The organism is Citrobacter sp. JUb117 (assembly GCF_024809055.1).
GTDB lineage: Bacteria > Pseudomonadota > Gammaproteobacteria > Enterobacterales > Enterobacteriaceae > Citrobacter > Citrobacter gillenii.
Genome location: NZ_JANUFB010000001.1, coordinates 518,294 through 574,303 on the forward strand (window position 1 = coordinate 518,294; position 56,010 = coordinate 574,303).

The 56,010-nt window shown below is 52.0% G+C and carries 61 protein-coding genes (2 of these 61 only partly in view); 38 read left to right on the plus strand and 23 right to left on the minus strand.

Features of this window, described 5'->3' with window-relative positions; genetic code table 11:
* A protein-coding gene (locus tag M2374_RS02430; protein ID WP_096757597.1) for a molecular chaperone crosses the window boundary here: on the plus strand, positions 1–356 show its 3' portion. The gene continues 199 nt to the left of window position 1, outside the view; only the last 356 of its 555 coding nucleotides appear in the window; its start codon lies beyond the left edge, outside the window; its stop codon occupies positions 354–356.
* A gap of 101 nt (positions 357–457) precedes the next feature.
* Positions 458–940 carry a DUF1097 domain-containing protein gene (locus M2374_RS02435; protein WP_135912264.1) on the plus strand — a complete coding sequence of 161 codons (483 nt, stop codon included), beginning with the start codon at positions 458–460 and terminating at the stop codon, positions 938–940.
* A gap of 52 nt (positions 941–992) precedes the next feature.
* On the opposite strand, the gene csgG is transcribed toward M2374_RS02435, so the two are convergent.
* Genes csgG through csgD form a run of 4 tightly spaced genes read right to left on the minus strand, consistent with a single transcriptional unit; the run spans position 993 to position 3,338 of the window.
* Positions 993–1,826 carry a curli production assembly/transport protein CsgG gene (gene csgG, locus M2374_RS02440; RefSeq protein WP_096757595.1) on the minus strand — a complete coding sequence of 278 codons (834 nt, stop codon included), beginning with the start codon at positions 1,824–1,826 and terminating at the stop codon, positions 993–995.
* Between the two features lie 25 nt (positions 1,827–1,851).
* Complete coding sequence (csgF, locus tag M2374_RS02445) at positions 1,852–2,265, minus strand: curli production assembly/transport protein CsgF (RefSeq protein WP_096757594.1); 414 nt, start codon at positions 2,263–2,265, stop codon at positions 1,852–1,854.
* 25 nt (positions 2,266–2,290) lie between these two features.
* Positions 2,291–2,683, minus strand: a complete 393-nt coding sequence (gene csgE, locus M2374_RS02450) for a curli production assembly/transport protein CsgE (protein ID WP_115258887.1) — start codon at positions 2,681–2,683, stop codon at positions 2,291–2,293.
* Between the two features lie 4 nt (positions 2,684–2,687).
* On the minus strand, positions 2,688–3,338 hold the full coding sequence (gene csgD, locus M2374_RS02455; RefSeq protein WP_115258886.1) for a biofilm master transcriptional regulator CsgD: 651 nt from the start codon (positions 3,336–3,338) through the stop codon (positions 2,688–2,690).
* 763 nt (positions 3,339–4,101) lie between these two features.
* Between csgD and csgB the strand changes: the two genes are divergently transcribed.
* From csgB to M2374_RS02485, 6 genes are all read left to right on the plus strand, one after another.
* Positions 4,102–4,557 (plus strand): curli minor subunit CsgB, encoded by a 456-nt coding sequence (gene csgB, locus M2374_RS02460; protein ID WP_096757591.1) that lies wholly within the window; start codon positions 4,102–4,104, stop codon positions 4,555–4,557.
* Positions 4,558–4,597: 40 nt separating this feature from the next.
* Positions 4,598–5,053: a curli major subunit CsgA gene (gene csgA / locus M2374_RS02465; RefSeq protein WP_115258884.1), complete on the plus strand. Its 456-nt coding sequence runs from the start codon at positions 4,598–4,600 to the stop codon at positions 5,051–5,053.
* A 60-nt stretch (positions 5,054–5,113) separates the two neighbouring features.
* Positions 5,114–5,446, plus strand: coding sequence for a curli assembly chaperone CsgC (gene csgC, locus M2374_RS02470; RefSeq protein ID WP_096757589.1), 333 nt, complete (start codon positions 5,114–5,116; stop codon positions 5,444–5,446).
* Positions 5,447–5,596: 150 nt separating this feature from the next.
* Complete coding sequence (locus tag M2374_RS02475) at positions 5,597–5,917, plus strand: type 1 fimbrial protein (RefSeq protein WP_115258883.1); 321 nt, start codon at positions 5,597–5,599, stop codon at positions 5,915–5,917.
* A gap of 100 nt (positions 5,918–6,017) precedes the next feature.
* Positions 6,018–6,560, plus strand: a complete 543-nt coding sequence (gene ymdB, locus M2374_RS02480; RefSeq protein ID WP_181631000.1) for an O-acetyl-ADP-ribose deacetylase — start codon at positions 6,018–6,020, stop codon at positions 6,558–6,560.
* Positions 6,496–7,983: a phospholipase D family protein gene (locus tag M2374_RS02485; protein WP_404979166.1), complete on the plus strand. Its 1,488-nt coding sequence runs from the start codon at positions 6,496–6,498 to the stop codon at positions 7,981–7,983. The genes ymdB and M2374_RS02485 overlap by 65 nt, the downstream gene beginning before the upstream one ends.
* A 15-nt stretch (positions 7,984–7,998) precedes the next feature.
* Here M2374_RS02485 and mdoC read toward each other — a convergent pair whose 3' ends face one another.
* Complete coding sequence (mdoC, locus tag M2374_RS02490) at positions 7,999–9,159, minus strand: glucans biosynthesis protein MdoC (RefSeq protein WP_115258880.1); 1,161 nt, start codon at positions 9,157–9,159, stop codon at positions 7,999–8,001.
* A gap of 271 nt (positions 9,160–9,430) precedes the next feature.
* Here mdoC and mdoG point away from each other — a divergent pair, with 271 nt between their 5' ends.
* The 3 genes from mdoG (at position 9,431) to M2374_RS02505 (ending at position 13,793) form a co-directional block, all read left to right on the plus strand.
* Positions 9,431–10,966, plus strand: a complete 1,536-nt coding sequence (mdoG, locus tag M2374_RS02495) for a glucans biosynthesis protein MdoG (protein ID WP_096759435.1) — start codon at positions 9,431–9,433, stop codon at positions 10,964–10,966.
* On the plus strand, positions 10,959–13,487 hold the full coding sequence (gene mdoH, locus M2374_RS02500) for a glucans biosynthesis glucosyltransferase MdoH (RefSeq protein WP_181688282.1): 2,529 nt from the start codon (positions 10,959–10,961) through the stop codon (positions 13,485–13,487). The genes mdoG and mdoH overlap by 8 nt, the downstream gene beginning before the upstream one ends.
* A 66-nt stretch (positions 13,488–13,553) precedes the next feature.
* Positions 13,554–13,793, plus strand: coding sequence for a YceK/YidQ family lipoprotein (locus M2374_RS02505; protein WP_217439126.1), 240 nt, complete (start codon positions 13,554–13,556; stop codon positions 13,791–13,793).
* Here the strand turns inward: M2374_RS02505 and M2374_RS02510 are convergent, their stop codons facing one another.
* The 3 genes from M2374_RS02510 to M2374_RS02520 form a co-directional block, all read right to left on the minus strand.
* Positions 13,794–14,168 carry a MysB family protein gene (locus tag M2374_RS02510; RefSeq protein WP_096757583.1) on the minus strand — a complete coding sequence of 125 codons (375 nt, stop codon included), beginning with the start codon at positions 14,166–14,168 and terminating at the stop codon, positions 13,794–13,796.
* 81 nt (positions 14,169–14,249) lie between these two features.
* Positions 14,250–15,470, minus strand: a complete 1,221-nt coding sequence (gene mdtG, locus M2374_RS02515) for a multidrug efflux MFS transporter MdtG (protein WP_096757582.1) — start codon at positions 15,468–15,470, stop codon at positions 14,250–14,252.
* Between the two features lie 152 nt (positions 15,471–15,622).
* Positions 15,623–16,543, minus strand: a complete 921-nt coding sequence (locus M2374_RS02520) for a Kdo(2)-lipid IV(A) acyltransferase (protein WP_117341757.1) — start codon at positions 16,541–16,543, stop codon at positions 15,623–15,625.
* A gap of 221 nt (positions 16,544–16,764) precedes the next feature.
* Here M2374_RS02520 and M2374_RS02525 point away from each other — a divergent pair, with 221 nt between their 5' ends.
* Complete coding sequence (locus M2374_RS02525) at positions 16,765–17,817, plus strand: rhodanese-related sulfurtransferase (RefSeq protein ID WP_137362093.1); 1,053 nt, start codon at positions 16,765–16,767, stop codon at positions 17,815–17,817.
* A 59-nt stretch (positions 17,818–17,876) separates the two neighbouring features.
* Here M2374_RS02525 and M2374_RS02530 read toward each other — a convergent pair whose 3' ends face one another.
* The 9 genes from M2374_RS02530 to mdtH all read right to left on the minus strand — a co-directional run bounded on the left by M2374_RS02530 (position 17,877) and on the right by mdtH (position 24,632).
* Entirely contained in the window at positions 17,877–18,452 is a 576-nt protein-coding gene (locus M2374_RS02530) for a YceI family protein (protein ID WP_181688281.1), read from the minus strand.
* A gap of 1 nt (position 18,453) precedes the next feature.
* Complete coding sequence (locus M2374_RS02535) at positions 18,454–19,020, minus strand: cytochrome b (RefSeq protein ID WP_181688280.1); 567 nt, start codon at positions 19,018–19,020, stop codon at positions 18,454–18,456.
* Positions 19,021–19,282: 262 nt separating this feature from the next.
* Positions 19,283–19,396 carry a YceO family protein gene (locus M2374_RS02540; protein ID WP_096757577.1) on the minus strand — a complete coding sequence of 38 codons (114 nt, stop codon included), beginning with the start codon at positions 19,394–19,396 and terminating at the stop codon, positions 19,283–19,285.
* Positions 19,397–19,446: 50 nt separating this feature from the next.
* Entirely contained in the window at positions 19,447–20,565 is a 1,119-nt protein-coding gene (solA, locus tag M2374_RS02545; RefSeq protein WP_117341761.1) for an N-methyl-L-tryptophan oxidase, read from the minus strand.
* A 114-nt stretch (positions 20,566–20,679) separates the two neighbouring features.
* Positions 20,680–20,934, minus strand: a complete 255-nt coding sequence (gene bssS, locus M2374_RS02550; protein ID WP_096757575.1) for a biofilm formation regulator BssS — start codon at positions 20,932–20,934, stop codon at positions 20,680–20,682.
* A 341-nt stretch (positions 20,935–21,275) separates the two neighbouring features.
* Complete coding sequence (dinI, locus tag M2374_RS02555) at positions 21,276–21,521, minus strand: DNA damage-inducible protein I (protein ID WP_115258874.1); 246 nt, start codon at positions 21,519–21,521, stop codon at positions 21,276–21,278.
* 74 nt (positions 21,522–21,595) lie between these two features.
* Positions 21,596–22,642: a dihydroorotase gene (gene pyrC / locus M2374_RS02560; RefSeq protein ID WP_096757572.1), complete on the minus strand. Its 1,047-nt coding sequence runs from the start codon at positions 22,640–22,642 to the stop codon at positions 21,596–21,598.
* A gap of 105 nt (positions 22,643–22,747) precedes the next feature.
* The gene (locus tag M2374_RS02565; RefSeq protein WP_096757571.1) at positions 22,748–23,308 is read right to left on the minus strand and encodes a lipoprotein; all 561 of its coding nucleotides are present in this window, start codon (positions 23,306–23,308) and stop codon (positions 22,748–22,750) included.
* A gap of 115 nt (positions 23,309–23,423) precedes the next feature.
* On the minus strand, positions 23,424–24,632 hold the full coding sequence (gene mdtH, locus M2374_RS02570; protein WP_117341763.1) for a multidrug efflux MFS transporter MdtH: 1,209 nt from the start codon (positions 24,630–24,632) through the stop codon (positions 23,424–23,426).
* A gap of 258 nt (positions 24,633–24,890) precedes the next feature.
* Here mdtH and rimJ point away from each other — a divergent pair, with 258 nt between their 5' ends.
* From rimJ to murJ, 4 genes are all read left to right on the plus strand, one after another.
* A complete protein-coding gene (gene rimJ, locus M2374_RS02575) occupies positions 24,891–25,475 on the plus strand; it encodes a ribosomal protein S5-alanine N-acetyltransferase (RefSeq protein ID WP_115258871.1) in 585 nt (194 codons plus the stop codon).
* A gap of 35 nt (positions 25,476–25,510) precedes the next feature.
* The gene (locus M2374_RS02580; RefSeq protein ID WP_181219397.1) at positions 25,511–26,161 is read left to right on the plus strand and encodes a YceH family protein; all 651 of its coding nucleotides are present in this window, start codon (positions 25,511–25,513) and stop codon (positions 26,159–26,161) included.
* A 1-nt stretch (position 26,162) separates the two neighbouring features.
* Positions 26,163–27,086: a Gfo/Idh/MocA family protein gene (locus tag M2374_RS02585; RefSeq protein WP_096757567.1), complete on the plus strand. Its 924-nt coding sequence runs from the start codon at positions 26,163–26,165 to the stop codon at positions 27,084–27,086.
* A gap of 322 nt (positions 27,087–27,408) precedes the next feature.
* Positions 27,409–28,944 carry a murein biosynthesis integral membrane protein MurJ gene (murJ, locus tag M2374_RS02590; RefSeq protein WP_096757566.1) on the plus strand — a complete coding sequence of 512 codons (1,536 nt, stop codon included), beginning with the start codon at positions 27,409–27,411 and terminating at the stop codon, positions 28,942–28,944.
* An 83-nt stretch (positions 28,945–29,027) separates the two neighbouring features.
* Here the strand turns inward: murJ and flgN are convergent, their stop codons facing one another.
* The 3 genes from flgN to flgA form a co-directional block, all read right to left on the minus strand.
* Entirely contained in the window at positions 29,028–29,450 is a 423-nt protein-coding gene (flgN, locus tag M2374_RS02595) for a flagella biosynthesis chaperone FlgN (protein ID WP_115258870.1), read from the minus strand.
* A 3-nt stretch (positions 29,451–29,453) separates the two neighbouring features.
* Positions 29,454–29,747, minus strand: a complete 294-nt coding sequence (flgM, locus tag M2374_RS02600) for a flagellar biosynthesis anti-sigma factor FlgM (RefSeq protein ID WP_096757564.1) — start codon at positions 29,745–29,747, stop codon at positions 29,454–29,456.
* Between the two features lie 93 nt (positions 29,748–29,840).
* Complete coding sequence (flgA, locus tag M2374_RS02605) at positions 29,841–30,500, minus strand: flagellar basal body P-ring formation chaperone FlgA (protein WP_146717065.1); 660 nt, start codon at positions 30,498–30,500, stop codon at positions 29,841–29,843.
* A 157-nt stretch (positions 30,501–30,657) separates the two neighbouring features.
* Here flgA and flgB point away from each other — a divergent pair, with 157 nt between their 5' ends.
* The 11 genes from flgB to flgL all read left to right on the plus strand — a co-directional run bounded on the left by flgB (position 30,658) and on the right by flgL (position 40,590).
* The gene (gene flgB / locus M2374_RS02610) at positions 30,658–31,074 is read left to right on the plus strand and encodes a flagellar basal body rod protein FlgB (protein WP_181628859.1); all 417 of its coding nucleotides are present in this window, start codon (positions 30,658–30,660) and stop codon (positions 31,072–31,074) included.
* Positions 31,075–31,077: 3 nt separating this feature from the next.
* The gene (gene flgC, locus M2374_RS02615; RefSeq protein WP_096757562.1) at positions 31,078–31,482 is read left to right on the plus strand and encodes a flagellar basal body rod protein FlgC; all 405 of its coding nucleotides are present in this window, start codon (positions 31,078–31,080) and stop codon (positions 31,480–31,482) included.
* Positions 31,483–31,493: 11 nt separating this feature from the next.
* On the plus strand, positions 31,494–32,192 hold the full coding sequence (gene flgD / locus M2374_RS02620) for a flagellar hook assembly protein FlgD (RefSeq protein WP_115258868.1): 699 nt from the start codon (positions 31,494–31,496) through the stop codon (positions 32,190–32,192).
* Between the two features lie 26 nt (positions 32,193–32,218).
* Complete coding sequence (flgE, locus tag M2374_RS02625; protein WP_146717064.1) at positions 32,219–33,505, plus strand: flagellar hook protein FlgE; 1,287 nt, start codon at positions 32,219–32,221, stop codon at positions 33,503–33,505.
* Positions 33,506–33,525: 20 nt separating this feature from the next.
* On the plus strand, positions 33,526–34,281 hold the full coding sequence (locus M2374_RS02630) for a flagellar basal body rod protein FlgF (RefSeq protein WP_096757559.1): 756 nt from the start codon (positions 33,526–33,528) through the stop codon (positions 34,279–34,281).
* Between the two features lie 13 nt (positions 34,282–34,294).
* Positions 34,295–35,077, plus strand: coding sequence for a flagellar basal-body rod protein FlgG (gene flgG, locus M2374_RS02635; protein ID WP_045441663.1), 783 nt, complete (start codon positions 34,295–34,297; stop codon positions 35,075–35,077).
* Between the two features lie 57 nt (positions 35,078–35,134).
* Positions 35,135–35,833 (plus strand): flagellar basal body L-ring protein FlgH, encoded by a 699-nt coding sequence (locus M2374_RS02640; RefSeq protein ID WP_096757558.1) that lies wholly within the window; start codon positions 35,135–35,137, stop codon positions 35,831–35,833.
* A gap of 12 nt (positions 35,834–35,845) precedes the next feature.
* A complete protein-coding gene (locus tag M2374_RS02645; RefSeq protein ID WP_096757557.1) occupies positions 35,846–36,943 on the plus strand; it encodes a flagellar basal body P-ring protein FlgI in 1,098 nt (365 codons plus the stop codon).
* Positions 36,943–37,893: a flagellar assembly peptidoglycan hydrolase FlgJ gene (gene flgJ / locus M2374_RS02650; RefSeq protein WP_181490352.1), complete on the plus strand. Its 951-nt coding sequence runs from the start codon at positions 36,943–36,945 to the stop codon at positions 37,891–37,893. Before M2374_RS02645 ends, flgJ begins: the two co-directional genes overlap by 1 nt.
* A 64-nt stretch (positions 37,894–37,957) precedes the next feature.
* Positions 37,958–39,622 carry a flagellar hook-associated protein FlgK gene (gene flgK, locus M2374_RS02655; protein WP_181688279.1) on the plus strand — a complete coding sequence of 555 codons (1,665 nt, stop codon included), beginning with the start codon at positions 37,958–37,960 and terminating at the stop codon, positions 39,620–39,622.
* A 14-nt stretch (positions 39,623–39,636) separates the two neighbouring features.
* On the plus strand, positions 39,637–40,590 hold the full coding sequence (gene flgL / locus M2374_RS02660; protein WP_115258863.1) for a flagellar hook-associated protein FlgL: 954 nt from the start codon (positions 39,637–39,639) through the stop codon (positions 40,588–40,590).
* Between the two features lie 78 nt (positions 40,591–40,668).
* On the opposite strand, the gene M2374_RS02665 is transcribed toward flgL, so the two are convergent.
* Complete coding sequence (locus M2374_RS02665) at positions 40,669–41,868, minus strand: MFS transporter (RefSeq protein ID WP_174361550.1); 1,200 nt, start codon at positions 41,866–41,868, stop codon at positions 40,669–40,671.
* Between the two features lie 111 nt (positions 41,869–41,979).
* On the opposite strand from M2374_RS02665, the gene M2374_RS02670 reads away from it, so the two are divergent.
* A complete protein-coding gene (locus M2374_RS02670) occupies positions 41,980–42,915 on the plus strand; it encodes a LysR family transcriptional regulator (RefSeq protein WP_164496610.1) in 936 nt (311 codons plus the stop codon).
* Between the two features lie 40 nt (positions 42,916–42,955).
* Here M2374_RS02670 and rne read toward each other — a convergent pair whose 3' ends face one another.
* On the minus strand, positions 42,956–46,246 hold the full coding sequence (gene rne / locus M2374_RS02675) for a ribonuclease E (protein WP_181688278.1): 3,291 nt from the start codon (positions 46,244–46,246) through the stop codon (positions 42,956–42,958).
* Between the two features lie 699 nt (positions 46,247–46,945).
* On the opposite strand from rne, the gene rluC reads away from it, so the two are divergent.
* Complete coding sequence (rluC, locus tag M2374_RS02680) at positions 46,946–47,899, plus strand: 23S rRNA pseudouridine(955/2504/2580) synthase RluC (protein ID WP_167456044.1); 954 nt, start codon at positions 46,946–46,948, stop codon at positions 47,897–47,899.
* Positions 47,900–47,981: 82 nt separating this feature from the next.
* Here the strand turns inward: rluC and M2374_RS02685 are convergent, their stop codons facing one another.
* Positions 47,982–48,566, minus strand: a complete 585-nt coding sequence (locus M2374_RS02685; RefSeq protein ID WP_181688277.1) for a nucleoside triphosphate pyrophosphatase — start codon at positions 48,564–48,566, stop codon at positions 47,982–47,984.
* Between the two features lie 197 nt (positions 48,567–48,763).
* Between M2374_RS02685 and yceD the strand changes: the two genes are divergently transcribed.
* The 9 genes from yceD to pabC form a co-directional block, all read left to right on the plus strand.
* On the plus strand, positions 48,764–49,285 hold the full coding sequence (gene yceD, locus M2374_RS02690; protein WP_115258860.1) for a 23S rRNA accumulation protein YceD: 522 nt from the start codon (positions 48,764–48,766) through the stop codon (positions 49,283–49,285).
* Positions 49,286–49,301: 16 nt separating this feature from the next.
* On the plus strand, positions 49,302–49,475 hold the full coding sequence (gene rpmF, locus M2374_RS02695; protein ID WP_003036242.1) for a 50S ribosomal protein L32: 174 nt from the start codon (positions 49,302–49,304) through the stop codon (positions 49,473–49,475).
* Between the two features lie 122 nt (positions 49,476–49,597).
* Complete coding sequence (gene plsX, locus M2374_RS02700; RefSeq protein ID WP_096759432.1) at positions 49,598–50,677, plus strand: phosphate acyltransferase PlsX; 1,080 nt, start codon at positions 49,598–49,600, stop codon at positions 50,675–50,677.
* Positions 50,678–50,754: 77 nt separating this feature from the next.
* Positions 50,755–51,708, plus strand: a complete 954-nt coding sequence (gene fabH, locus M2374_RS02705; protein WP_096757547.1) for a beta-ketoacyl-ACP synthase III — start codon at positions 50,755–50,757, stop codon at positions 51,706–51,708.
* A gap of 15 nt (positions 51,709–51,723) precedes the next feature.
* Entirely contained in the window at positions 51,724–52,653 is a 930-nt protein-coding gene (fabD, locus tag M2374_RS02710) for an ACP S-malonyltransferase (RefSeq protein ID WP_117341767.1), read from the plus strand.
* A 12-nt stretch (positions 52,654–52,665) separates the two neighbouring features.
* Positions 52,666–53,400, plus strand: coding sequence for a 3-oxoacyl-ACP reductase FabG (gene fabG / locus M2374_RS02715; RefSeq protein ID WP_096757545.1), 735 nt, complete (start codon positions 52,666–52,668; stop codon positions 53,398–53,400).
* 155 nt (positions 53,401–53,555) lie between these two features.
* Positions 53,556–53,792 carry an acyl carrier protein gene (gene acpP / locus M2374_RS02720; RefSeq protein ID WP_000103754.1) on the plus strand — a complete coding sequence of 79 codons (237 nt, stop codon included), beginning with the start codon at positions 53,556–53,558 and terminating at the stop codon, positions 53,790–53,792.
* A gap of 85 nt (positions 53,793–53,877) precedes the next feature.
* The gene (gene fabF / locus M2374_RS02725; protein ID WP_115258859.1) at positions 53,878–55,119 is read left to right on the plus strand and encodes a beta-ketoacyl-ACP synthase II; all 1,242 of its coding nucleotides are present in this window, start codon (positions 53,878–53,880) and stop codon (positions 55,117–55,119) included.
* 127 nt (positions 55,120–55,246) lie between these two features.
* Positions 55,247–56,010, plus strand: the 5' portion of a protein-coding gene (gene pabC, locus M2374_RS02730; RefSeq protein WP_135912251.1) for an aminodeoxychorismate lyase. The gene runs 46 nt beyond the window's last position; the window shows 764 of its 810 coding nt (coding positions 1–764); it begins with the start codon at positions 55,247–55,249; the stop codon falls past the right edge of the window.

Below are 56,010 nucleotides of genomic sequence, written 5' to 3' on the forward strand. Positions count from 1 at the left end.
TGTTTGTCGGTGAAGAGTGTGCGGTGCCACCTTATCGCAGCGCTTGGGTCGAAGGTGCTAAGGAATCCGATGTTCGCGCATTCCTTTCTGCGCGCGGCATGCCGCTGTCGGATACTCCTGCTGATCATATCGGCACATTGCTGCTGGCTGCGTCATGGCTTGAAGATCAGTCTGCTGAAGATGAAAGTGAAGCGCTGGAAACGTTATTCGTTGACTATCTGCTCCCGTGGTGTGACGCGTTCCTTGGCAAAGTGGAAGCGCATGCCAGTTCCCCATTCTGGCGTACCATGGCGCCGCTGACGCGCGATGCGATTGGTGCGATGTGGGACGAGTTGCAGGAAGATACAGAAGAGTAAATGTGATTTAAGTCACTTTATTCTGCAACGCAATTTATCAGCTTGCATAAATTGTGTGCACGATCTCATTATCATGCCGTTTTTCTGCTAAGATGCGCGGCATGAACATACTTCTTTCTATTGCAATCACAACGGGCATTCTCTCCGGTATCTGGGGATGGGTGGCCGTTTCTCTTGGTTTACTCAGTTGGGCAGGTTTTTTGGGTTGTACAGCCTATTTTGCCTGTCCGCAGAGTGGGCTGAAAGGGCTGTGGATCTCAGCGTGTACGCTGTTAAGCGGTGTGGTGTGGGCGTTGGTGATTATTAACGGTAGTGCGCTTGCCCCGCATATGGACATCATCGGCTATGTCATTACGGGGATTGTTGCCTTCTTGATGTGCATTCAGGCTAAGCAATGGTTGCTTTCATTTGTGCCGGGTACGTTTATTGGTGCATGTGCAACATTTGCAGGGCAGGGGGACTGGCGTCTGGTTCTGCCTTCGTTAGCAGTGGGACTGGTGTTTGGCTATGCAATGAAGAACAGCGGATTGTGGCTGGCGTCCCGCCGTGAAAACCGAGAATCACCTTCGTTGACCAGTAAATAATAAAAAGCGTGAGGTTACCCTCACGCTTGTCGTTGTCTTTTCATATTCAGTATCAGGATTCCGGCGGTACCGACAAATGACGGTATTTAACCAGAATATCGTTATCGACCTGTTTCTTATCCTGCAAGTCCCATAATCCGCGATCAATCCCGTCGTTAATCAGGAAAATAACCCCAGTTTCAATGGCTGACATCAGGCACAGCATAACGGGTTCGTTAGAGGTATAACCGATTTCACCTTCCAGCAGACGTTGGTAATCAATGAAGCGGAATACCCCAGCCTGGACTTCATAGGAGAGAATGGTTTTGCTGGTGTTCACCGAAGAAAGGATTTCACCCGTGCTGACGTTGACCACACGCAGGTTGACCGCAATCTGATCAAGTTGGTATTGCGTGTCTGCGCCAATACCGAAATAACGCGCGCCAACCCCACCAGACTTAACGTTGCTTTCATAACCGATGATAGACCCTTCCACCATTACGTTTGCGGCGGTCAGTGACTGAAGCGGAATACGGTTATTTACAGCAACGGTACCGTTTTCTTGCGCAGCACGAATAATTTTTCGTTCGTTAAGCAAGTTCTGTAATCCCTGACGCTCCAGCGGTACAAACCAGCGAGAATCCTTCAATGCGGTGACCAGCATCGCCGTGGCACTTTGCGGGACAGCCGTTGAGAAGTTACTTGCCGGGTAAGGCTTAAATTGACCCGTTTCATCTTGAATGTTGTAAACCGAGACAAAAATCTTGCCCGTAGGCATTGGCAGGTGCGTCAAGTCTTTATAGCTTTGGGCACGCGGCATTAATGTCGGTTTAGCGGCTTCTTGTGGCGGAGCTGTTAAGCATCCGCTGAGTAAGAATATTGCAACCAAAATAAGTAAGCGCTGCATGATTTTTTCCTTTCGTAGCTATAGCTTAGAAATCGGCTGACTGTGTTTGTAAACCCGACACTTCTATCGTCGATGTTTTGCCCGTTTTCCTGTCTGTGACATTGAGTTGCAGCTGTCCATCTCGGTTGGCGATATCAATGATAAAATCATTGGTTACCATCCTGCCCGGCTTACCGGTATTAATATTGGTAAGCAGACCGCCGAGAATTTGTGACTGGATGGCCTGGGTAAAGTTGTCCAGGGCCGATGGGGTTTCAAAACCGAAATCGTCACCACTTGGATCTTTATACGAGTTTTGCGCCTGCGCACTGTTCAGCAAAAAAGCGCCGTTATTTGGGTTGCCACCAAAGTTTGGATTGCGGAACTGGAACGTCATGTTTCCGGCCCAACTTAATGGTGAAATTAGCATGAGCAAAACCACTGCATGTTTGACACGCATGAAAGCCTCCGGACAAAATCATGTTTTAGAATTCATCACGCGCTAAATCGCTTGTGCTTAATAGTGTTTGATCTATTTGCCGACGATTTAATGCATCTTCTGTTTCAGCCAGAGCGAAGACGACTATTTTGTCGAAGTCTCTTTTCGTCGGGAATAAAAAAGTCTGGAAGATAACGTCCTGATTGATCGTTATGGTGATCCAACTTCCCCAACGTGCACTGGGCCTTTCATTGATGGTTAAGTTTCCTGTGTACTCACTTTCCCACTTGTCGCTAAACGCACGATAAAAATCATGGCCGATTGAAGAGACAGTGTGGTCGGTTAACAGTCCGGGAACCTCCACTTCTACAGCGGCGTGTAGATTCCCGGCAGCAAGGAATAAATTTGCTGCCACAATCCAGTTCAAATAGCGTTTCATGGCATTATCGCCTGAGGTTATCATTGGCCCACGAGACCGCCTGCGTACGGTTCTTCACAGCTATCTTTTTGAAAAGATTATAAAGATGCGTTTTTACCGTATTTTCACTGATAAACAGTGAGCGTGCGATTTCAATATTTGAGGCGCCGATACGCAGTTTATTAAGGATCTCTTTTTCACGATGTGTGAGTAGTGCTGACTCTGTACTGTTATAACGATAGTTTCCAGAATGTGTGATCAGGTAGCTGGCGAGCTTTTGCGAGAAGTAGCATTCACCGCGTAAAACGCCTTGTAACCCGGCCACCACACGCTGTTCATCTTCTGCTACGTAAAATACACCATTGATATGCGGCCAGTTTTCAATATCCCGGTACGGATAATCATCGGGTGTATTCAACAATAACGTCTTTATACTGTTGTTTTTTCTACTTAAGTTATCTTGCCAGTAATGGATCAGCTTTTTATCTGCCTCCATCATATCCAGTAAAACAATGCAGCTGGAGGAAATATCGTCCAGAGAACGTTGAATATTATGCAGTTTTCCGGTGAGCGCCAGCGATTGCTTTAAATGTTGTAATAATGCAGTTGCCTGCAGGGACGGTTTAGTGATCAACAATAATGTATGACCATGAATACTATGGACTTCATTAAACATGATGAAACTCCACTTTTATAGTCGCACACCTGACAGCTGCCTCTACTAAAATAGAGACACCAGAAGTACTGACAGATGCTGCACTGCTGTGTAGAAATAAAATATCGACCCAAAGGGGTAAAAATATTAAAACAAATGGACTTCAACTGATTTCAATCTAGCTATTACAAATCTTAAAGCAAGTGTTAAACTTGTTACATAATGTAAATTTATATATTAAAATGTGATTTTAAGGTTTTTATTGAGTTTAGATTTGATAGGAAAGTTGTACACTTTACTGTTATTGCATAGATTTAAAAAATCATACAAATTATATTAATCGCATGATAAATAAGAAGTTTATTTATAGTTCTTTCGTTTGAGCTTTCTAATGAATTCTGAAGTTTTTGTCTCACTTTACGTTGAGTAATTTTCGACAGAAAAAAATGATGTTTGTCACGACTTGCGCCAAGGCCTATCACCACCTCGCGCTGCGAGGGCCTGAAGTCGCTGAAAATTGGTTTTTTATGCTTCTGCATAGAAATGCACATCTCACGCTAAAGCCAAAATAAAATGTATACAGATAACAGCGTTATTGGCTGTTAATTAGTACTTTGGGGTGAATCTGAATATAAAAATACCACTCGCGGGTGAGTTATTTAAAATGTTTCAACGGACATACTCTTCATCGTAACGTGGCATTAACAAGTTTAAGTCATGTTAACAACAAAACTTGAGTGGTAAATAATTCAACTTCATGTACGACCAGGTCCAGGGTGACAACATGAAAAACAAGTTGTTATTTATGATGTTTACAATGCTGGGTGTGCCTGGAATTGTGTCCGCAACAAGTTATGACATGGCTAATGCAGAATATAACTTTGCGGTAAATGAATTAAGTAAGTCTTCATTTAATCAGGCAGCCATTATTGGTCAAGTAGGCACTGGGAACAGTGCCAATACACGCCAGTCGGGCTCGAAGCTATTGTCGGTCATTTCGCAGGATGGTTCAAGTAACCGAGCGAAAATAGATCAGGCAGGATCATATAATCTTGCATATATAGATCAGGCGGGTAGTTCCAATGATGCGAGTATAAAACAAGGTTCTTACGGTAATACGGCCGTTATTATCCAGAAAGGTTCGGGTAATAAAGCAAATATTACCCAGTACGGTACACAAAAAACAGCAGTTGTGGTGCAGAGACAGTCGCAAATGGCCATTCGCGTGACTCAACGCTAATCCATGAACGACTTTTAAATCAATCCGATGGGGGTTTACCATGAAACTTTTAAAAGTGGCAGCATTCGCAGCAATCGTAGTTTCTGGCAGTGCTCTGGCTGGTGTTGTTCCGCAATGGGGCGGCAACGGCAATCACCATGGTGGTGGTAATAATTTTGGTCCAGAATCATCAATGAGTATTTACCAGTATGGTTCTGGCAACATTGCGAATGCGCTGCAAAGTGATGCACGTAAATCCGATGTGACCATCACCCAGCATGGGCGTGGTAACGGGGCAACCGTCGGACAAGGTGCTGATGACAGTACCATTAGTCTGAAACAGTCAGGCTTCAGCAACAGCGCTGACATCAATCAGTGGAATGCTAAACGTGCGGACATTAACGTGACCCAATACGGTGGTCGCAACGGTGCGGTGGTTAATCAGACTGCGTCTGACTCCAACGTTCTGGTTCGTCAGGTTGGTTTTGGCAACAACGTCACGGCTAACCAACATTAATTCAGTCTGCTGACTGAGAATAAACAGGGCGAAAGCCCTGTTTTTTTTCGGGAGAATAGTATGCATACGCTATTACTTATTGCCGCGCTGTCAAATCAAATCACCTTTAATACAACCCAGCAAGGCGAAATGTACACCATTATTCCTCAGGTAACGTTAACGCAACCCTGTGAATGTCAGGTACAAGTCTTCGCGATACGTGAAGGGAAGGGGGGGCAAAGCCAAACGCAGCAGAAAACAAGCCTTTCGGTCCCTGCTAATCGGCCGATTGATTTAACTAAGCTGAGCTTTAATATTTCCGCTGAGGACTCAGTAAAAATTATTGTCACCGTTTCGGATGGGCAATCGCTGCATCTCTCACAACAATGGACAGACTCATCCGGTCATTCTTGAGGGACTGAAGTATTTGCAGGTCGGGTGTGGCTGGGAGCGCATTGCTGTTCTATGAATATAGAAACGTGAAGATGTTTTTATCGGGTCGTTAATCGCAGCGGTGAAGGATCATACCGATCCCTCAAGAGGACTAATCATTGAGGAACCTTTATGTGTACTTTAGCGAACAGAATTCTGAGTATTGGCATTGGTGTTTTTTCTCTTTTTACAGTATCCGTAAGTGCTCAACAAATCTCAGCGGGTGGGATTATTCATTTTCGCGGTGAAATAGTGGAACCGCCTTGTGAAGTTAGCACCCAGCAACAACAGATAGAAATGTCATGTATACGCGACGGCAAGATGCAAAGTAGCCGTTTTAATGCGCAACAGGTCACTCTGGTGCCGCAGAATGTTAAGCAAATTGCGAGCGCTAACATGCACTACCTCAATGAGCAGAAAACCCTCGCTATTCTTAACATTGAATATAAATAAGTCGTTCTGGCGTAGATATGCAGCCGTTTCGTTAAAAAGTGAGATTTCCTGGAAAACCCTGCTGTACACTGAAGAGAAGGTGTTTCGTCAGGGGAAGTTTATGCAATCGCGTGTTCATGTGGTACAGGGCGACATTACGACGATGGCTGTTGATGTGATCGTCAATGCTGCCAATTCGTCCCTATTGGGAGGCGGTGGTGTGGATGGGGCAATTCATCGCGCTGCCGGACCGGCATTGTTGGAGGCCTGCAAACAGGTTATCCAACAGCAGGGAGAATGTCCAACGGGTCATGCGGTCATCACTCTGGCAGGCAATCTTCCTGCGAAAGCGGTTATTCATACCGTGGGGCCTGTGTGGCAGGGGGGCGATCATCATGAAGCTGAACGTCTCGAAGAGGCCTATTTGAACACGCTGCAACTGGCCTTAGCCAATGGCTATCAATCCATTGCTTTTCCGGCGATTAGCACGGGAGTGTATGGTTATCCGCGCGCAGCAGCAGCGGAAATCGCCGTCAACACGGTGTTGAGGTTCACGACCCGCCGGGCGCTACCTGAGCATATTTACTTCGTGTGTTTTGATGACGAAACGGCCCAACTTTATAACAGATTACTCCCCCAGCAAGGCGATGATAACCCAGCCTGATATGACGCGGCTCGAGCGTGCAATTACTCCGCTTTGCGCCAGCCATCCTGAACAATGCGGCATCCTTGCGCTGGATGACAGTCTGGATGCGTATGCCGCTCGCTATCGACTCACTGAAATGGCGGAACGCTCCCTGGATGTGCAGTATTACATCTGGGAGAACGACATGTCCGGGCTGCTATTGTTTTCGGTACTGCTGGCCGCAGCGAAACGTGGCGTGCAGGTCCGTTTGTTGCTGGACGACAACAACACGCCGGGTCTGGATGATACGCTGCAATTACTGGATAACCACCCGAATATCGAAGTCCGCCTGTTTAATCCTTTCTCTTTTCGCATCTTGCGTGCGGTGGGCTATTTAACCGATTTCGCCCGACTTAACCGTCGTATGCATAATAAAAGTTATACCGCCGACGGGGTGGTCACGTTGGTTGGCGGGCGCAATATCGGTGACGCCTATTTTGGCGCAGGCGAACAGCCGCTATTTTCTGATTTGGATGTAATGGCCGTAGGGCCGGTGGTGGCCGAGGTTGCGGATGATTTTGAACGTTACTGGCAGTGTCAGTCCGTTTCAACACTCAAAAAAGTGCTCTCACTGTCAGAGCCTGAACCTACCCAGCGTATTGACCTGCCGGAGTCCTGGTATAACGATGATATAACTCGCCGTTACCTGAATAAGCTGGAAACCAGCCAGTTCATGGCCAGCCTCGATCGGGGGGCGTTGCCGCTGATTTGGGCCAAAACACGTCTGCTCAGCGACGACCCGCTAAAAGGTGAGGGGAAGGCTCCGCGCCATTCGCTATTACCTCAGCGCTTGTTCGATATTATGGGCTCACCTACCGAGCGTATTGATATTATTTCCGCCTATTTTGTGCCTACACGGGCGGGCGTGGCCCAACTGCTGCGTTTGGTGAGAAAAGGGGTCAAAATTGCCATTCTAACCAATTCGCTGGCGGCGAATGATGTGGCAATTGTTCATGCCGGCTACGCGCGCTGGCGAAAAAAACTGCTGCGCTATGGTGTGGAATTATATGAGCTTAAACCGACACGCGATCGCGCCACGGCTGTACACGATCGCGGATTAACCGGTAATTCGGGCTCGAGTTTGCACGCTAAAACTTTCAGTATTGACGGGCGTAAGGTGTTTATCGGCTCGCTTAATTTTGATCCGCGCTCCACATTGCTCAACACGGAAATGGGATTTGTGATTGAAAGCGAAAGCCTGGCTGCACTGATTCATAACCGTTTTATGCAGAGTCAGCATGATGTTGCCTGGCAATTGCGTCTCGATCGCTGGGGACGGATTAACTGGATTGACCGCCAGCAGGGTCATGAGCAGGTGCTGAAAAAAGAACCCGCCACCGGATTCTGGAAGCGGGTATTGGTGAAGCTGGCCTCGATATTACCGATTGAATGGTTGCTCTGAACGACGTAACCCAAGCTAACCAGTGACGGCCTTGTTTTTGTCCTGCTTAACCGGCGGTTTTCCTGAAAACAAAAACTTCAGTACCGGGATCCGGAGATGAATTTCGTACAGTATCACCGCGATCCCGACCACAAACAGCAGTCCACAGAGAAAGCCCAGCAGATTGGATGAGATGTGCGGTGTGATATAGGCGCCGAAAAACAGCGTTAACGGATGATGCACCAGATAAATAAACAGCGATGCATTGACAAAATAGGTTACGCGCGCTGACTGAAAATTCAATAAACGATAGCCGAGCGAAAAGACCACGTTAACCATCAACAGCCCCAGAACCATGGTTACCACGTATTCAGTTTCATACATCCAGGCGTCGCCGTTGCCGTAACGTTGGTTGAGTAGGTACGCCACAAAGGCCGCTCCTGCACCGAGAGTGCAACCACGCGAGGGGGTGGTGAACAGCGCCTTCAGATTGGGATTAATGAATGCCAGCGCGCCGAGCATAAAGAAAGGCACATAAAACAGCGTTTGCATGACGACAAAATTAAACATGCCGTCGCTGAGGATCGAAGGGTAGAGAATAAAAATGGTTCGTCTGACGACGGCGTAGCCCACACCAAGCAAGGCAAAAATTAGCGTTAACTTTACCATTGACGCTGGGGCAGGGGGCGTTCCCTGCTGGCTTTCCTGACGCTTCTTAATTTGGGTAAATACCCACATGCTCACGGTCGTTAACACCACAAGGACCAGCAAAAACCACAGATGAGAAATGAGCTCCCAGGCAAGGGCGTTATATTTATCGTACCCGCTGAGCGTGTGCCAACTCTCTGCTTTCCCTTTTACATATTGCAGCATGATAAATTGCGGCAGTGTGAGCAAGGGAATCGCGGTCAACATCGGGATCCCCACGCGCTCAACACGCACTTTCCACCAGCGTTTTAATGGATAGCGTAAAAACAACATGTAGGAAAAATAACCCGAAATAACAAAAAACACCTGCATGCGAAACGCATGGATGAAGTCGTTAAACAAGGTTAGCCACCACGACGGTTCAGCACTGTTCACGTGCCAGGTGTGTGTGGAATAGATCAATGAGATATGGAATGGGATCCCCAACAACATCAGCCAGGCGCGGATGGAGTCAAGAAAATATTCACGCGGAGGGGATACAGAGCTCATAAACAGTTACGTATTCTCAGACTTTTCGTCTTATCCCTAAGACGAATAATGGTTACATTCGAGGGCAACCCTACACGAAGTCCAACAACCTGTCTCCAGGATAAGCACGCAAAGTGAAAACAGGCAGATGAACCTGATTAAACCATGAGCCAGCGCGCGAACAATACAGGGATTCAGTTGTCGGAATACCCGATTATCCATTAAAATGGATCGGATCAATATAAGCACACAAAGGGGGAAGTGCTTACTAATTATGAAACATAAACTACAAATGATGAAAATGCGTTGGTTGGGTGCAGCAGTCATGTTAACGCTGTACACATCTTCGAGCTGGGCATTCAGTATTGATGATGTGGCAAAGCAAGCTCAATCCTTAGCCGATAAAGGCTATGAGGCGCCTAAAAGTAACTTGCCCTCCGTTTTCCGCGACATGAAGTATGCGGATTATCAGCAGATCCAGTTCAATCACGATAAAGCCTACTGGAGCAATCTCAAGACCCCATTTAAGCTCGAGTTCTACCACCAGGGTATGTACTTCGACACGCCGGTCAAGATCAACGAAGTTACCGCCACAGCGGTAAAGAGAATCAAATACAACCCGGATTATTTTAATTTCGGCGATGTTCAGCATGATAAAGACACGGTAAAAGATCTCGGTTTCGCCGGGTTCAAGGTGCTGTACCCGATCAACAGCAAAGATAAAAACGATGAAATCGTCAGCATGCTCGGTGCCAGCTATTTCCGCGTCCTGGGAGCCGGTCAGGTTTATGGCCTGTCTGCACGCGGCCTCGCTATTGATACCGCACTGCCTTCCGGTGAAGAATTTCCCCGTTTTCGCGAGTTTTGGATCGAACGTCCAAAACCGACTGACAAACGTTTAACCATCTATGCATTGCTGGACTCCCCACGCGCCACTGGGGCCTATCGTTTTGTGATTATGCCAGGCCGTGACACGGTGGTGGACGTTCAGTCCAAAGTTTACCTGCGCGACAAAGTAGGCAAACTGGGCGTTGCGCCGCTGACCAGTATGTTCCTGTTCGGGCCGAACCAACCGTCTCCGGCGACCAACTATCGTCCGGAGCTGCATGACTCTAACGGTTTGTCTATCCATGCTGGCAACGGCGAGTGGATTTGGCGTCCGCTGAATAACCCGAAACATCTCGCGGTGAGCAGTTTTGCGATGGAAAACCCGCAGGGATTTGGTCTGCTGCAACGTGGTCGCCAGTTCTCGCGTTTTGAAGATATCGACGACCGCTACGACCTGCGTCCGAGTGCCTGGGTAACGCCGAAAGGTGACTGGGGCAAGGGGAAACTTGAGTTAGTTGAAATCCCAACCAACGATGAAACCAACGACAACATCGTCGCTTACTGGACGCCGGACCAACTGCCTGAAGCAGGCAAAGAGATGAACTTCAAGTACACACTGACCTTTACCCGCGATGAAGACAAACTTCATGCGCCGGATAATGCCTGGGTACAGCAGACGCGTCGTTCTACCGGTGATGTCAAACAATCGAACCTCATTCGTCAGCCTGACGGCACGATTGCATTTATCGTGGATTTTGCCGGCGCAGATATGAAAAAACTGCCGCAGGATACCCCAGTCACCGCGCAGACCAGCATTGGTGATAACGGTGAAATCGTTGAGAGTACGGTGCGTTATAACCCGGTCACTAAGGGTTGGCGTCTGATGCTGCGCGTGAAAGTGAAAGATGCGAAGAAAACCACTGAAATGCGTGCTGCGTTGGTCAATGCCGATCAGCCGTTGAGTGAAACCTGGAGCTACCAGTTACCTGCCAATGAATAAGACAACTGAGTATATTGACGCAATGCCGCTTTCGGATATCAAGAAAGCGGCACTGCCGAAAACTGACATCCGCGCCGTTCATCAGGCGCTGGATGCTGAGCATCGTACTTACTCGCGCGAAGACGATTCACCACAGGGGTCTGTTAAAGCTCGCCTTGAGCAAGCCTGGCCGGATTCTCTGGCCAAAGAGCAGTTAATTAAAGACGATGAAGGACGCGACCAGCTGCAGGCTATGCCGAAGGCTACGCGTACATCTATGTTTCCCGATCCCTGGCGTACCAACCCGGTAGGCCGTTTTTGGGATCGTCTGCGTGGACGCGATGTTACGCCGCGTTATCTTTCTCGTTTGACGAAAGAAGAACAAGAAAGTGAACAGAAATGGCGTACCGTCGGGACGATTCGCCGCTATACGCTGCTTATCTTAACGCTGGCGCAAACGGTCGTTGCGACCTGGTATATGAAGACCATTCTTCCGTACCAGGGCTGGGCGTTCATTAATCCGGCAGACATGATGGGGCAGGACCTGTGGGTCTCCTTTATGCAATTGCTGCCCTATGTGCTCCAGACCGGTATCCTGATTCTGTTTGCGGTATTGTTCTGCTGGGTATCGGCAGGGTTCTGGACCGCGCTGATGGGGTTCTTGCAACTGCTGATTGGCCGCGATAAGTACAGTATTTCCGCGTCAACGGTGGGGGATGAAGCATTAAACCCTGAGCACCGCACCGCGTTGATCATGCCTATCTGTAACGAGGACGTTGACCGCGTATTCGCGGGGCTGCGCGCCACGTGGGAATCGGTGAAAGCCACGGGTAATGCTGCGCATTTCGATGTCTACATCCTGAGCGACAGCTACAACCCTGATATCTGCGTGGCGGAACAAAAAGCCTGGATGGAGCTGATCGCTGAAGTGCAGGGCGAAGGACAGATTTTCTACCGCCGTCGTCGTCGTCGTGTGAAGCGTAAAAGCGGCAACATTGATGACTTCTGCCGTCGCTGGGGGAATCAGTACAGCTACATGGTCGTCCTGGACGCGGACTCGGTAATGAGCGGCGATTGCCTGACCGGCCTGGTGCGTCTGATGGAAGCGAACCCGAATGCCGGTATTATTCAGTCGTCGCCAAAAGCGTCCGGTATGGACACGCTGTATGCACGCTGCCAGCAGTTTGCTACGCGCGTGTATGGGCCGCTGTTTACCGCCGGGCTTCACTTCTGGCAGCTCGGGGAGTCGCACTACTGGGGTCACAACGCGATTATTCGCGTGAAGCCGTTTATTGAGCATTGTGCGCTCGCACCGCTACCGGGTGAAGGCTCGTTTGCGGGTTCGATCCTCTCCCATGACTTCGTGGAAGCGGCGTTAATGCGTCGTGCAGGCTGGGGGGTGTGGATTGCCTACGATCTGCCGGGTTCTTATGAAGAGCTGCCGCCAAACCTGCTTGATGAACTGAAGCGTGACCGTCGTTGGTGTCACGGCAACCTGATGAACTTCCGTCTGTTCCTGGTCAAAGGGATGCATCCGGTTCACCGTGCGGTGTTCCTGACGGGCGTGATGTCTTATCTGTCTGCCCCGCTGTGGTTTATGTTCCTCGCGCTTTCAACCGCATTGCAGGTGGTGCATGCGCTGACGGAGCCGCAATACTTCCTGCAGCCGCGTCAGTTGTTCCCGGTGTGGCCGCAGTGGCGTCCTGAGCTGGCGATTGCGCTGTTTGCCTCAACCATGGTGCTGCTGTTCCTGCCGAAGCTGCTGAGTATTTTGCTCATCTGGTGCAAAGGGACGAAAGAGTACGGCGGTTTTGTCCGCGTGACGCTGTCGCTGCTGTTGGAGGTGCTGTTCTCCGTGCTGCTGGCGCCGGTGCGTATGCTGTTCCATACCGTCTTCGTGGTCAGTGCTTTCCTCGGTTGGGAAGTCGTCTGGAACTCGCCGCAGCGTGATGATGACTCCACTCCGTGGGGTGAAGCGTTTATGCGTCACGGCTCCCAGCTGCTGCTGGGTCTGGTCTGGGCGGTCGGTATGGCCTGGCTGGATCTGCGCTTCCTGTTCTGGCTGGCACCGATTGTCTTCTCCCTGATCCTGTCGCCGTTTGTGTCGGTGATTTCCAGCCGTTCAACGATAGGGTTACGTACCAAGCGCTGGAAGCTGTTCCTGATCCCGGAGGAGTATTCTCCTCCGCAGGTGCTGGTGGATACGGATAACTACCTGGTAATGAATCGCAATCGCTCGCTGGATGACGGCTTTATGCACGCGGTGTTTAACCCGTCATTTAACGCACTGGCTACGGCGATGGCGACCGCGCGTCACCGCGCCAGTAACGTGCTGGAGATTGCCCGTGACCGTCATGTCGAGCAGGCGCTGAACGATACACCTGAGAAACTGAATCGCGATCGCCGCCTTGTGCTGTTGAGCGATCCGGTGACCATGGCGCGTTTACATTATCGCGTCTGGAACTCGCCGGATAAGTATTCGTCGTGGGTTAATTATTATCAGGGGATAACCCTGAACCCGCTGGCACTCAGGAAGAAATAGAACGCCTGAAATGTGAAAATACCGGCCTGGTGCCGGTATTTTTTTATGCGGATGACAATGTTGTTAATGAGGGTTCAGGTGCGAATACTTGCGGTTGGAATCATGGTCATCTTGCTGAGCGGGTGCGGCAGTATTATTAGCCGCACGATCCCGGGGCAAGGTCACGGAAATCAATACTATCCCGGCGTGCAGTGGGATGTCCGGGATTCAGCATGGCGCTATGTCACCCTGATCGATCTGCCTTTTTCACTGGTGTTTGATACGCTGCTGTTGCCCCTTGACATCCATCATGGTCCCTACGAGTAATTACCGCTCATCCCATTCGTCGGCTGCTGTCTGACCTTCCTCGGTATCCAGAGGTGGTTCAAGCTGGAATTCGCCTTCATCCCACTCGTGGAGGGTATTTTCCTCCAGCCACTCCTGGCGAATTTCAATCTCATCATAATCGCCATCAAAGACGCTTTGTGCCGCTTCACCGCTCAGCATCGGCAGACATTCGCCTTCCTCATCTTCGTCGGCGAAAAACTCAGCCTGCCACATGATGTCACCATCCTGTAGCACATACTTTTGTACGTTCAACTGCTGAACACTGGCGTCGTCCGCATCTAGGTCGGGGTTATCAGCCAGAAACTCTTCACGGGCAGCATCAATGGCTTCTTCCAGCGTGGCATACATGGTCATCAGCGTCTCCCTTTGATTTAATGAGGTATTCAGGGAAATAATAGTTGATTCTCCGCTAGTGCAAGTATGAATGCACAAAAATCATTGCGTGCGCTGGGTTTCGCGACGTCGGCGCAGGCTGTTCCAGGAGTAGAGCGCGTTAAATAAGACCACTCCCGCGGTCACGCAGAAGACCGCGCGAAAACCATAGTTGGCTGAAATAGCTGCGCCCATCAGTGGCCCCGTCACGTTGCCAATATCACGAAATGACTGGTTGTAGCTGAAAATACGCCCGGCTATTTGGTTGGTTGAGTTATAGACCAGCAGCGTTTGTACGGCAGGGAGCAGTGCGCCGTCGGCGGCTCCCAGCAAAAAGCGCAGGACGCCGAGCTGCCAGGGCGTCTGGACGAATGACATGGGGATGAGCAGCAATACGGAAATGACCAGGGCGACAATCAGGATCTTCTCCGGGCCTATGCGGTCGCCTAATTTGCCCAGCCTTGGCGCGCTGAGTAAAGCGGCCACGCCGGGAACGGAAGCGATCATGCCGCTGATAAAAGCGATATTGCCGACGTTACCCGCCAGTTCCCGCACATACAGTGTCAAGATAGGTGCGATGGATCCGGTTGCGACCTGAATGATCAGTGTGGTGACGAACAGACTCAGTACCAGCTTTGGATTTTTTAAGGATCCGACGACCTCCCGAATGTGCAACATCTCTTTTTTGCTGACCGGTTGAAAATGCTCACGAATAAAAAATAACGTCAGCATAAAACAGAGCAGCAGCACGCTGGCGGTAATAAAGAAAACGGGGCGCAACCCGTATTGGTCGGCAAGCAAGCCTCCCGCCAGCGGGCCCAGCAGTGCGCCACTGACGCCGCCGGTTGAAAGTGTTCCCAGCGCCCAGCCGCTTTTATTGCGCGGCACCTGGGTGGCGATCAGCGCATTCGCATTGGGAATGAACCCACCAAGCAGTCCCAGCAGCGCACGCAGGATCAAAAACTGCCAGATATTTTGCGCCAGCCCCATTAGCAGCATCACGACAGCCATCCCCAGCGCTGAGCGCAGGAGCATGATTTTCCTGCCTTTGCGATCTGCAAGGCCGCCCCAGAAAGGTGAAGCGATAGCTGAAAAAAGAAACGTAATGCTGAACACCAGACCCGACCACATGTTCAGGGCACCGTGTCCCGTCACGCCGAGGCTTTCGACATACAAGGGTAAGAAAGGCATCACTAGGCTAAATGCTGCACCGGTTAAAAAGCAACCGAGCCAGGCAACCGTGAGATTACGCTTCCAGTTGATGGAGACATCTGAGGGTGACATAGCGATCCGCAGTGTGGCGCGCTGTTTGCGCTATCGTGTAAAAATAAGTAAGCAGACTAATTATGCGCCTGGTTGATAGTCGCTGCAATGCGCAGAGCAGTAAAACCTAAACGGAGGGGGAGATGTTGCAGCCCGCGGGCTGCAACAAAGGGTCAGTACAAGGAAGGTGCGCCTTCAGGGCGTGTTTTGAACCGGCGATGTAGCCACATATATTGCTCCGGCGCCATCATGATGCATTTCTCAATAATTTTGTTCATCCACGCGGCGGTGGTTTCAGCATCGTCCAGCGGCGGCGAACATTCCGGCGGCAGCATAATCAACTGATACCCTTTGCCGTCAGGTTTACGACGAGGGACAAACGGCACCAGACACGCATTGGACATCCGCGACAGCATCCATGTCCCAGAGGTGGTTGCAGCCTGCTCTACAGCAAACAGCGGCACAAAGACGCTGGAGCGTGGGCCGTAGTCGTGATCCGGGGCATACCAGACCACTTCACCTTTCTTCAGAGCCTTGACCATCCCTTTTAGATCTTTACGATCGAGCATTGATTTATTGGAGCGCATACGCCCCCAGGTTTGCAGCCAGTCGAGCAGCGGATTGTCGTTGGGGCGATACACCCCGATACCGGGTTCCTGTAAACCAAACTGACGCGCGCCTAATTCAAGCGTCAGAAAGTGCAGACCCACTAACAGGATCCCACGCTGCTGTGCCTGAACATCACGAATATGCTCCATGCCGATTACTTCGGTCCAGCGCGTAATACGACGGTCGGACCAAAACCAGGCCATGCCAGTTTCCACTACGCCCATGCCGACGGACTCAAAGTTTTTTACCACCATCTGCTGACGCTCTTGTTCGCTCATCTGTGGGAAGCACAGCTCCAGATTACGCGAAACAATCTTTGCCCGGCGTCTCATCACATGTAACGCCAGCCGACCTAATGTACAGCCCAGCTTATAGAGGAACGGATAGGGTAACTGCACGATCAACCAAAGGATGCCAATACCTAGCCAGGTTAACCAATAACGTGGATGCAAAAGTGCAGCCGAGAACTTGGGTAAATTCGTCATGTCTATCCTGTCATTAAACGACCAATGCCCTGTATTGTCGCATTTTTTCGCGCGTATCAAAAATTTGTGACGAGAGAATGGCTGGTTTTTCGTCAATTGTTGTGACGCTTTTATCATGAAGTATGAAATGTAGCGTAAAATGTGTGGATGTAAATTGGCGATGTTTGCTTTATGATGCCGGCCGATTTTCATCTTTTTACTGACTGCAGGAAACGTACACCATGCCAGTGTTACACAACCGCATTTCGAATGACGCGCTCAAAGCTAAAATGTTGGCGGAATCTGAGCCGCGCACTACGATTTCATTTTATAAATATTTCAACCTCGTTAATCCTCAGGATACGCGTGATGCACTGTACCAACTGTTCACCGAGCTGAACGTTTTCGGGCGCGTATATCTGGCGCACGAAGGCATTAACGCACAAATCAGCGTGCCGCAAAGCAAGGTCGAGGCATTCCGTCAGCAGCTGTACGCGTTTGATCCTGCATTTGCCGGGCTGCGACTTAACATTGCGCTGGACGATGACGGAAAATCGTTCTGGGTACTGCGCATGAAAGTCCGTGAACGTATTGTGGCAGATGGCATCGATGATCCTGCTTTTGATGCCAGCAACGTTGGTGATTACCTGAAGGCGGCAGAAGTAAACGCCATGCTTGACGATCCTGACGCGGTGTTTATCGATATGCGCAACCACTATGAGTATGAGGTGGGGCACTTCGAGAACGCCATGGAGATCCCGGCAGATACGTTCCGCGATCAGTTGCCGAAAGCCGTTGAAATGATGCAGGAACATAAAGATAAAAAAATCGTAATGTACTGCACGGGCGGTATTCGCTGTGAGAAGGCCAGCGCCTGGATGAAATACAACGGGTTCAGTAAAGTCTGGCACATTGAGGGCGGCATTATTGAATATGCCCGTAAAGCTCGAGAACAGGGACTTCCGGTACGCTTCATCGGTAAAAACTTTGTTTTTGATGAACGGATGGGGGAGCGGATCTCCGAAGATGTTATCGCACATTGTCACCAGTGTGGTGTGGCGTGCGACAGTCATACCAACTGCAAAAATGACGGCTGCCATCTTCTGTTTATCCAGTGCCCGGCCTGCGCCGAGAAGTACAAAGGGTGCTGCAGCGATCTGTGTTGTGAAGAGAGTACGTTGCCTGAAGAGGAACAACGTCGCCGTCGCGCAGGTCGTGAGAATGGCAATAAAATTTTTAATAAGTCCCGTGGCCGTCTGAATACTAAACTGGGTATTCCGGACCCTGCGCAATAAAATGATGCCGGATGAGGGCTACAGCCTCATCCGGCTTCCATTTTGGCAGCATTGAGATGCTATTTCTGCTGAACACCTTCTACCGAGATGATTAAGTCTACTTCCTGTGAAGCAGGCCCCAGGTCGGTGGTGATGTTAAAGTCCTTCAGCTTAATCTTCCCTTGTGCTTCAAAGCCTGCACGGGTGCCACCCCATGGATCGCCACCCTGACCAATAAGCTTCGCGTCCAGCATGACCGGTTTGGTGACGCCATTCAGCGTCAGATCCCCGGTAATATCCAGGTCGTTACCCGCTTTCTTCACGCTGGTGGAGGTGAAGGTCGCCTGCGGGAATTTGGCGACGTTAAGGAAATCTGCGCTGCGAAGATGCTTGTCACGCTCGGCATGATTAGTGTCAACGCTGTTGGTGTTAATGGTGACGTTCACTTTATCGGCGGCTGGATTTTTTTCATCGAAGGTAAACGATCCGTCGAAGTCTTTAAAGGTGCCGTACAGCCAGCTGTATCCCAGATGCTGAATACGAAAATTAACAAAGGCATGTTGTCCTTCTTTGTCGATTTTGTAATCTGCCGCGATGGCCGAACCGGTGGTAAACAGTAAAGATGCGAGAGTCAGTCCCAGCAGGTTTTTTTTCATTTTAAGCTCCATAGTCAGATGACGATTTTCCCAACATGCGATTAAGGGTATCGTCGTTGTCGATAAAGTGGTGTTTCAGGGCCATCAGCCCATGTAAAAGAGAGAGGACCACAACGCTCCAGGCAAGCCACAGGTGCAGGCTTCCGGCGAGATCGGCCTGCGCCCCGGCGTTGGCGAGCGTGGCGGGGATCTCAAACCAGCCAAAGACGCTGATGGGTTTGCCGTCTGCGGTCGAAATTAAATACCCACTGATGGCAATGGAGAACAGCAGCAGATATAAACTGAGGTGGCCCAGGGCCGCAGCCAGACGAGTTAAGCGAGAATAGCTTTTCAATGCCGCAGGAGGAGGAGAGAACAGCCGCCAGACCACGCGAATCACCAGCCCCATCATCAGCAATACGCCGATGCTTTTATGCAGTTCAGGTGCCTGGTGGTACCAGCCATCGTAATAGCTGAGTGTGACCATCCATAAACCCAACGCAAACATGCCATACACGGCAAGCGCGACCAGCCAGTGTAAAACGGCTGACACCACACCATAGCGCTGTGGACTATTATTGAATTGCATAAATACACCGATAGATATTTCAGAAGTGAATGAAAATGGCCTGTAAAAGACATTAATGCAACTAATAAATAACAATAGTGATGATATTTATTCTTAATTCAATAAATTTGATGTGATGATGAGTTGATCATCAGGTGTTTAGAGAAAGATGGGCGGGTAGAGCCTGATGTGAGGTACTTTGTAGGGTTTCTGATTATTCAATTAATCACAATAAAAATTAAAGAAATCTCAATTGCTGTCAATTATTGTCAGCAGGCTAAGATCAGAAAAACATAATATATATTACATCCATGATTGCCAGCAGAGACCATAAAATAATGTAGAGCATAAAATGCTCGCGTATATTATTCACCAGATAGTCAACGATGCGGCGCATCACTATTATTCCTTCAATAAAATGGCCCCAGTGGCGAGGCCATATCATGGTTATAGTTTAAAACGGCTCAGTTTGAACGGTGCCAGGTCGAAGGCCGACGGCTTGTCCTGGGCAAAATCAGCCGCAATCTCCCCCAGTACCGAGGCAAACTTAAAGCCGTGACCGCTTAGCCCGGTAATAATAAGCGTATTATCATGTCCGGGTAGCGTATCAATAATAAAGTCTTCATCCGGAGAGTTATCGTAGGTGCACGACGCACCGTGCAGACAACATCCCACGCCGGGCAGAACAGAACGCAGGAACGGGAAAGCCTCTGAACCATCGCTGGCGACAGCGGCAAACGCTTTGCGCTCTTCGGCTGAGTGAATAACCTGCCCGCCGTTATGTTTACCAATCTTCAGTTCGTCGTTCTCGGCCGGGAAACCGTAATACTGATCGCCATTAGGCAATTCGCCGGTGAAGGCCGGGAAATTGTTTTTAACGCTGTAGCGCCCGTCAGCCTGATACCACGCGAACACTTTGCGCACTGGCTGTATCGGCAATTCCGGTACTAATGCCTGTACCCAGGTGCCGGCACTCACCAGCGCTTTTTTCGCGTGATAGTCGCCATCTGCGGTCTCAACCGTTACGCCATCATCATGATGGTGAATCGCGGTAACCGGGCATTTAAACAGCTGAGCGCAGCCTGCTTCCTCAGCCAGGCGAATCCAGGTCTTAATGGCCAACTCACTGCGCAGAAAACCTGAATCGGCCTCAAACAGGCCGATATAGTTTTCCGGGACACGAATTTCAGGCCAGCGGGCCATGATGGCAGCGGCATCCAACTGTTCAACGTTGAGCTGCCACTGTTTTGCGCTTTGCGCCACGTTAGATAAGAACGTGGAATCTGCCGGGCCGAGGTTGACAACGCCAGAACGGACAAACACAGGTTCTTCATTATGCTGGGCGAGTTCATCCCACAATGTCTGCGCACGCAGGACCAACGGAACGTATTTTTCACCTTCGCCATAGGCATGACGAATTAAGCGTGTATCGCCGTGATGGCTACCCTGTTGGTGCGGCGGCATATGTGCATCGATCATCAGTACATTCAGACCGGCGCGCGTGGCATAGTATCCGGCGGCGGCGCCTACGGAACCGCTGCCAATAATGATTAAGTCGTATTTCATCCGCTTCTCTCTGCAATCGCGATAGTAGCAGGGTAAATAACTGACCCGCATTATTCAACTATCAAATAAGAAAGGCACCGTTAAGGTGCCTTTTGAAGGTTGGGTGCATCAGATTTAATGACGCTGATACTCATTAGCGGGGAAATCACCTGATTCAATTTTGGCGATTCCGGCTTCTAATATTGAAATAAATTGCCTGGCAACATCAGTGGTTAACCAGAGCGTTTGACCAACTTCAGTCCCATTTGGGTCTGGACGATTCGGGGTCTGGTAGTGCAAACGCAGCATCAGCGCATCATAGCTATCAACGGTGCTGATGTCCCATCCTACAAGCGGATGAGTCTGAATGACTTCATTATTCTTTTCCATCATGCCCCCTAATTCGTGTTACTAGACAACGGTTTTCGAGGTTCAATGCGTTTTTTTCTGAAGCAAGTTCAGTATATCAATAAATAAGGGTATTCACTGAAAATTTAAAGAGGACAGGGCATAATTTTTTTGTTTTAAGTGTTATCTGAACGATAAACCGGCATGTCATTCATATTTTTTTAGCATGTTGTGCAGTTATTTTGTGGTTTTGACTAAAAGATAATCAGCATGTAAATAAACATTAACTGTTTTGTTGAGAGAGATTGCTCGAAATCTTTATGATACGGGAAAATAAAAAAAGCCGGGGCGACCCGGCAAAAAACATCACTGCATATCATTTTTTATTCATTAATGAACCAGTCATCCGCGCTTTCCCATGTTTCTTGCAGGATCTCGCTGATGCGTTCTTTGTCCTCTTTTGTCGCGCCAATGACCGACAGATTGTTTGTGCCGGCATAACGAACGGTGACGTTACCGTCGTTATTCGGAAAATGATGGTGAATACGACGGGAGAGTTCACCTGCCAACGCGTCAATGGCGCCAGCAGGCAAAGGTGAAGTTTTGGCAATAGTGACTTCAATACGCATAATAGCCCCCTGTTGAATATACTGGTTATTTATACAGTTAACTTCGCCAGTTGACAACAGGTTGCGACATTTTTTTAGCGTTTCACTGACCAGCGTACTGTTTCACCGCCGAGGAAAGGCACCAGCGTGTCTCCCTCCAGCGCGATACTTTCCGGTATCTGCTGCTCTTCTTTAACCAGTTCAATAAAGGTGTCGTTAACCGGCAGTCCGTAGAAGCGAGGACCGTTAAGCGAGCAGAAGGCCTCGAAATGGGCCAGGGCGTTCATCTCTTCGAAGACGGTGGCATAACTGGCGAGTGCGGTAGGGGCATTAAAACACCCCGCGCAGCCGCAGTTGGATTCTTTACGATGACGCGCATGCGGCGCCGAGTCAGTGCCGAGGAACGCCCGGCTGAAACCACTGGCGACCAGTTCGCGCAGCGCCTGCTGGTGGACGTTTCGCTTGAGAATAGGCAGGCAATACAGATGCGGACGAATGCCCCCGACCAGCATATGGTTGCGGTTAAACATCAAATGCTGCGGGGTAATGGTCGCTGCCAGCAGATCATTGCCGTCACGCACGTAGTCGGCGGCGTCTTTAGTGGTGATATGTTCAAACACCACTTTCAGCGCGGTCAGACGCGACCGCAATGGCTCCATCACCGTGTCAATAAAGCGTGCTTCGCGATCGAATATATCGATTTCCGCGTGCGTGACTTCACCGTGCACCAGCAAAGGCATGCCGAGTTTTTCCATCCGTTCCAGAACCGGCATGATGGCATCAATAGAGGTCACGCCGTGAGTAGAGTTGGTGGTGGCGTTAGCCGGGTAGAGTTTGGCGGCGGTGAAAACACCTTCGTTGAACCCGCGCTCCAGTTCGTTGGGATCCAGCGTGTCCGTCAGATAGCAGGTCATTAACGGGGTGAAATCGTGTCCGGCAGGTACGGCGTCCAAAATACGCTGACGGTAAGCGATGGCTGCGTCAACAGTAGTGACGGGCGGTGCCAGGTTCGGCATGACAATTGCGCGTCCATAAATTTCACTGGTGTAGGGCACGACAGTTTTCAACATGTCGCCATCGCGAAAGTGAAGATGCCAGTCGTCTGGGCGGCGGATCTTTAATACCTGGGATGGTGCAGTCATCAATATGCTCCGGCTGAGGATAGTCTTTTTTGCCGGAAACAAAGGATAAGCGGAAACGTTTTCGTTTGCACGAAAAAAAAGGGCGCTGATGCGCCCTTTGGTGTGTTAATCGGTGAACGGGATGATGATTTCACCCGGTTTTACTTCAATTCCTTTTGCCAGCTTTTTAGCCAGCGCTTCGCCTTCACTGCTGTCTTCACGCAGGACGTATGCCGGTTGCTGGTTGAAATAATTGCGCAGCGACTGGTTTAAATACGGCATCAGGGTTTGCAAAACCGACTGCATTTTTTCTGGCGTGACGGTCGCATCAACCACTTCCATCTCTTGCAGATAAATCGCGCCTTTTTCTTTATTGAACACCGGTAATGCTTTTAACTTCAGCTTCATTGTCGCTTTCTGGCTGCCAAATAGTGAGTTCATGTCCAGGTTGGCGTCGCCGGTTAGGGTCACTTTATTGGGTTCTTCACGACCGATCTGGCTGGTCAGATTGCTCAGCACGATGTGGGCTTCAGCAACGCCGGGCAAACCGATATCTTTCGAAAAATTATTATGCTTTGCCAGCGCCTGGTTAATTTCTTGCTCGCTTACCGTGTATTGTGTGAGTTGATTACAACCAACCAACAGGCCGCTGACAATGAGTGCAGCAGCAAAAAAAAACTTTTTCATGGGGTTCCTCAACATGATGCTTATGGCGTAATCGTGACACAAAGCAGCATCCAGTACCAGCGCCCCGGACACCAGCAGAAAAAACTGAAAAGGTGTCCGGGCTGAGGGTTACGCGTCAGGCATCAGGCTCCAGCATGCCACGCGTCGTGCGTTTGTGGCTGAACTGCCAGCCCAGCGCCAGGAAGGTGATAATGCCGATAACACCCAGCATCATCCACGGTAACTCGGGCTGCGACAGTGCCTTACCCATATCAAACAGCCAGCCGCCGCCGATGTAGCCTATGGCGCCGCCGATGGCGAGTCCCAGCCGACTAAAACCCATATAGCTCCCCCGGGCCCGTGCGCTCGCCAGCGAGGCACTGAGCGTTTCACGTGCTGGCTCAGCAATAATGGAGCCGATATAGAACGTGCAGATCAGAGTGAAGAGCTGCTGTAGGTTTCCGACCAACCCAATAGGCATCATGCTGACTGACATGATTAACAGACCGGCCATCAGGCGGTGTTCAAGGCGAAAACGTTTTTCGCTCCAGCGGGCAATCGGGTAGAGCAACGTTAACGAGAGGCACGCCTCGATGGCATACATCCATTTGACGGCCGCTGGGGATCCGGCAATGTCGTTAACCATAATCGGCAGCATCAGCATCACCTGGACTGCCAGCATGTAGTAACCTGCCAGCGTCAGCACGTAAGTGACAAATCGCTTGTCACGCATCACGTGGTTCATCCCTTCACGCACCGGAATTTTCACTGTCGATAGTTTCCACGCAGGAAGTAACCAGGCGTTAAAGGCGGCGCACAGGATGAAGATAATGGCCCCGGTGGCGCAGACCAGCCTGAAGTCATACTGTAACAGCCAGCTTCCCAGTAATGCCCCAATGACCGCCCCGGCGCTGTCCTGCATCATCAGGATGGAGAAGAAGCGCCCGCGCTTTTCCGGGCGGATCAGTTTGACCACCAGCGCCGAACGGGGGGGATCGAACAGCGTGCCGCCCAGCCCGGAGAGAAAACAGGAAAACCACAGAAGCCAGGGTTCATGGGCGATTCCCATCGTCGCAAACCCGGCGGCGCGCATCAGCATGCCGGTGACAATCATCGGTTTTGCGCCAAAACGGTCGGCAATGGCCCCGCCAAAAATTCCCAAACCCTGCTGAATAAATTGACGTAACCCGAGCGCGATGCCGACCATCACGGCGGCCCAACCCATTTGGTCGACGAAACGAATCGAGATCAGCGGGAAGACGACGAAGAAGCCTAGCACGACCAGCATATTATCGATAAGCAGGAAATATTTACCCAGGTTCCTCGCCTGCGAGACTTGCGACATTTCCCCTCCAGGGAAAAACTCGTCACTCTGTTTAGAGTTTTAACGGTAAGCCTGTCTATTCTGCGGGGTTGTCTGACCTTTTCCCACCCTCGGCGGGACAATATTTTTTTATCAAAAGTCGGTCTTGATAGAGAGTTTTCATCAAAATGTGTGAATAATTCAAGAAATGGTGTTTTGCTCTTTTCATCGGGCATATTTGTACAGGTATAGTATCGCGAATAGCGTATTGAAAACGGTGCGGGAAGGAGTAGGTATAGAATGTTTGGCTATCGCAGTAACGTGCCAAAAGTGCGCTTAACCACGGACCGCCTGGTCGTGCGTTTAGTGCATGAGCGTGATGCCTGGCGTCTGGCAGATTATTACGCAGAGAATCGTCATTTCTTAAAGCCCTGGGAGCCTATTCGCGATGAAAGCCACTGCTATCCCTCTGGCTGGCAGGCGCGTCTGAGTATGATCACCGAGTTTCATAAACAAGGCTCTGCCTATTACTTTGCGCTGCTCGACCCGGAAGAGAAAGAGATTATCGGTGTTGCAAATTTCTCCAACGTTGTGCGTGGATCGTTTCATGCCTGCTATCTCGGCTATTCCATTGCGCAAAAGTGGCAAGGGCAGGGATTGATGTACGAGGCATTGGTTGCAGCCATTCGCTATATGCAGCGTACGCAGCATATTCATCGCATTATGGCGAACTATATGCCACACAATAAACGTAGCGGCGATTTGCTGGCGCGGCTTGGATTTGAAAAAGAAGGTTATGCCAAAGACTATCTGCTGATAGATGGGCAGTGGCGCGATCATGTGCTGACGGCGTTAACAACATCAGAATGGACCCCCGGTCGCTAAGTTTCAGCTGTATTGGCTGATGAATGGAGAAGACGATGAAATATGAATTAACCGCTACCGAAGCACGCGTGATTGGCTGTTTGCTGGAAAAACAGGTAACTACGCCGGAACAATATCCGCTCTCCGTGAATGGTGTCGTGACCGCCTGCAACCAAAAAACTAATCGTGAACCGGTGATGAATCTGTCGGAATCGGAGGTGCAGGATCAGCTCGATAATCTGGTGAAACGCCATTTCTTGCGTACGGTGAGCGGATTCGGCAATCGTGTGACCAAGTACGAACAGCGCTTCTGCAATTCAGAGTTTGGTAACCTTAAACTCAGCGCCGGTGAGGTGGCCTTGATCACCACGCTGTTACTGCGCGGTGCGCAGACGCCGGGCGAACTGCGTAGTCGCGCATCCCGCATGTATGAATTCAGCGATGTGGCGGAAGTGGAGGCAACGCTGGAACAACTGGCTACCCGCGAAGATGGTCCTTACGTGGTCCGTCTGGCGCGTGAACCGGGAAAACGCGAAAGCCGCTATATGCATCTGTTCTGTGGCGACGTCGATCTGACGATGGTGACAACCGCCGATGAGCCTCAGGCGGCATCCAGCGATTTGCAGGCGCGCGTTGAGGTGCTGGAAAGCGAAGTCGCTGAGTTAAAACAGCGGCTCGAATCCTTGCTGGCGCATCTGGGAGAGTAACGTGAAAAAACTTCGTATCGGTGTCGTCGGGTTGGGCGGCATCGCGCAAAAGGCCTGGCTACCCGTGTTGGGCGCCGCTGCGGACTGGACGTTACAGGGGGCCTGGTCACCTTCGCGTGAGAAAGCAGAACGGATTTGTGCAGCCTGGCGCATGCCGTATGTTGATTCATTACAAAACCTGGCGGCAACCTGTGATGCGGTTTTCGTACACTCCAGTACTGCGACGCACCATGCGGTAGTCAGCGAATTGCTTCATGCCGGGGTCCACGTTTGCGTGGATAAACCGCTGGCGGAAAACCTGCGTGATGCGGAACAACTGGTGGAGCTGGCGGCGCGAAAAAAACTGACGTTGATGGTCGGATTTAACCGCCGGTTTGCGCCGCTGTATCGCGAGTTAAAGTCGCAGTTAAGCCAGCCAGCCTCCATCCGCATGGATAAGCATCGCAGCGATAGCGTCGGGCCACACGATCTGCGTTTTACGCTGCTGGATGACTATCTGCATGTGGTGGACACTGCGCTGTGGCTGGCAGGGGGAAAGGCACAGCTAAATAGCGGCACGCTGTTAACCAACGAGTCCGGAGCAATGCTGTATGCAGAACACCATTTCTGCGTCGACCGGCTGCAGATAACGACCAGTATGCATCGCCGTGCGGGCAGTCAGCGCGAGAGCGTGCAGGCGGTTATCGACGGTGGGTTAATTGATGTCACGGATATGCGTGAATGGCGTGAGGAGCGCGGACACGGTGTCGTTCAGCAACCGATACCCGGCTGGCAAACGACGCTGGAGCAGCGAGGCTTTACCGGATGTGCGCGCCATTTTATTGAATGCGTGCAAAATCAGACAGTTCCTGAGACAGCGGGTGAGCAGGCTATTCTGGCGCAGCGCGTGGTGGAAAAGCTGTGGCGGGATGCGATGGACGAATAACCCCCTGTAACATCTGGCGGTAGTAATTCAGCATAATCCAGGTACTATACCCAAAATAATTCGAGTTGCAGGCAGGCGGCAAGGGAGTGAATCCCGTTAGCTTACTCAGGTAAGTGATTCGGGTGAGCGAGCGCAGCCAACGCACATGCAGCTTGAAGTATGACGGGTATATATGCCCACTCAAAATAACACCTCTTTTCAACCATAGGCTGGCTTGTAGGCCTGATAAGACGCTGCGGCGTCGCCATCAGGCACAGTGACATTGCCGGATGGCGATGTTGGTTATACGGGGTTTTGCCTCAGAGTCTGGAATACAACATAGATGAATTTATTAAAGTCACTGGCAGCCGTCAGCTCAATGACGATGTTCTCACGTGTGCTGGGTTTTGCGCGTGATGCGATCGTCGCCAGAATCTTTGGTGCAGGGATGGCGACCGATGCCTTTTTTGTGGCATTCAAACTTCCTAACCTGCTGCGTCGAATTTTTGCTGAAGGCGCATTTTCTCAGGCATTTGTCCCTATTCTGGCTGAATACAAAAGTAAGCAGGGCGAAGACGCCACCCGCGTGTTTGTTTCCTACGTGTCTGGCTTGCTGACGCTGGCGTTGGCCGTTGTGACGGTTGCCGGGATGCTTGCCGCGCCGTGGGTGATCATGGTCACCGCGCCAGGCTTTGCCGATACTGCTGACAAATTTACGCTGACTACCCAGCTGTTGCAGATAACCTTTCCTTATATTCTGTTGATTTCGCTGGCCTCGTTGGCGGGTGCGATTCTGAATACCTGGAACCGTTTCTCTATTCCGGCGTTTGCGCCGACGTTTCTCAACATCAGCATGATCGGTTTTGCGCTGTTTGCCGCTCCGTATTTTAATCCGCCGGTGCTGGCGCTGGCGTGGGCCGTGACCGTCGGTGGTGTGCTGCAACTGGTATATCAACTTCCGCACTTGAAGAAAATTGGCATGCTGGTGCTGCCGCGCGTGAATTTTCGTGATGCGGGCGCGATGCGCGTAGTGAAGCAGATGGGGCCGGCGATCCTCGGCGTTTCCGTCAGCCAGATTTCCCTGATTATCAACACGATTTTCGCGTCATTTCTGGCTTCAGGTTCGGTTTCCTGGATGTACTACGCTGACCGTTTGATGGAGTTCCCGTCAGGTGTTCTGGGCGTCGCGCTGGGCACTATTCTGCTGCCCTCGCTGTCAAAAAGTTTTTCCAGCGGTAACCATGATGAATATTGTCGCCTGATGGACTGGGGTTTACGCCTGTGCTTCCTGCTTGCTTTGCCCAGTGCGGTGGCATTGGGGATCCTGGCAAAGCCGCTGACGGTTTCATTGTTCCAGTACGGTAAGTTTACCGCTTTTGATGCATCCATGACCCAGCGCGCGCTGGTAGCGTATTCGGTCGGTCTGATTGGCCTGATCGTGGTGAAAGTATTGGCCCCCGGATTTTATTCCCGTCAGGACATTAAAACGCCGGTGAAAATTGCCATCGTGACGCTGATTATGACTCAGGTGATGAACCTGGCGTTTATCGGTCCGTTGAAACATGCCGGGCTGTCGCTGTCGATCGGTCTGGCGGCCTGTCTGAACGCCTCGCTGCTGTACTGGCAGTTGCGTAAACAGAAAATATTCACCCCACAGCCGGGTTGGGCCTGGTTCCTGGCGCGTCTGGTGATCTCTGTGCTGGTGATGTCTGCGGCGCTGGTGGGGATGCTGTACATTATGCCGGAGTGGTCTCAGGGGACGATGCTGTGGCGTCTGCTGCGCTTAATGGCGGTGGTGTTGGTCGGCATTACTGCTTACTTTGCCGCGCTGGCCGTGCTGGGCTTTAAAGTGAAAGAGTTTGTGCGCCGAACGGCATAATGAACATACTGCCGGATGAGGGGAGCACCTTATCCGGCCTGCAAAACACGCAGGCCTGAAAGCTACGAGCCGTCAGGCATTCGTCAAATTGAGAACTTCTTTCCGCCGCGATGGGCTGAAGATGTTTGGCCGTTAGCGCCATACAGCGTGGGTTCCTGATGCGGTTTAAGCACCTCGAGCGCCTGTTGATTGCGCTCGATTTGTCCTTCCAACAGCCAACCATTATGCTGGTTGAGATCGCGTAAATGCTGCGTTTTAGTGGTAATCGTCTGCCAGCGTTGGGCAATATCATCATTAGCGCTGCGCGTCGCGTCGTGCTCAAGACGTCGCTGCTGCTCCAGGTAATCCAGGGTTGCCAGCAAAGAACTTTTTTCTTCTGTAATACGCTGTAGCTGGCTACCGTGAATGTGGCCTGCGGAAAGTTGCTGCTGCTCAGCATCCATCACCGTTTTCAGGTCATTCAGGACAGTCGTCATCTGATCAAGTATTTCTGACAAACGCGTCATACTTTATTTACTCTGTAAGTAGCTCTGCGCCTCGCGGATCAGCGAGTCGGCAATTTTTCCGGTATCCATTTTCAACTCACCGTTACGGATGGCGGTTTTCAGTGCTTCAACGCGCTCCATATTGATGTCGTTGGTGCCGGGTTGCATCAGCTTTGCCTGCGCGTCGCTCAACATGACGCTAGTGCTGTTGGTCGTGGACGTTTTTTCCTTACGCGTTTTTTGGACCAACGTGTCGCTGGCTTCGCGCGGCTGTACAGTACTAACTGGCTTCAATGGTGAGGTACGATCAATACTCATTTTTTTTATCCTCATCGAGGGGTTACGCTATAGCGGCCCGCTTTAATCATTGGTTGATTATCTATCGGCATCCGCAAAAAAATCTTTAACCTATTATAGGTTAATAAGAATATTCCCATCAGAATCGACGACGCCGCTGACGACCTGGCCTGAAAGCATCCGTACCCTGGCGTTCTGGGCAACCGCCGCATTATTCAGCGCCTTACCTTCCGCATTCACGCGAAAACCGTCTCCATTGGCGATAACCAACACGCGCTGACCCGCTTTTATCCGCCATGCTTGACGCAGCATGGTGAGCTGGATCGGCTGGCCAGCGACCACATCACGCAGACTCACCGCTTCCTGCACCTGGTTAATGTCCAGCACGGTACGTGGCGGCAGTTGGTCCAGACGACCGCGTTTTAGCGTTACGCTGGCTGAGTTAAGCGCGCTTCCCCGGGCGATGGGGGCAGCGGCAACCACGTAGTCGCCCGTGGCCTGCACGTTCACCTGTAGGTAACGTTTTTCATTGCCGCATCTCGCCAGCACATTCACATTGCCCCATAACTTCGCGCTACCGGCCACGCTGAGTGCCGGTTGCTCACAGGCAGGCAGCAGGTTGGGTGGGGTCCGGAGGGTAACGATCACCTCGTCACTGAACCCTGCCAGTCGCTCGGAAAACCACGCCGTAAGCTGCGAATTCAGGTCTTGCGCCAGCGTCAGGGGGCTGAACAGCAGTGCGACCACCGCTATTCCGCGTTTGAACGTTTGCATCAATACCTCTCGCTTTTTCAGGCTGTGGCTGGATTTTACCTGTGTGACGCCGCCATCAACGCAACAAATAGCGACGCATTTTGCGCTTATTCCAGCGATAACGCGCGCGTAATGGGATTTAAGCTGTCGGCTGAATTTTGTCATTTGCGGAGGAGATATGCTCGATAAGCTCGACGCCGCCTTACGTTTTCAACAGGAAGCGCTGAATCTGCGCGCCCAACGCCAGGAAGTATTAGCGGCCAACATTGCCAACGCCGACACGCCGGGGTATCAGGCGCGCGACCTGGATTTCGCCAATGAATTAAAAAAAGTCATGGTGCGTGGACGGGAAGAAACCAGCGGTGTCTCGTTGACGCTGACCTCTGCACAACATATTCCGGCCCAGACACTTTCTGCACCTTCGACGGAGTTGCTTTATCGCATTCCGGACCAACCGTCGCTGGATGGCAATACGGTGGATATGGACCGCGAGCGTACGCAGTTTGCCGATAACAGTCTGAAGTATCAGATGGGGCTCACCGCATTGGGTGGACAAATCAAGGGCATGATGACCGTGCTGCAAGGAGGGAACTAATTCGTGGCGTTGTTAAATATTTTTGATATCGCAGGTTCGGCGCTGACCGCGCAATCCCAGCGCCTGAACGTGGCGGCGAGCAATATGGCGAATGCGGACAGCGTGACGGGACCTGACGGTCAACCGTATCGCGCGAAGCAGGTTGTTTTTCAGGTTAACGCCGCGCCGGGTGCGGCTACCGGTGGCGTAAAAGTCGCTGATGTGATTGAGAGCCAGGCGCCGGACAAGCTGGTTTATGAACCGGGTAATCCGCTGGCCGATGCGAACGGTTACGTCAAAATGCCCAATGTGGATGTGGTCGGAGAGATGGTCAATACCATGTCAGCCTCACGCAGCTATCAGGCAAACGTCGAAGTGCTCAATACCGTAAAAAGTTTGATGCTTAAAACGCTGACGCTAGGCCAGTAAAGGAGCCGCACATGTCAATTTCGGTAAAAATGAATGACCCGAGCAGCACGGGCGTGAATGCAGCCAGTAACAACAGTTCACTGACGGGCAGCAATGCCGCCGATCTGCAAAGCAGCTTTCTGACGCTGTTAGTCGCGCAGCTGAAAAACCAGGATCCGACCAACCCCTTGCAAAACAACGAACTCACCACCCAGTTGGCGCAAATCAGTACCGTCAGCGGGATTGAGAAGCTGAATACTACGCTGGGGTCGATTTCTGGACAGATAGACAACAGTCAGTCGCTGCAGGCCAGTACCTTGATTGGTCATGGCGTGATGATTCCAGGTACCACGATCCTGACCGGGAAAGGGACGGAAGAGGGGGCGACCACCACCACGACACCGTTTGGCGTTGAGCTGCAGCAGCCAGCCGATAAGGTCACTGCCACCATTACCGATAAAGACGGCAAGGTCGTGCGCACGATCGATATTGGTGAGCTGAAGGCGGGGGTTCACACCTTCACCTGGGACGGCACCATGACGGATGGCACGGCGGCCCCAAGCGGTTCCTACAACGTGGCGATATCCGCCAGCAATGGGGGGACGCAGCTTGTGGCGCAGCCACTTCAGTTTGCGTTGGTGCAGGGGGTTATTCGCAGCAACGGCGGTAACACGCTGGACCTCGGCACCTATGGAACCACCACCCTCGACGAAGTACGGCAGATCATCTAAGCCTTCACACTTATCAGGAGTAAGTCATGGCCTTTTCTCAAGCGGTCAGCGGTCTGAACGCTGCAGCGACCAATCTCGATGTCATTGGTAACAACATCGCCAACTCCGCGACCTACGGGTTTAAATCCGGTACCGCTTCCTTTGCGGATATGTTTGCCGGTTCTAAAGTGGGCCTGGGCGTTAAAGTTGCGGGTATTACCCAGGACTTTACCGATGGCACTACCACCAACACCGGCCGTGGGCTGGACGTTGCCATTAGCCAGAACGGTTTCTTCCGTATGGTCGACAGCAATGGGTCTGTTTTCTTCAGCCGAAACGGTCAGTTCAAGCTCGATGAAAACCGTAATATCGTCAACATGCAGGGGCTGCAGTTGACGGGTTATCCGGCCACCGGCACACCGCCGACGGTACAGCAGGGCGCAAACCCGGCACCGATCACGATTCCGAATACGCTGATGGCGGCGAAATCCACGACCACTGCGTCTATGCAGATCAACCTGAACTCCACTGACAAGATTCCGGCGAATAAACCTTTTAGCGCAAGTGATGCGGACTCGTACAACAAAAAAGGCACCGTGACGGTATTTGATAGTCAGGGTAATGCCCATGACATGAATGTTTTTTATGTCAAAACGACGGATAACAAATGGGATGTTTACACCCAGGATGCCAGCGTGGCGGGTTCTCCCGCGACTAAAAATGCGGTGATGAACTTCAGCGCTAATGGCACGCTGGCCTCGGTGAATAACTATGTCGAAGAGCCAGTAGATCCCTTAAATCCAACTGGGCCAAAACATCTCGTGGAAGGCCCCGCCAACGCCCAGCCGCAAATTCAGATAACCACCGGTGCTATCAATGGCGCGGTCCCTGCGGGTTTCTCTCTGAGTTTCCTCAATTCCATGCAGCAGAATACCGGCGCCAATAACATCGTTGCGACGAATCAGAACGGCTACAAACCGGGCGATCTGGTGAGCTACCAGATTAACGATGACGGCACTGTGGTGGGTAACTACTCTAACGAACAGAAGCAACTTCTGGGGCAGATCGTGCTGGCTAACTTTGCCAACAACGAAGGTTTGGCTTCTCAGGGCGATAACGTCTGGGCCGCGACACAGTCTTCTGGCGTCGCGCTGCTGGGCACCGCGGGTACCGGTAACTTCGGCAAGCTGACGAACGGCGCGCTGGAAGCATCGAACGTGGATTTGAGTAAAGAACTGGTGAACATGATCGTCGCCCAGCGTAACTATCAGTCGAACGCGCAGACCATCAAAACCCAGGATCAGATCCTCAACACGCTGGTCAACCTGCGCTAAGCGCTTGACGGGATGGCTTAATGGATCACGCAATTTATACCGCCATGGGCGCGGCCAGTCAGACGCTGAACCAACAGGCGGTGACGGCCAGCAACCTGGCAAACGCCTCAACGCCGGGTTTCCGCGCGCAGCTTAATGCGCTACGTGCGGTGCCGGTTGAAGGGCTCTCTTTACCGACGCGTACGCTGGTGGTGGCCTCCACGCCAGGGGCTGATATGACGCCAGGTCAGATGGACTACACCTCCCGCCCGCTGGACGTTGCGCTGCAACAGGACGGTTGGCTGGCGGTGCAGACCGCTAACGGCAGTGAAGGGTACACCCGTAATGGCGCAATTCAGGTAAGCCCCACCGGTGAACTGACCATTCAGGGACACCCGGTGATTGGCGAAGCCGGGCCAATAGCGGTACCGGAAGGTTCAGAAATCACCATTGCTGCTGACGGGACGATTTCTGCACTGAACCCTGGCGATCCGGCGAATACCGTAGCGCCTGTCGGGCGCCTGAAGCTGGTGAAGGCGACGGGAAGTGAAGTACAGCGTGGTGATGACGGTATGTTCCGTCTGAGCGCGGCGGCACAGGCGACCCGTGGCCCGACGCTTCCGGCCGATCCCAGCATCCGCGTGATGTCGGGTGTGCTGGAGGGCAGCAACGTCAAACCAGTTGCCGCGATGAGCGACATGATCGCCAGCGCCCGTCGCTTCGAAATGCAGATGAAGATTATCAGTAGCGTGGATGATAACGCGGGTCGCGCCAACCAACTGCTGTCGATGAGTTAATACAGGACATTTTATGATCAGTTCATTATGGATCGCCAAAACCGGCCTGGATGCACAGCAAACCAACATGGATGTGATTGCCAACAACCTGGCAAACGTCAGCACCAATGGTTTCAAGCGTCAGCGTGCGGTGTTTGAAGATCTGTTGTACCAGACGATTCGTCAACCGGGCGCGCAGTCTTCTGAACAGACCGTACTGCCTTCGGGTTTGCAAATCGGTACCGGTGTGCGTCCGGTGGCGACCGAGCGTTTACACAGTCAGGGCAACCTGTCACAGACCAATAACAGCAAAGATGTGGCGATTAAAGGCCAGGGTTTTTTCCAGGTCATGTTGCCGGATGGTACCTCTGCTTATACGCGTGACGGTTCTTTCCAGGTGGATCAGAACGGCCAACTGGTGACGGCAGGCGGTTTTCAGGTTCAGCCAGCGATCACCATTCCAGCGAACTCGCTCAGCATCACTATCGGGCGTGATGGCATCGTCAGCGTAACCCAGCAAGGACAGGCGGCGCCGGTACAGGTAGGCCAGCTCAACCTGACCACCTTTATGAACGATACCGGACTGGAAAGCATTGGTGAGAACCTGTACACCGAGACGCAATCTTCAGGTGCGCCGAACGAGAGCACGCCAGGGCTTAACGGTGCGGGTCTGCTGTATCAGGGCTATGTTGAAACCTCTAACGTCAACGTGGCGGAAGAGCTGGTGAATATGATCCAGGTTCAACGTGCTTACGAAATCAACAGCAAAGCGGTGTCGACTACCGATCAGATGCTGCAAAAACTGACGCAACTCTAACGTGTTGTCCGGTGGGGTGAAAACCTCACCGGCACACTGATGTAGAAGATGAAGGCAATGCGAAAAAACGCGCTTCACCCATATCCGATTACGGCCCTGCTGGTGGTGTCACTGACAGGATGTGCCTGGATCCCGGCCACGCCGCTGGTTCAGGGGGCGACCTCTGCCCAGCCGATACCTGGCCCAACGCCGGTGGCGAATGGATCAATTTTTCAGTCTGCGCAGCCAGTTAACTATGGCTACCAGCCGCTATTTGAAGACCGCCGTCCGCGCAATGTTGGCGATACGCTAACTATCGTATTGCAGGAAAACGTCAGTGCGAGCAAAAGCTCTTCTGCTAACGCCAGCCGTGATGGCAAAACAAACTTTGGTTTCGACACGGTGCCGCGCTACCTGCAGGGACTGTTTGGCAACGAGCGTGCTGACGTAGAAGCGTCCGGTGGGAACTCCTTTAACGGTAAAGGTGGCGCCAATGCCCGTAACACCTTTAGCGGTACGCTGACCGTGACCGTCGATCAGGTTCTGGTCAACGGCAATTTACACGTTGTGGGTGAAAAGCAGATCGCCATAAACCAGGGCACTGAATTTATCCGCTTCTCCGGGGTGGTTAACCCGCGCACCATCAGCGGCAGCAACTCTGTTCCGTCAACCCAGGTGGCGGATGCACGTATTGAGTATGTCGGTAACGGCTATATCAACGAAGCGCAGAATATGGGCTGGTTGCAGCGTTTCTTCCTTAATTTGTCACCGATGTAAGCGAGGCTTTCTGTGTTTAAAACTCTTGTTGCAATGGTCCTGATGCTGGCAACTACATTGGCCCATGCCGATCGTATTCGCGATCTGACCAGCGTTCAGGGTGTGCGTGAAAACTCGCTGATTGGCTACGGGCTGGTGGTGGGGCTGGACGGCACGGGTGACCAGACCACCCAGACGCCGTTCACCACCCAAACGCTCAATAACATGCTCTCTCAACTGGGGATCACCGTGCCGACCGGCACCAATATGCAGTTGAAAAACGTGGCGGCGGTGATGGTGACTGCATCCTTTCCGGCGTTTGGACGTCAGGGACAAACCATTGACGTTGTGGTCTCTTCAATGGGTAATGCCAAAAGCCTGCGCGGCGGGACGCTGCTGATGACCCCGATGAAAGGGGTTGATAGCCAGGTGTATGCGCTGGCGCAGGGCAATATTTTAGTCGGCGGCGCCGGTGCTGCGGCGGGCGGCAGTAGCGTTCAGGTGAACCAACTCAATGGTGGGCGGATCACCAACGGGGCCACTATTGAACGCGAACTTCCTAGCCAGTTTGGTGGCGGAAACACCCTCAATCTGCAGCTGAATAATGAAGACTTCACCCTGGCACAGCAGATAACCGACACCATTAACCGTTCGCGTGGGTTTGGCAGCGCCACGGCGCTGGATGCGCGTACGATTCAGGTGCGTGTGCCGAGCGGCAATAGCTCGCAGGTGCGCTTCCTCGCTGATATCCAGAATATAGAAGTGAACGTAACGCCGCAGGATGCGAAGGTGATTATCAACTCCCGTACGGGATCGGTAGTGATGAACCGCGAAGTTACGTTGGACAGTTGTGCGGTCGCGCAGGGCAACTTGTCTATCACTGTGAATCGCCAGGCCAACGTCAGTCAGCCCGATACGCCGTTTGGCGGTGGGCAAACCGTGGTTACCCCGCAAACCCAAATCGATATGCGTCAAAGCGGCGGCTCATTGCAGAGCGTGCGCTCCAGCGCCAATCTGAACAATGTGGTTCGCGCCCTCAATGCGCTCGGTGCCACGCCAATGGATTTGATGTCAATTCTGCAATCCATGCAAAGTGCGGGTTGTTTACGCGCCAAACTGGAAATTATCTGATGATTGGCGACAGCAAACTGCTGAGCAGCGCCGCCTGGGATGCGCAATCGCTGAACGAACTGAAAGCGAAGGCGGGTCAGGATCCGGCGGCAAATATCCGCCCGGTCGCCCGCCAGGTTGAAGGGATGTTTGTCCAGATGATGCTGAAAAGCATGCGTGAAGCGCTGCCAAAAGATGGCGTCTTTAGCAGCGACTCGACGCGCTTGTACACCAGCATGTATGACCAGCAGGTAGCCCAGCAGATGACAGCAGGCAAAGGTCTGGGGCTGGCTGAAATGATGGTTAAGCAGATGACCGAAGGCCAGGGGACGCCTGCGGATGATGCGCCGCAGGTACCGATGAAGTTTTCACTGGAAACGGTGACCAGCTATCAAAACCAGGCACTGACGCAGATGGTGCGTAAAGCGCTACCGAAAGCGACGGAAGGGAACGATGAACCGCTGTCGGGCGACAGTAAAGACTTCCTTGCTCAGCTATCGCTACCAGCAAAACTGGCGAGTCAACAAAGCGGGGTACCGCATCATCTGATCCTGGCACAGGCGGCGCTGGAATCCGGCTGGGGGCAACGCCAAATCCGCCGTGAGAACGGTGAGCCGAGCTTTAACATTTTCGGCGTGAAGGCTTCGGGGAGCTGGAAAGGGCCGACCACCGAAATCACCACTACCGAATATGAAAACGGTGAGGCGAAAAAAGTGAAAGCCCGATTCCGTGTCTATAGCTCGTACCTTGAGGCGCTGTCGGATTATGTCGGGCTGATATCGCGTAATCCGCGCTACGCCGCGGTAACCGGTGCGGCGACTGCCGAACAGGGTGCGCAGGCCTTGCAGAATGCAGGCTACGCCACCGATCCGCACTATGCGCGTAAATTAACCACCATGATCCAGCAGCTGAAGTCGATGAGCGAGAAAGTGAGTAAAACTTACAGTAGCAATCTCGACAATCTGTTTTAAATAACTCAAGTCTACCCATCCGCTGCCGATAATAACGAGTATTGAAGGATTACAAGGAACCTCCATGTCCAGCTTGATTAACAACGCCATGAGTGGTCTTAGCGCAGCGCAGGCCGCGTTGAACACAGCCAGTAATAACATCTCCAGCTATAACGTGGCAGGGTATACCCGCCAGACGACCATTATGGCGCAAGCAAACAGCACGCTGGGTGCGGGGGGCTGGGTTGGCAATGGCGTCTATGTTTCTGGCGTGCAGCGTGAGTATGATTCATTTATCAGTAATCAGTTACGCGCTGCGCAGAACCAAAGCAGCGGTCTGACAACGCGTTATGAGCAAATGTCGAAAATCGATAACCTGCTCGCCAGCAAGACCAGCTCTATTTCTACCTCGATGCAGGGCTTTTTCACCAGCTTACAAACGTTGGTCAGTAACGCAGAAGACCCGGCGGCGCGTCAGGCATTGATTGGCAAAGCAGACGGCTTAGTCAACCAGTTTAAAACCACCGATCAGTATCTGCGCGATCAGGATAAACAGGTTAATACCGCGATTTCCGCCAGTGTTGACCAGATCAATAACTACTCGAAGCAAATTGCCAGTCTCAACGATCAAATCTCTCGTCTGACCGGCGTCGGCGCGGGCGCTTCACCGAACGATCTGCTGGACCAGCGCGACCAGTTGGTGAGCGAATTAAACAAGATTGTCGGCGTTGAAGTCAGCGTTCAAGACGGCGGCACCTATAACGTCACCATGGCGAATGGCTATTCGCTGGTGCAGGGCAGTAGCGCACGTCAGCTTGCTGCCGTACCGTCCAGTGCCGATACCACCCGCACCACCGTGGCCTATGCCGATGGGGTTGCGGGTAATATTGAAATTCCAGAAAAACTGCTCAATACCGGCTCACTGGGTGGGTTGCTGACGTTTCGCTCTCAGGAACTTGACCAGACGCGTAATACGCTGGGCCAATTGGCACTGGCTTTTGCCGACGCCTTTAACACACAACATAAAGCCGGTTTTGATACTGATGGTGTTGCGGGTAAGGATTTCTTTGCCATCGGCGATCCGTCGGTGACCAGTAATGCTAAAAACACCGGCAAAGCGGAGTTAACCGCTGAAGTTGATGATAGTTCGAAAGTGCAGGCGACTGACTATAAAGTTGTGTTTAACGGTGGCAAATGGCAAGTCACGCGCCTGGCGGATAATACGACGTTTGAAGCAAAACCGGATGCCAGCGGTAAACTGGATATTGATGGCCTGAAAGTGACGGTGACGAATAAACCAACCGGAGCTAACGATAATGACAGTTTTATTCTGAAGCCGGTTAGCGACGCTATCGTCAATATGAAAGTGATGGTGACCGACGAGTCAAAAATTGCCATGGCGTCAGAGAAAAAGACCGATCCTGCTGCGGAGACGGGCGCAAGCGACAACCGTAACGGTCAGAAACTGTTGGATCTACAAAATAAGGCCACCGTCGGGAATAAAACCTTCAACGATGCCTATGCCACGCTGGTAAGCGATGTCGGTAACAAAACCGCGACGCTGAAAACCAGCAGCACCACGCAAAACAACGTGGTCACGCAGCTTTCTAATCAGCAGCAGTCCATCTCCGGGGTGAATCTCGACGAAGAGTACGGCAATTTGCAGCGCTATCAGCAGTACTACCTGGCTAACGCCCAGGTGCTGCAAACCGCGAATGCGTTGTTTGATGCACTGATTAATATTCGCTAAGGGAGAGGGAATCAATGCGTATCAGTACCCAGATGATGTACCAGCAGAACATGCGTGGCATCACCAACTCTCAGGCGGAATGGATGAAATTCGGCGAGCAAATGTCGACGGGTAAACGGGTCATTAATCCGTCTGACGATCCGATTGCCGCCTCACAGGCCGTGGTGCTGTCTCAGGCTCAGGCACAAAACAGCCAGTACACGCTGGCGCGCTCTTTCGCCACGCAAAAAGTCTCACTGGAAGAAAACGTGTTGGGACAGGTAACGACGGCTATTCAGAGCGCGCAGGAAAAAATTGTCCATGCTGCTAACGGGACGTTAAGTGATGATGACCGTGCATCGTTGGCAACTGATTTACAGGGGATCCGCGATCAGCTGATGAACCTGGCGAACAGCACCGATGGCAACGGGCGCTATATTTTCGGTGGATATAAAACAGAAAGTGCACCATTTGCCCAGGCTGATGGTACCTATACTGGCGGAACCCAAAACGTGACCCAGCAGGTCGATGCTGCCCGTACCATGGTGATTGGCCATACCGGGGATAAAATATTTGCCGAATTGACCAGTAATGCGGTGCCGGAACCCGCGGGTGGAACCCAGGAAAAGAGCCTGTTCAAAATGCTGGATACCGCTATTGATGCCCTCAAAACGCCGGTTGCTGGGGATGATGTGGCAAAAGATAAAGCGGCAGCCGCTATTGATAAAACCAGCCGTGGCCTGAAGAACTCGCTTAATAACGTCCTGTCTGTGCGTGCTGAATTAGGCACACAGCTCAGTGAGTTGAGCTCGCTGGATTCACTGGGTACCGATCGCGCATTAGGGCAAACTCAGCAGATGAGTAACCTGGTGGATGTCGACTGGAACGCAGCGATTTCGTCCTATGTTATGCAGCAGGCTGCGCTGCAGGCATCCTATAAAGCGTTTACCGATATGCAGGGAATGTCGTTGTTCCAGTTAAATCGTTAACGCCTTTTTTTGAAACATATCATGAAACTGGATATGTTTGTCTGCCCGCGCCACTTACACCCCGGCGCGGGCATTTTTTTAGGCCGTTTTTGTCCGACTCACCACAGTGTTACCTGTCAGTCTGATCATCAGAGCAATCGCACCGCTGACGGTTGCCAACCCGACAACGCCTTGCCAGTTTGCCAGGGCGTAAACTTGGGTGCCGAGAACTGAACCCAACGCCATGCCAATGAACACCAGGGTAAACAGTAGGGCGTTCAGGCGGCCCCGCGCCTGAGGCTCAAGGCTATAGACCAGATTCTGGTGAGCCACCAGGCTGGATTGTAGCCCAAGATCAAAGCCGACCGCAGAAAGGGCTATTAGCAGCCACTGTCCCTCAACCGGCAGGGCGGGCAGTAAAAACATCAGCGCGAAAGAAAGCGTCACTAATAATGCCCCCAGTTGCGTGACCTTTTCGCCGCCAACTCTGTCTGCAAGATGTCCAGCTAGCGGTGCGGCAAGCGCACCTGCTGCTCCTGCAATACCAAAACCCCCGGCTACTGCGCTGCCCATGTGATAATGCTCGGATAACATCACCGCCAGCGTTGACCAGAAGGCACTGAAGGCAATTGAAAGGAATCCCTGTGCCAGCGCCGCCCGGCGCAGTACAGGATACCGTTGCCAGAGTTTGGCCATTGAGAGCATTAACGACGGATAGCTCAGCGTGGAATTGGCCGCAAAGTGAGGCAGCATTTTCCACATCACCACAGTAATAATGGCAATACTGATGGCGGCGAGTTGATACATCTCGCGCCAGCCAAACGCTTCGCCCACCAGACCACTGACGGTGCGGGAGAGCAAAATGCCCAGCAACAGGCCGGTCATCACCGTACCGACCATTTTTCCCTGTTTCCCCGCGGGGGCGAGTATGGCTGCTGCGGGAACGATGTCCTGTGCCATGGTTGCCGCCATTCCCATCAGCAAGCTAATCAACAGCAGTGAATGCAGTTGCCCGCTAAAGCTGCAGGCCAGAAGCAGCACGGCAAGTGAGATGCTTTTCAGCAAGATTAAAGTCCGGCGGTCATAGCGGTCGCCAAGCGGCAAGAGAAACAAAATCCCCAGCGCGTACCCGGCCTGGGTAAGCGTTGGCACCAGCCCCATACCGGTGAGACTTAAGGTCAGGTCCTGACCGATCAGCGGCAGAAGAGGCTGGGCATAGTAGATAGCCGCCACGCTGAAACCGGCGCCAAGTGCCAGTACAAAGATGACCCAACGGGAAAGTGCGGTAGATGTGTTCACAAATGATTCCTCAATCACAGGATGTACGGCTATTTTTATCTTTCGCTCATTGGCACGGTAGCGGGCGTGGTGGTAAAACAGTTATACGTTTGACGTATGATGAAAGTGGTTATCTTGAAAAATGAGCGTATAGACAGAGTGGAGCTGATGCGGACGTTTGTGCGCATCGTTGAGGCAGGATCGCTCTCTGCGGCGGCAAAACAGATGGGGACCACCCAGGCGACCGTCAGTCGGAGACTGCAATCCCTGGAAACGCTGCTGGGTGTGAAACTGATTTTACGCACCACCCACGCGATGAAATTGACCGATGACGGAGAGCGGGGATATCAGCATGCTAAGCATATTATCGATGCTTGGTTAGCGCTGGAAGATGGGCTGAATATCACGGAGGATGAACCCGTCGGTACGCTGCGGGTACGAGCGCCTCATGCGTTTGGTCAGCAACAACTGCTTGAACCGCTGCTGCAATTTCTGGCCCGTTATCCGCAGTTATCGGTGGAGTGGATGCTCAATGACAAAACGGTGGATTTCCTTAGCGACAATATTGATTGCGCGATCCGAGTGGGTGCGGAAGTTGATCCGGCAACGGTCTCCGTTCTGCTGGCCGAAGTGCCCCGAAGCATTGTGGCCAGCCCGGCATTGCTGGCGCAGTATGGCGATACTACGCATCCCGAACAGTTATCAACGCTGCCGTGGATTGCTGTAAACACGTTTTATCAGCATAGTGTGTCGCTGCGCCATCAACAGCGAAATGAACCCATCACGATAAATATCTCTCCCCGATTAAGCACGGACAGTATTTATGTTGCCAGAAATGCGGCTCTGGCAGGGCTGGGGGTTGCCATTGTGTCAAGCTGGATGGTGGAAGAAGATATTGTTCACGGGCGTTTAGTCGAGCTATTCGCAGACTGGCCTGCGGCATCGCTGCCGGTGCATCTGGTGTATCCCTGGGCGCGTTATTATCCGGTCCGACTGCGTAAATTTCTGGCGCTGATGAAGGATGTGATGCCGCAGCTGACGGGAATGAAACAAATCGATAAGAAATAAAAAAGCCGACCCGAAGGTCGGCTTTGATGTTGATTACGGCTTACTCAACAGGCTGCGGGCGTGTGGCTGGGGCAGTAGCCTGATGCGTGGCGCTGTGACCGCCTGCGGCACCTTTGCCTTCGAAGTCGAAAGCAGGGCGCTGCCAGTCGCTCTGACGCGGCGCTTCTGGTTCGTAGTCCGGCGCAGGTGCGCGGGTCATCGGTGCGGTTGCGTGGCTGTGAACCGTTACGGGTACAGCGGCAACAGACGCAGGTTCTACCACAGCTTCAGCGACAACGACTGGTGCAACCGGTGCGACTTCTTCCTGCGTAACCGGGGCAATTGGCGCGGCCTCGATAACCGGTTCAGCAACGTCTGGCTGGGCGACAGCGACGTCAACCTGGACAGGTTCTTCGGTAATCGGTGCTTCTACCACGTTTGCTACGGGCTCAGCTTCAGCAACAACCTCTTCTGCAACCGGGACGTCAGCGTCAACGATGAACTGCGGTTGTTCCTCAACAGCCGTCTCGATAACCTCCGGATGTGTGGTTTCAACCGCCACAACCTGAGGTTCGACAACGACGGTTTCGGTGACTACCGGCGCTTCTGTGACCGCGACAGATACCGCTACGGTTTCCACTGCTGGTGCAACGACCGCTGCAATGGTTTGCTGCTCGGCGATAACCGGCTGCACCTGGGCCACTTCCTGCTGATGCTGCTCTTCAACCTGCGGTTCCTGCGCACGGGCAACAGGGTAGCGGATCCAGACTTTACCAGAGGCTAATTCTGGAGATGCACAGGCGACAGTAATCGGCATTGGCGACTGTGTCGGGTAACGTTCGTCACGATAGCGACGACGACGCTGTCCGCTTACACGCAGATGGCGAGGCGAGCGGCGAGAACGACGCGGCATACCGTTGCTATCACGTGCATCGTTGTTATCACGCGCATCGTTGTTATCTTCATGCTCGGTAGTGACAACGGCAGGCAGGTCGACTTTCGCCAGTTCAGTTCGCTGGGCAACAGCGGCCTGAACCACAGGCTCAGCCACAACCGTTTCGGTAACCACGGCAGCGGTTACGGCTTCGGTTTCGACGGTTGCGCTATCGGTGTAACGAACCTTCTGGTTCAACTGACGCTGTTTACGGCGAGTCTGAGGCTGGCGAACGCGCTCTTCCTGATCCGTATCCTGTGCCGGTTGTTCAACCAGGTTAAGTTCTTTAACTTCCTGCGGTGCCTGACGCTTGTCGTCGTTACGACGGCGGTTGCGTTCACGACGCGGAGCCTGCTGCTCGTCACCTGACTTCGCTTTATCAGCAACATCGGTGGATTGCTGGCGGGTATCGCGCGCTTCGGCATTCTGCGGCTGGCGACGGTTACGGCGATTTTCATCGCGGTTTTCGCTGCTATCAGAACGTTCATTACGGTTGTCACGATCGCGGTTATCACGTTCGCCACGGTTATCGCGATTATCACGACGATCGTTACGATCGTTGCGGTCACGGCGATTGTTCTGACGAGGCTTACGACGATCCTGCTGGCGTTCAGAAGATTTCTCTTCCGCTTTCGGTGCTGGCTGCTCAACCGGCTTGGCTTCTTCATTGCCACCAAAGATGGACTTCAGTGCGCCGAGGAAACGACCAAACAAACCAGGCTGTTCGGATCCTGCTGCGACTGCAGCTGCTTTTGGTGCGGCAGCAACGGCTGTAACGGCAGGCTCCTGCAGAGCAGGTTCTGGCGGTACGTCTGGCATGGCGAAGGTCGCCAGCGCAGGCTGTTCCGGCTGTTTACGCTCGACGTACTCTTCTTCCGTCGGTAACGCCATCTCTTCTTCGTGCAGTTTCGGCAGCAGATAGCTCAGGGTCGATGTCTCTTCACCTTTGCGAACACGCAGAACAGAGTAGTGCGGTGTTTCCATTTGATCGTTGGGCACGATCACACAGCGTACGCCGTTCTGTCGGGTTTCAATGGCATTGACCGCAGTGCGTTTTTCGTTAAGCAGATAAGACGCAATCGGCACCGGGACAATCGCATGGACTTCCTGGGTGTTTTCCTTCAGCGCTTCTTCTTCAATCAGGCGCAGAATAGACAGCGACAGCGATTCGTTATCACGCACTGTACCTGTGCCGGAGCAACGCGGGCAGACGTGATGGCTGGATTCGCCTAATGACGGACTCAGACGCTGACGGGACATCTCCAGCAAGCCGAAGCGAGAAATATGGCTAATCTGGATACGCGCACGGTCCTGACGAACGGCTTCACGCAGACGGTTCTCAACGGCACGTTGGTGACGAACCGGCGTCATGTCGATGAAGTCGATAACAATCAGGCCGCCGAGGTCACGAAGACGCAGCTGGCGAGCGATTTCATCGGCCGCTTCAAGGTTGGTATTAAATGCGGTCTCTTCGATATCGCCGCCGCGCGTGGCGCGTGCGGAGTTGATATCAATTGCGGTCAGTGCTTCGGTGCTATCGATAACGATAGAACCCCCAGAAGGCAGGCGCACTTCACGCTGGAACGCAGACTCAATCTGAGACTCGATTTGATAGTGGCTGAACAGCGGGATTTCACCGGTGTAGAGCTTAATTTTGCTGCTGAAATCCGGACGACCCAACGCGGCGATGTGCTGACGCGCCATCTCCATGACTTTTGGGTTATCAATGAGGATTTCGCCGATATCCTGACGTAAATAGTCGCGGAATGCGCGAACGATGACATTACTTTCCTGATGGATCAGGAACGGAGCAGGGCGGCTGTCAGCGGCCTTTTTAATCGCTTCCCAGTGCTTCAGACGGAAACTCAGGTCCCACTGCAGCGCTTCTGCGGATTTACCAACACCCGCAGTGCGTACGATGAGCCCCATGCCATCAGGCAGTTCCAGGCTTGCCAGCGCTTCTTTGAGTTCTGTCCGGTCATCGCCTTCGATGCGACGAGAGATACCACCCGCACGCGGGTTGTTAGGCATCAGAACCAAATAACTACCCGCCAGGCTGATAAAGGTGGTCAGTGCAGCACCTTTGTTGCCGCGTTCTTCTTTATCAATCTGAACAATCACTTCCTGACCTTCGCGCAACACATCTTTAATGTTGGGACGGCCATGGGAGTTGTAGTTAGCGGGGAAGTATTCGCGGGCAATTTCTTTTAACGGGAGGAAACCGTGACGTTCAGCGCCATAATCAACAAAAGCGGCTTCCAGACTCGGTTCAATACGGGTAATTTTACCTTTATAGATGTTGGCTTTTTTCTGCTCGTGTCCAGGACTTTCGATATCCAGATCGTACAGACGCTGCCCATCTACAAGGGCGACACGCAACTCTTCCTGCTGAGTCGCGTTAATTAACATTCTTTTCATCGTAACTTACTCATTATTCTTACATTGACGACTAAGCTGCGGGCAGAGTAATGCCTTTCCGGGTGTGAACCGATGGCCTCGTGTCTATTCGCGTCGCCAACCTCACGGTTATCGTCAGCTCAAAGAGGCGCAGAGTGTCGGTTGCCTGTATTTCATACGGAAACACAGCGCAATTATCAGGGGAACAGTCTGGGTGTTACTCTCCAGAAACGCTTCCATTATGCTCGTCGTCTTTCACGCTATCGGTGCGTTGGCTTCATCTACTCACCCCAGTCACTCACCGGAGTAAATTCTTGGGGGTTCCCAGACTTGCCGTCTTCCTACAACGCGAAATTCATAGAGCACTTACCGGTAAGGACTGCAACCCGCAGCCCGCTAACTGCCTGAAAGATCAATACGTCTTACGCCATTGCTGCGTTGATGATCGGTCGGGCAAAATTGGGTCATTCCGGAAAAGTTCTTGTTTTAACAAGATTCAACACGGAGACGACCTCATTATTCCACTGCTAACCTTGTTATAGCAAGATGACTTTTGCCATTTACCACCCGGTTACTCACAGTTTTTACACTTCCGTACAGTGATTGGTTTAATAACCACCAAATCGAAACTGTCAAACCTGTGTAATAGGGTATAGCAGTTAATATAAGCATAGAAAAATGTGTGGCGCGAATCTTGATGGCTATTTAAAATCGGCACCCATGAAAACAGAGACTCCAGCCGTAAAAATTGTTGCCATTACTGCCGACGAAGCAGGGCAACGCATCGACAACTTTCTGCGCACCCAGCTCAAAGGCGTGCCAAAAAGTATGATTTATCGCATTTTGCGTAAGGGCGAAGTGCGTGTGAATAAAAAACGCATCAAACCCGAGTACAAGCTCGAAGACGGAGATATTGTGCGTATTCCGCCAGTTCGTGTCGCTGAGCGCGAAGAAGAAGCTATTTCACCGCATCTGCAGAAGGTCGCCGCGCTGGCCGATGTTATTCTGTATGAAGATGACCATATTCTGGTGCTCAACAAACCGTCAGGCACGGCCGTGCATGGCGGCAGTGGATTAAGCTTTGGGGTAATTGAAGGTCTGCGAGCGTTACGCCCGGAGGCACGTTTCCTTGAATTGGTGCATCGCCTCGACCGTGATACGTCTGGCGTGCTGTTGGTTGCCAAAAAACGTTCCGCACTGCGTTCGCTGCATGAACAGTTGCGCGAAAAGGGAATGCAAAAAGATTACCTGGCGCTGGTAAGAGGTCAGTGGCAGTCGCATGTCAAAACCGTACAGGCGCCGCTGTTAAAGAATATTCTGCAAAGCGGTGAGCGAATCGTGCGGGTAAATCAGGAAGGTAAACCGTCGGAGACGCGATTTAAAGTGGAAGAGCGCTATGCGTTTTCCACGCTTGTGCGCTGTAGTCCGGTAACCGGGCGGACCCACCAGATTCGCGTGCATACCCAGTATGCTGGACATCCTATTGCTTTTGACGATCGCTATGGCGACCGTGAGTTCGACAAGCAGTTGGCCGGTACGGGGCTGAACCGACTGTTTCTGCATGCCGCAGCATTGAAGTTTACCCATCCGGGGACCGGTGAGGTCATGCGTGTTGAAGCCCCGATGGATAATCAGCTAAAACGCTGTCTTGAGGTATTACGCAGCAAAGCCTGATGCGCGTTGCTTATCAGGCCTACCATTGCGTTATGCGCCGTAGGCCTGATAAGACGCACCGCGTCGCCATCAGGAAGATTAATCAGGCTTTCAGCGGATTCATCTCTTCCCTGCGTAGCATCTGACACAACGCAATCAGCGGCAGGCCAACCAACGTATTAGGATCGCGGCCCTCCAGACGCTCAAAGAGCGCAATACCTAATCCTTCGCTTTTAAAACTGCCGGCACAATGTAACGGACGTTCTTTGCGTACGTAATCGTCAATTTCCGTCTCGCTTAAATGACGGAAATGAACATCGAACGGTTCGACTTCGGTTTGTAAATGTCCGTTTGCAGAATTATACAGCGCCAGTCCGGTGTAAAACGTCACAATATTGCCGCTGGCTTTGGTTAATTGTTGTCTGGCCTTTTCTTCTGTTAACGGTTTTCCGGTTATTTCTCCATCAAGTACACAGATTTGATCGGATCCAATAATGAGGTGTGATGTGTAGCGGTGGGCAAGAGATTGCGCTTTTTCCTGGGCCAGACGTAACACCAAATGCCGAGGTGTTTCGCCAGACTGCGGTGTTTCATCAACCTCAGGTGCTGCACATTCGAACGGGATGGCCAGTTTTTCAAGCAAGGCGCGACGCCAGGGAGAGGTAGACGCAAGAATGAGTTGAGGCATATTTTTTCCCTCGCATATAGCGTAATGATGAGAGCCATTTTAAACTAGGGCTCTCGACCTTCAAGTTGGCTGCTATGGCCAGACTTGAGTGATTTTAAGTCGATGACCCGCAATGTGTGCGAATTATTGGCAAAAGGCAACCTCAGGCTGCCTTTTTCTTTGACTCTATGACGTTACAAAGTTAATATGCGCGCCCTATGCAAAAGGTAAAATTACCCCTGACTCTTGATCCGGTTCGTACGGCTCAAAAACGCCTCGATTATGAAGGTATCTATACTTCTGATCTGTTAGAGCGCGTCACCGATTTTGTAGTCAGTGTGGACAGTGATGTGGAATGCTCCATGTCGTTCGCGATCGATAACCAACGTCTTGCCGTTATTACCGGTGATGCGAAGGTCTCGGTTACGCTCGCATGCCAGCGTTGCGGGAAACCGTTCCCACTCCATGTCCACACAACATATTGTTTTAGTCCTGTCCGTTCTGACGAGCAGGCTGAAGCACTGCCGGAAGCGTATGAACCGATTGAGGTTAACGAATTCGGTGAAATCGATCTGCTTGCAATGGTTGAAGATGAGATTATCCTCTCCTTGCCGGTAGTTCCGGTGCATGATTCTGAACACTGTGAAGTGTCCGAGGCGGACATGGTCTTTGGTGAATTGCCTGATGAAGCGCAAAAACCAAATCCATTTGCCGTATTAGCCAGCTTAAAGCGTAAGTAATTGAGGAGTAAGGTCCATGGCCGTACAACAGAATAAACCAACCCGTTCCAAACGTGGCATGCGTCGTTCTCATGACGCTCTGACCGCAGTCACCAGCCTGTCTGTAGACAAAACTTCTGGTGAACAACACCTGCGTCACCACATCACTGCCGATGGTTTCTACCGCGGCCGTAAGGTAATCGCTAAGTAATCACGCATGGCTCAATGAATTTCCCACCTCGGTGAGAAAGACAAAGAGAACCAGCGTGATGAAGCTTAGTGAGGCTTTCCCCGGGTAACTGGGGAAACACCTAACCGAGCAGCGACGATACCTTGACACGTCTAACCCTGGCGTTAGATGTCATGGGGGGCGATTTTGGCCCTACCGTGACAGTGCCTGCAGCACTGCAGGCACTGAATTCTAATTCGCAACTCACACTTCTTTTAGTCGGGGATCCCGATACAATCACACCATTACTTGCCAAAGCTGACTTCGAACAACGTTCACGTCTGCAGATTATCCCTGCTCAGTCAGTTATTGCCAGTGATGCCCGGCCCTCGCAGGCTATCCGCGCCAGTCGTGGTAGCTCTATGCGTGTTGCCCTGGAGCTCGTGAAAGAAGGTCGTGCAGAAGCCTGTGTGAGCGCCGGTAATACGGGCGCGCTAATGGGACTTGCGAAGTTATTACTCAAACCCCTTGAGGGGATTGAGCGACCTGCGTTGGTGACGGTGTTGCCGCATCAGCAGAAGGGCAAAACGGTGGTGCTGGATCTCGGCGCTAACGTTGATTGCGACAGTACGATGTTGGTGCAATTTGCCGTCATGGGTTCCGTGCTGGCAGAAGAGGTGGTTGGGATTGCCAGCCCTCGCGTTGCATTGCTTAATATCGGTGAAGAAGAAACTAAGGGTCTCGACAGTATTCGGGATGCTTCTGCCGTGCTAAAAACAATCCCTTCCATTAACTATATCGGCTATCTTGAAGCCAATGAGTTGTTGACTGGCAAAACCGATGTGTTGGTTTGTGACGGCTTTACAGGCAATGTCACATTAAAGACGATGGAAGGTGTTGTAAGAATGTTCCTTTCACTGCTGAAATCTCAGGGTGAGGGCAAAAAACGGTCGTGGTGGCTGCTGTTATTAAAACGTTGGTTACAAAAAAGCCTAACGAGGCGATTCAGTCACCTCAACCCCGACCAGTATAATGGCGCCTGTCTGTTAGGATTGCGCGGCACAGTGATAAAAAGTCATGGTGCGGCCAATCAGCGAGCATTTGAAGTCGCGATTGAACAGGCAGTGCAGGCGGTGCAGCGACAAGTTCCTCAGCGAATTGCCGCTCGCCTGGAATCTGTATACCCAGCTGGATTCGAACTGCTGGATGGTGGCGAAACGACACGCTCGCGGGCGCGCAGATGATAGTGCGGTCGAGAGCGTAGCCTACCTACCCGTGATTTGTTCGTAGCGGTATATAACCAAAAAGTGACTGAGCGTACATGTATACGAAGATTATTGGTACTGGCAGCTATCTGCCTGAACAAGTGCGTACTAACGCCGATTTGGAAAAAATGGTCGAGACATCTGATGAGTGGATTGTCACTCGTACAGGTATCCGTGAACGCCATATTGCCGCGCCCAATGAAACCGTTGCGACGATGGGCTTTGCCGCCGCAAACCGCGCACTTGAAATGGCTGGCATTGATAAAGATCAAATTGGTCTGATTGTGGTTGCGACCACATCATCAACGCACGCTTTTCCGAGTGCGGCGTGCCAGATCCAAAGTATGCTGGAAATTAAAGGCTGCCCGGCGTTTGACGTCGCGGCTGCCTGCGCCGGTTTTACTTATGCCCTGAGCGTGGCTGACCTGTACGTTAAGTCCGGCGCAGTGAAGCACGCGCTGGTGATCGGGTCTGATGTGCTGGCGCGTACTTGTGATCCGACCGATCGCGGGACGATCATTATTTTTGGTGATGGTGCTGGCGCGGTGGTACTGAGTGCCTCAGAAGAGCCAGGCATTCTCTCCACTCATTTGCATGCTGATGGTCGCTATGGCGAACTGTTGACACTGCCGAATGCCGATCGTGTGAATCCGGAGAACCCGATTCATCTGACCATGGCGGGTAACGAAGTCTTTAAAGTGGCGGTTACCGAGCTTGCACACATCGTTGATGAAACGCTGGCAGCGAATAATCTCGACCGTTCTGCCCTGGACTGGTTGGTACCGCACCAGGCAAACTTGCGCATTATCAGCGCGACGGCGAAAAAGCTGGGCATGTCGATGGATAATGTCGTGGTTACGCTGGACAGACATGGCAATACGTCAGCCGCTTCCGTTCCATGTGCGTTGGACGAAGCCGTCCGCGACGGGCGAATTAAAGCCGGTCAGCTGATATTGCTTGAGGCCTTCGGGGGTGGATTCACCTGGGGCTCGGCGCTGGTTCGTTTCTAGTATAAGGATTTTAACATGACGCAATTTGCATTTGTGTTCCCGGGTCAGGGATCTCAAACCGTTGGGATGTTGTCTGAAATGGCTGCAGCCTACCCCATTGTTGAAGAAACTTTTGCTGAAGCTTCAGCTGCGCTGGGCTATGATCTGTGGGCACTTACCCAGCAGGGACCAGCAGAAGAACTGAATAAAACCTGGCAAACGCAGCCAGCGCTGTTAACGGCCTCTGTTGCATTGTACCGCGTGTGGCAGCAGCAGGGTGGTGCAACGCCTGCGCTGATGGCCGGGCATAGCCTGGGTGAATACTCAGCGTTGGTATGCGCGGGTGTCATCAACTTTGCTGATGCCGTACGCCTGGTTGAACTGCGTGGCAAATTCATGCAGGAAGCGGTGCCGGAAGGTACGGGCGGCATGTCTGCTATCATCGGCCTGGACGATGCGTCCATCGCGAAAGCCTGTGAAGAGTCAGCAGAAGGTCAGGTTGTATCACCGGTTAACTTTAACTCACCGGGCCAGGTGGTGATTGCCGGGCATAAAGAAGCCGTAGAGCGTGCAGGTGCAGCATGTAAAGCCGCAGGTGCGAAACGTGCTCTGCCGCTGCCGGTTAGCGTGCCGTCTCACTGCGCGTTGATGAAACCAGCAGCAGAAAAACTGGCCGTTGAACTGCAGAAGATTACTTTTACCGCACCGACCGTTCCGGTTGTGAACAATGTCGATGTGAAGTGCGAAACCCACGCAGACGCGATACGCGATGCGCTGGTTCGCCAACTGTACAGCCCGGTTCAGTGGACCAAAACCGTCGAGTTTATGGCGTCCCAGGGCGTAGAGCATCTGTATGAAGTGGGGCCGGGTAAAGTCCTCACGGGTCTGACAAAACGTATTGTTGATACCCTGACTGCTTCGGCATTGAATGAGCCGGCGGCGCTGACTGCGGCGCTTGCGCAATAAAAGAGGAAAACCATGAGTTTTGAAGGAAAAATCGCGCTGGTTACCGGTGCAAGCCGTGGCATTGGCCGCGCAATTGCTGAAACACTCGTTGCCCGTGGCGCGAAAGTGATCGGCACTGCAACCAGCGAAAGCGGTGCGCAGGCCATTAGCGATTACTTAGGTGCAAATGGTAAAGGTCTGGTGTTGAATGTGACCGATCCTGCATCTATCGAATCTGTTCTGGGAAATATTCGCGCAGAATTTGGGGAAGTCGATATTCTGGTTAATAATGCCGGGATTACTCGTGATAACCTGTTAATGCGCATGAAAGATGACGAGTGGAACGATATCATCGAAACCAACCTGTCATCTGTTTTCCGTCTGTCAAAAGCGGTAATGCGCGCTATGATGAAAAAGCGTCATGGTCGTATTATCACTATTGGTTCTGTGGTTGGTACCATGGGAAATGCGGGTCAGGCCAACTACGCTGCGGCGAAAGCGGGTTTGATCGGCTTCAGTAAATCACTGGCGCGTGAAGTTGCGTCTCGTGGCATTACTGTAAACGTTGTTGCTCCGGGCTTTATTGAAACGGACATGACGCGTGCGCTGACTGATGAGCAGCGTGCGGGTACGCTGGCGGCAGTTCCTGCGGGGCGCCTTGGCTCCCCAAATGAAATCGCCAATGCGGTTGCATTTTTAGCTTCTGACGAAGCAAGTTACATCACAGGTGAGACTTTGCATGTCAACGGCGGGATGTACATGGTTTAACCACGAGATAAAAAAATTTGCGTTATTAGGGTGAATGCCCTCAAAATAACGCAAAATCGTGGTAAGACCTGCCGGGATTTAGTTGCAAATTTTTCAACATTTTATACACTACGAAAACCATCGCGAAAGCGAGTTTTGATAGGAAATTTAAGAGTATGAGCACTATCGAAGAACGCGTTAAGAAAATTATCGGCGAACAGCTGGGCGTTAAGCAGGAAGAAGTAACCAACAATGCTTCCTTCGTTGAAGACCTGGGCGCAGATTCTCTTGACACCGTTGAGCTGGTAATGGCTCTGGAAGAAGAGTTTGATACTGAGATTCCGGACGAAGAAGCTGAGAAAATCACTACCGTTCAGGCTGCCATTGATTACATCAACGGTCACCAGGCGTAAGTGAACATCTCCAGGCGGTCATTCGACCGCCTGAGTTTTATCTTTTTATCCCACTTGAATTATTTTCCCTCCCTGGAGGACAACCGTGTCTAAGCGTCGTGTAGTTGTGACCGGACTGGGCATGTTGTCTCCTGTCGGCAATACCGTAGAGTCTACCTGGAAAGCTCTCCTTGCCGGTCAGAGTGGCATCAGCCTGATCGACCATTTCGATACTAGCGCCTATGCAACGAAATTTGCTGGCTTAGTAAAGGATTTTAACTGTGATGACATTATCTCGCGCAAAGAACAGCGCAAGATGGATGCCTTCATTCAATATGGAATTGTCGCTGGCGTTCAGGCCATGCAGGATTCTGGTCTCGAAATTACGGAAGAGAACGCTCACCGTGTTGGCGCCGCTATTGGCTCCGGTATTGGTGGTCTCGGTCTTATCGAAGAAAACCATACCTCGCTGGTAAACGGTGGACCACGTAAGATCAGTCCATTCTTCGTTCCGTCGACGATTGTTAACATGGTGGCCGGTCACTTGACCATCATGTACGGCCTGCAAGGGCCAAGCATCTCCATCGCTACCGCCTGCACTTCAGGCGTGCATAACATCGGTCATGCCGCGCGTATCATTGCATACGGCGACGCAGACGCGATGGTTGCGGGTGGTGCTGAAAAAGCCAGTACACCGCTGGGTGTGGGTGGTTTTGGCGCAGCACGTGCGCTGTCTACGCGTAATGATAACCCGCAAGCGGCAAGCCGTCCGTGGGACAAAGAGCGTGACGGTTTTGTGCTGGGCGACGGCGCTGGTATGGTGGTACTGGAAGAGTACGAGCATGCAAAAGCGCGTGGTGCAAAAATTTACGCTGAAGTGGTCGGTTTTGGGATGAGCAGCGATGCTTACCATATGACTTCGCCGCCGGAAAACGGCGCGGGTGCTGCACTGGCGATGGTCAACGCATTACGTGACGCGGCTATCGAACCCGGTCAGATTGCCTATGTCAACGCACATGGCACGTCTACACCAGCAGGCGATAAAGCGGAAACTCAGGCAGTGAAATCTGTCTTTGGTGATGCGGCACGTAGCGTGATGGTCAGTTCGACCAAATCCATGACCGGACACCTGTTGGGTGCGGCGGGCGCGGTAGAGTCTATTTTCTCTATTCTGGCGCTGCGCGATCAGGCGGTTCCACCAACCATCAACCTGGATAACCCGGATGAAGGTTGTGACCTGGACTTTGTTCCGCACGAAGCACGTCAGGTCAGCGGCATGGAATATGCTCTTTGTAACTCCTTCGGCTTTGGTGGTACTAACGGTTCGGTGATCTTTAAAAAGATCTAAGTCCCGCAGGTAACTTACCTGGCGTCATAAAAAAGGTCCGCTTGCGGGCCTTTTTTTATTCGATTTTTCGACCTTGTCCTGGCTTTGGCATCCTGCCAAACTAGCTGACCACGAATAAGGAGCCACCATGTTCTTAATTAATGGCCGTGAGCAGGGCACGTTGGTTGCAAGCGATCGTGCGACGCAGTTTGGTGACGGATGTTTTACCACTGCGCGAATTGTCGATGGTAATGTGTGTTTTCTTTCGGCGCATCTCCAGCGTTTAGACGACGCATGCAAAAAATTGCTGATCCCCTTCGATAAGTGGTCAGAACTGCAAGATGAAATGCAAATGCTGGCGGTCGGGCATACACGTGGTGTACTGAAAGTGATCATCAGTCGTGGTAGCGGGGGCAGGGGCTATAGTGGCGCGAACTGTCATTCGCCTACGCGTATTCTCTCTACTTCTGCCTTTCCCACACATTACGCTTGTTGGCAGAACGATGGGATTGTTCTGGCTGTAAGTCCTGTGCGTCTGGGGCGCAATCCGATGCTTGCCGGAATTAAACACTTGAACCGACTGGAGCAGGTGCTGATTCGTTCTCATCTTGAGCAGACAGACGCCGATGAAGCGCTGGTTCTTGACAGTGAGGGATGGGTTACGGAATGCTGTGCGGCTAATGTGTTCTGGCGTAAAGACGATGTCGTTTATACTCCTCGACTGGATCAGGCTGGCGTGAACGGCATTATGCGACAATTCTGTATGCGGATGCTGGCACAATCACCGTTCAAGATTGTCGACGTGTATGCGCGGGAAGAGGACGTGATGCAGGCGGATGAGATGGTTGTCTGTAATGCATTAATGCCGGTGGTTCCCGTGCGTGCCTGTGGTGACAGGATGTTGTCTTCACG

Bases quoted from the DNA above. Each gene is read 5' to 3' on its own strand.
- csgG (WP_096757595.1), bottom strand. From the start codon at position 1,826: ATGCAGCGCTTACTTATTTTGGTTGCAATATTCTTACTCAGCGGATGC.
- flgD (WP_115258868.1), top strand. From the start codon at position 31,494: ATGTCAATTTCGGTAAAAATGAATGACCCGAGCAGCACGGGCGTGAAT.
- fabD (WP_117341767.1), top strand. From the start codon at position 51,724: ATGACGCAATTTGCATTTGTGTTCCCGGGTCAGGGATCTCAAACCGTT.
- rne (WP_181688278.1), bottom strand. From the start codon at position 46,246: ATGAAAAGAATGTTAATTAACGCGACTCAGCAGGAAGAGTTGCGTGTC.
- M2374_RS02565 (WP_096757571.1), bottom strand. From the start codon at position 23,308: ATGAAAAAGTTTTTTTTTGCTGCTGCACTCATTGTCAGCGGCCTGTTG.
- rluC (WP_167456044.1), top strand. From the start codon at position 46,946: ATGAAAACAGAGACTCCAGCCGTAAAAATTGTTGCCATTACTGCCGAC.
- flgJ (WP_181490352.1), top strand. From the start codon at position 36,943: ATGATTGGCGACAGCAAACTGCTGAGCAGCGCCGCCTGGGATGCGCAA.
- flgB (WP_181628859.1), top strand. From the start codon at position 30,658: ATGCTCGATAAGCTCGACGCCGCCTTACGTTTTCAACAGGAAGCGCTG.
- rimJ (WP_115258871.1), top strand. From the start codon at position 24,891: ATGTTTGGCTATCGCAGTAACGTGCCAAAAGTGCGCTTAACCACGGAC.
- M2374_RS02540 (WP_096757577.1), bottom strand. From the start codon at position 19,396: ATGCGCCGCATCGTTGACTATCTGGTGAATAATATACGCGAGCATTTT.
- M2374_RS02580 (WP_181219397.1), top strand. From the start codon at position 25,511: ATGAAATATGAATTAACCGCTACCGAAGCACGCGTGATTGGCTGTTTG.
- flgN (WP_115258870.1), bottom strand. From the start codon at position 29,450: ATGACGCGTTTGTCAGAAATACTTGATCAGATGACGACTGTCCTGAAT.
- acpP (WP_000103754.1), top strand. From the start codon at position 53,556: ATGAGCACTATCGAAGAACGCGTTAAGAAAATTATCGGCGAACAGCTG.
- mdoG (WP_096759435.1), top strand. From the start codon at position 9,431: ATGATGAAAATGCGTTGGTTGGGTGCAGCAGTCATGTTAACGCTGTAC.
- murJ (WP_096757566.1), top strand. From the start codon at position 27,409: ATGAATTTATTAAAGTCACTGGCAGCCGTCAGCTCAATGACGATGTTC.
- flgM (WP_096757564.1), bottom strand. From the start codon at position 29,747: ATGAGTATTGATCGTACCTCACCATTGAAGCCAGTTAGTACTGTACAG.
- rpmF (WP_003036242.1), top strand. From the start codon at position 49,302: ATGGCCGTACAACAGAATAAACCAACCCGTTCCAAACGTGGCATGCGT.
- M2374_RS02530 (WP_181688281.1), bottom strand. From the start codon at position 18,452: ATGAAAAAAAACCTGCTGGGACTGACTCTCGCATCTTTACTGTTTACC.
- yceD (WP_115258860.1), top strand. From the start codon at position 48,764: ATGCAAAAGGTAAAATTACCCCTGACTCTTGATCCGGTTCGTACGGCT.
- fabH (WP_096757547.1), top strand. From the start codon at position 50,755: ATGTATACGAAGATTATTGGTACTGGCAGCTATCTGCCTGAACAAGTG.
- flgL (WP_115258863.1), top strand. From the start codon at position 39,637: ATGCGTATCAGTACCCAGATGATGTACCAGCAGAACATGCGTGGCATC.
- dinI (WP_115258874.1), bottom strand. From the start codon at position 21,521: ATGCGTATTGAAGTCACTATTGCCAAAACTTCACCTTTGCCTGCTGGC.
- csgA (WP_115258884.1), top strand. From the start codon at position 4,598: ATGAAACTTTTAAAAGTGGCAGCATTCGCAGCAATCGTAGTTTCTGGC.
- csgC (WP_096757589.1), top strand. From the start codon at position 5,114: ATGCATACGCTATTACTTATTGCCGCGCTGTCAAATCAAATCACCTTT.
- solA (WP_117341761.1), bottom strand. From the start codon at position 20,565: ATGAAATACGACTTAATCATTATTGGCAGCGGTTCCGTAGGCGCCGCC.
- M2374_RS02535 (WP_181688280.1), bottom strand. From the start codon at position 19,020: ATGCAATTCAATAATAGTCCACAGCGCTATGGTGTGGTGTCAGCCGTT.
- fabG (WP_096757545.1), top strand. From the start codon at position 52,666: ATGAGTTTTGAAGGAAAAATCGCGCTGGTTACCGGTGCAAGCCGTGGC.
- mdoH (WP_181688282.1), top strand. From the start codon at position 10,959: ATGAATAAGACAACTGAGTATATTGACGCAATGCCGCTTTCGGATATC.
- M2374_RS02520 (WP_117341757.1), bottom strand. From the start codon at position 16,543: ATGACGAATTTACCCAAGTTCTCGGCTGCACTTTTGCATCCACGTTAT.
- pyrC (WP_096757572.1), bottom strand. From the start codon at position 22,642: ATGACTGCACCATCCCAGGTATTAAAGATCCGCCGCCCAGACGACTGG.
- flgE (WP_146717064.1), top strand. From the start codon at position 32,219: ATGGCCTTTTCTCAAGCGGTCAGCGGTCTGAACGCTGCAGCGACCAAT.
- M2374_RS02435 (WP_135912264.1), top strand. From the start codon at position 458: ATGAACATACTTCTTTCTATTGCAATCACAACGGGCATTCTCTCCGGT.
- M2374_RS02685 (WP_181688277.1), bottom strand. From the start codon at position 48,566: ATGCCTCAACTCATTCTTGCGTCTACCTCTCCCTGGCGTCGCGCCTTG.
- M2374_RS02630 (WP_096757559.1), top strand. From the start codon at position 33,526: ATGGATCACGCAATTTATACCGCCATGGGCGCGGCCAGTCAGACGCTG.
- ymdB (WP_181631000.1), top strand. From the start codon at position 6,018: ATGCAATCGCGTGTTCATGTGGTACAGGGCGACATTACGACGATGGCT.
- M2374_RS02485 (WP_404979166.1), top strand. From the start codon at position 6,496: ATGACGAAACGGCCCAACTTTATAACAGATTACTCCCCCAGCAAGGCG.
- csgD (WP_115258886.1), bottom strand. From the start codon at position 3,338: ATGTTTAATGAAGTCCATAGTATTCATGGTCATACATTATTGTTGATC.
- flgK (WP_181688279.1), top strand. From the start codon at position 37,958: ATGTCCAGCTTGATTAACAACGCCATGAGTGGTCTTAGCGCAGCGCAG.
- flgG (WP_045441663.1), top strand. From the start codon at position 34,295: ATGATCAGTTCATTATGGATCGCCAAAACCGGCCTGGATGCACAGCAA.
- M2374_RS02510 (WP_096757583.1), bottom strand. From the start codon at position 14,168: ATGACCATGTATGCCACGCTGGAAGAAGCCATTGATGCTGCCCGTGAA.
- flgA (WP_146717065.1), bottom strand. From the start codon at position 30,500: ATGCAAACGTTCAAACGCGGAATAGCGGTGGTCGCACTGCTGTTCAGC.
- csgB (WP_096757591.1), top strand. From the start codon at position 4,102: ATGAAAAACAAGTTGTTATTTATGATGTTTACAATGCTGGGTGTGCCT.
- M2374_RS02640 (WP_096757558.1), top strand. From the start codon at position 35,135: ATGCGAAAAAACGCGCTTCACCCATATCCGATTACGGCCCTGCTGGTG.
- mdtG (WP_096757582.1), bottom strand. From the start codon at position 15,470: ATGTCACCCTCAGATGTCTCCATCAACTGGAAGCGTAATCTCACGGTT.
- M2374_RS02475 (WP_115258883.1), top strand. From the start codon at position 5,597: ATGTGTACTTTAGCGAACAGAATTCTGAGTATTGGCATTGGTGTTTTT.
- M2374_RS02525 (WP_137362093.1), top strand. From the start codon at position 16,765: ATGCCAGTGTTACACAACCGCATTTCGAATGACGCGCTCAAAGCTAAA.
- M2374_RS02505 (WP_217439126.1), top strand. From the start codon at position 13,554: ATGAGGGTTCAGGTGCGAATACTTGCGGTTGGAATCATGGTCATCTTG.
- bssS (WP_096757575.1), bottom strand. From the start codon at position 20,934: ATGGAAAAGAATAATGAAGTCATTCAGACTCATCCGCTTGTAGGATGG.
- csgF (WP_096757594.1), bottom strand. From the start codon at position 2,265: ATGCGTGTCAAACATGCAGTGGTTTTGCTCATGCTAATTTCACCATTA.
- mdoC (WP_115258880.1), bottom strand. From the start codon at position 9,159: ATGAGCTCTGTATCCCCTCCGCGTGAATATTTTCTTGACTCCATCCGC.
- mdtH (WP_117341763.1), bottom strand. From the start codon at position 24,632: ATGTCGCAAGTCTCGCAGGCGAGGAACCTGGGTAAATATTTCCTGCTT.
- csgE (WP_115258887.1), bottom strand. From the start codon at position 2,683: ATGAAACGCTATTTGAACTGGATTGTGGCAGCAAATTTATTCCTTGCT.